The sequence below is a fragment of the Plantactinospora sp. GCM10030261 genome (assembly GCF_042666615.1).
Classification (GTDB): Bacteria; Actinomycetota; Actinomycetes; order Mycobacteriales; family Micromonosporaceae; genus KBS50.
Window position 1 is genome coordinate 1 of the sequence record NZ_JBHTDD010000003.1, and the last position, 55,577, is coordinate 55,577.

The 55,577-nt window shown below is 71.0% G+C and carries 54 protein-coding genes (1 of these 54 running past the window's edge); 27 read left to right on the top strand and 27 right to left on the bottom strand.

The genetic code is table 11. From position 1 onward, the window contains the following. Positions 1–9 precede the first annotated feature (9 nt). Positions 10–1,287: an aldehyde dehydrogenase family protein gene (locus ACFQUZ_RS05045; RefSeq protein ID WP_377438182.1), complete on the bottom strand. Its 1,278-nt coding sequence runs from the start codon at positions 1,285–1,287 to the stop codon at positions 10–12. A gap of 196 nt (positions 1,288–1,483) precedes the next feature. Between ACFQUZ_RS05045 and ACFQUZ_RS05050 the strand changes: the two genes are divergently transcribed. From ACFQUZ_RS05050 to ACFQUZ_RS05060, 3 genes are read left to right on the top strand one after another with little or no spacing between them, the layout of a single operon-like run. Continuing rightward, positions 1,484–2,218, top strand: a complete 735-nt coding sequence (locus ACFQUZ_RS05050) for a GntR family transcriptional regulator (RefSeq protein WP_377438185.1) — start codon at positions 1,484–1,486, stop codon at positions 2,216–2,218. Further along, positions 2,215–2,865 (top strand): allophanate hydrolase subunit 1, encoded by a 651-nt coding sequence (locus tag ACFQUZ_RS05055; protein ID WP_377438188.1) that lies wholly within the window; start codon positions 2,215–2,217, stop codon positions 2,863–2,865. Before ACFQUZ_RS05050 ends, ACFQUZ_RS05055 begins: the two co-directional genes overlap by 4 nt. Next, entirely contained in the window at positions 2,862–3,746 is an 885-nt protein-coding gene (locus tag ACFQUZ_RS05060; RefSeq protein ID WP_377438191.1) for a biotin-dependent carboxyltransferase family protein, read from the top strand. The genes ACFQUZ_RS05055 and ACFQUZ_RS05060 overlap by 4 nt, the downstream gene beginning before the upstream one ends. Before the next feature lie 7 nt (positions 3,747–3,753). Here the strand turns inward: ACFQUZ_RS05060 and ACFQUZ_RS05065 are convergent, their stop codons facing one another. From ACFQUZ_RS05065 to ACFQUZ_RS05095, 7 genes are all read right to left on the bottom strand, one after another. Further along, a complete protein-coding gene (locus ACFQUZ_RS05065) occupies positions 3,754–5,811 on the bottom strand; it encodes a glycogen debranching N-terminal domain-containing protein (RefSeq protein WP_377438194.1) in 2,058 nt (685 codons plus the stop codon). After that, positions 5,808–6,191 carry an SCP2 sterol-binding domain-containing protein gene (locus ACFQUZ_RS05070; protein ID WP_377438197.1) on the bottom strand — a complete coding sequence of 128 codons (384 nt, stop codon included), beginning with the start codon at positions 6,189–6,191 and terminating at the stop codon, positions 5,808–5,810. Before ACFQUZ_RS05070 ends, ACFQUZ_RS05065 begins: the two co-directional genes overlap by 4 nt. A 134-nt stretch (positions 6,192–6,325) precedes the next feature. Beyond that, positions 6,326–6,742 (bottom strand): CBS domain-containing protein, encoded by a 417-nt coding sequence (locus tag ACFQUZ_RS05075; protein ID WP_377438200.1) that lies wholly within the window; start codon positions 6,740–6,742, stop codon positions 6,326–6,328. Positions 6,743–6,815: 73 nt separating this feature from the next. Beyond that, complete coding sequence (locus tag ACFQUZ_RS05080; protein ID WP_377438204.1) at positions 6,816–7,838, bottom strand: aspartate-semialdehyde dehydrogenase; 1,023 nt, start codon at positions 7,836–7,838, stop codon at positions 6,816–6,818. A gap of 59 nt (positions 7,839–7,897) precedes the next feature. Then, on the bottom strand, positions 7,898–9,244 hold the full coding sequence (locus ACFQUZ_RS05085; RefSeq protein WP_377438207.1) for a M16 family metallopeptidase: 1,347 nt from the start codon (positions 9,242–9,244) through the stop codon (positions 7,898–7,900). Further along, positions 9,241–10,533, bottom strand: coding sequence for a M16 family metallopeptidase (locus ACFQUZ_RS05090; protein ID WP_377438210.1), 1,293 nt, complete (start codon positions 10,531–10,533; stop codon positions 9,241–9,243). The genes ACFQUZ_RS05085 and ACFQUZ_RS05090 overlap by 4 nt, the downstream gene beginning before the upstream one ends. A gap of 64 nt (positions 10,534–10,597) precedes the next feature. Then, positions 10,598–10,816, bottom strand: coding sequence for a hypothetical protein (locus ACFQUZ_RS05095; protein ID WP_377438213.1), 219 nt, complete (start codon positions 10,814–10,816; stop codon positions 10,598–10,600). 123 nt (positions 10,817–10,939) lie between these two features. On the opposite strand from ACFQUZ_RS05095, the gene ACFQUZ_RS05100 reads away from it, so the two are divergent. After that, positions 10,940–11,146 (top strand): hypothetical protein, encoded by a 207-nt coding sequence (locus ACFQUZ_RS05100; protein WP_377438216.1) that lies wholly within the window; start codon positions 10,940–10,942, stop codon positions 11,144–11,146. A 57-nt stretch (positions 11,147–11,203) separates the two neighbouring features. Then, positions 11,204–11,413, top strand: a complete 210-nt coding sequence (locus tag ACFQUZ_RS05105; RefSeq protein ID WP_377438219.1) for a hypothetical protein — start codon at positions 11,204–11,206, stop codon at positions 11,411–11,413. Between the two features lie 70 nt (positions 11,414–11,483). On the opposite strand, the gene ACFQUZ_RS05110 is transcribed toward ACFQUZ_RS05105, so the two are convergent. From ACFQUZ_RS05110 to ACFQUZ_RS05120, 3 genes are read right to left on the bottom strand one after another with little or no spacing between them, the layout of a single operon-like run. Then, on the bottom strand, positions 11,484–12,044 hold the full coding sequence (locus tag ACFQUZ_RS05110) for a DUF1360 domain-containing protein (protein ID WP_377438222.1): 561 nt from the start codon (positions 12,042–12,044) through the stop codon (positions 11,484–11,486). A gap of 18 nt (positions 12,045–12,062) precedes the next feature. After that, positions 12,063–12,380: a hypothetical protein gene (locus ACFQUZ_RS05115; RefSeq protein ID WP_377438818.1), complete on the bottom strand. Its 318-nt coding sequence runs from the start codon at positions 12,378–12,380 to the stop codon at positions 12,063–12,065. Between the two features lie 25 nt (positions 12,381–12,405). Beyond that, positions 12,406–12,750, bottom strand: coding sequence for a DUF6158 family protein (locus ACFQUZ_RS05120; RefSeq protein ID WP_377438224.1), 345 nt, complete (start codon positions 12,748–12,750; stop codon positions 12,406–12,408). Positions 12,751–12,904: 154 nt separating this feature from the next. Here ACFQUZ_RS05120 and ACFQUZ_RS05125 point away from each other — a divergent pair, with 154 nt between their 5' ends. Together ACFQUZ_RS05125 and ACFQUZ_RS05130 are read left to right on the top strand one after the other, a co-directional pair. Further along, positions 12,905–13,441, top strand: a complete 537-nt coding sequence (locus ACFQUZ_RS05125; RefSeq protein WP_377438227.1) for a hypothetical protein — start codon at positions 12,905–12,907, stop codon at positions 13,439–13,441. After that, positions 13,426–13,764 carry a DUF3817 domain-containing protein gene (locus tag ACFQUZ_RS05130; protein ID WP_377438230.1) on the top strand — a complete coding sequence of 113 codons (339 nt, stop codon included), beginning with the start codon at positions 13,426–13,428 and terminating at the stop codon, positions 13,762–13,764. The genes ACFQUZ_RS05125 and ACFQUZ_RS05130 overlap by 16 nt, the downstream gene beginning before the upstream one ends. A gap of 50 nt (positions 13,765–13,814) precedes the next feature. On the opposite strand, the gene ACFQUZ_RS05135 is transcribed toward ACFQUZ_RS05130, so the two are convergent. From ACFQUZ_RS05135 to ACFQUZ_RS05150, 4 genes are all read right to left on the bottom strand, one after another. After that, positions 13,815–14,309, bottom strand: coding sequence for a DUF6232 family protein (locus ACFQUZ_RS05135; protein WP_377438233.1), 495 nt, complete (start codon positions 14,307–14,309; stop codon positions 13,815–13,817). A gap of 162 nt (positions 14,310–14,471) precedes the next feature. Continuing rightward, complete coding sequence (locus ACFQUZ_RS05140; protein ID WP_377438236.1) at positions 14,472–15,476, bottom strand: RNA polymerase sigma factor RpoD/SigA; 1,005 nt, start codon at positions 15,474–15,476, stop codon at positions 14,472–14,474. A 415-nt stretch (positions 15,477–15,891) separates the two neighbouring features. Next, positions 15,892–16,818, bottom strand: a complete 927-nt coding sequence (gene murQ, locus ACFQUZ_RS05145; protein ID WP_377438238.1) for an N-acetylmuramic acid 6-phosphate etherase — start codon at positions 16,816–16,818, stop codon at positions 15,892–15,894. Next, the gene (locus ACFQUZ_RS05150; protein ID WP_377438242.1) at positions 16,815–17,729 is read right to left on the bottom strand and encodes a MurR/RpiR family transcriptional regulator; all 915 of its coding nucleotides are present in this window, start codon (positions 17,727–17,729) and stop codon (positions 16,815–16,817) included. Before ACFQUZ_RS05150 ends, murQ begins: the two co-directional genes overlap by 4 nt. A 240-nt stretch (positions 17,730–17,969) precedes the next feature. On the opposite strand from ACFQUZ_RS05150, the gene ACFQUZ_RS05155 reads away from it, so the two are divergent. Next, positions 17,970–18,680, top strand: a complete 711-nt coding sequence (locus tag ACFQUZ_RS05155; RefSeq protein WP_377438245.1) for an SDR family NAD(P)-dependent oxidoreductase — start codon at positions 17,970–17,972, stop codon at positions 18,678–18,680. Positions 18,681–18,798: 118 nt separating this feature from the next. On the opposite strand, the gene ACFQUZ_RS05160 is transcribed toward ACFQUZ_RS05155, so the two are convergent. Then, entirely contained in the window at positions 18,799–19,503 is a 705-nt protein-coding gene (locus ACFQUZ_RS05160) for a thymidylate kinase (protein ID WP_377438820.1), read from the bottom strand. 185 nt (positions 19,504–19,688) lie between these two features. Here ACFQUZ_RS05160 and ACFQUZ_RS05165 point away from each other — a divergent pair, with 185 nt between their 5' ends. From ACFQUZ_RS05165 to ACFQUZ_RS05205, 9 genes are all read left to right on the top strand, one after another. Next, positions 19,689–20,297: a nucleotidyltransferase family protein gene (locus tag ACFQUZ_RS05165; RefSeq protein WP_377438247.1), complete on the top strand. Its 609-nt coding sequence runs from the start codon at positions 19,689–19,691 to the stop codon at positions 20,295–20,297. After that, positions 20,294–20,569, top strand: coding sequence for a hypothetical protein (locus ACFQUZ_RS05170; RefSeq protein WP_377438249.1), 276 nt, complete (start codon positions 20,294–20,296; stop codon positions 20,567–20,569). The genes ACFQUZ_RS05165 and ACFQUZ_RS05170 overlap by 4 nt, the downstream gene beginning before the upstream one ends. A gap of 11 nt (positions 20,570–20,580) precedes the next feature. Beyond that, positions 20,581–21,357 carry a metallophosphoesterase gene (locus tag ACFQUZ_RS05175; RefSeq protein WP_377438822.1) on the top strand — a complete coding sequence of 259 codons (777 nt, stop codon included), beginning with the start codon at positions 20,581–20,583 and terminating at the stop codon, positions 21,355–21,357. Continuing rightward, complete coding sequence (locus ACFQUZ_RS05180) at positions 21,348–21,491, top strand: GPGG-motif small membrane protein (protein ID WP_377438252.1); 144 nt, start codon at positions 21,348–21,350, stop codon at positions 21,489–21,491. Before ACFQUZ_RS05175 ends, ACFQUZ_RS05180 begins: the two co-directional genes overlap by 10 nt. A gap of 132 nt (positions 21,492–21,623) precedes the next feature. Continuing rightward, complete coding sequence (locus ACFQUZ_RS05185) at positions 21,624–22,142, top strand: TspO/MBR family protein (RefSeq protein ID WP_377438255.1); 519 nt, start codon at positions 21,624–21,626, stop codon at positions 22,140–22,142. A gap of 285 nt (positions 22,143–22,427) precedes the next feature. Continuing rightward, positions 22,428–23,786 (top strand): ABC transporter substrate-binding protein, encoded by a 1,359-nt coding sequence (locus ACFQUZ_RS05190; RefSeq protein WP_377438257.1) that lies wholly within the window; start codon positions 22,428–22,430, stop codon positions 23,784–23,786. A 112-nt stretch (positions 23,787–23,898) separates the two neighbouring features. Continuing rightward, positions 23,899–24,885, top strand: coding sequence for a carbohydrate ABC transporter permease (locus ACFQUZ_RS05195; protein WP_377438824.1), 987 nt, complete (start codon positions 23,899–23,901; stop codon positions 24,883–24,885). Beyond that, complete coding sequence (locus ACFQUZ_RS05200) at positions 24,882–25,796, top strand: carbohydrate ABC transporter permease (RefSeq protein ID WP_377438260.1); 915 nt, start codon at positions 24,882–24,884, stop codon at positions 25,794–25,796. The genes ACFQUZ_RS05195 and ACFQUZ_RS05200 overlap by 4 nt, the downstream gene beginning before the upstream one ends. A 159-nt stretch (positions 25,797–25,955) precedes the next feature. Continuing rightward, on the top strand, positions 25,956–27,635 hold the full coding sequence (locus ACFQUZ_RS05205; RefSeq protein ID WP_377438826.1) for a glycoside hydrolase family 13 protein: 1,680 nt from the start codon (positions 25,956–25,958) through the stop codon (positions 27,633–27,635). Positions 27,636–27,766: 131 nt separating this feature from the next. On the opposite strand, the gene ACFQUZ_RS05210 is transcribed toward ACFQUZ_RS05205, so the two are convergent. From ACFQUZ_RS05210 to xylA, 3 genes are read right to left on the bottom strand one after another with little or no spacing between them, the layout of a single operon-like run. Then, the gene (locus ACFQUZ_RS05210; RefSeq protein WP_377438263.1) at positions 27,767–29,221 is read right to left on the bottom strand and encodes an MFS transporter; all 1,455 of its coding nucleotides are present in this window, start codon (positions 29,219–29,221) and stop codon (positions 27,767–27,769) included. 58 nt (positions 29,222–29,279) lie between these two features. Then, a complete protein-coding gene (xylB, locus tag ACFQUZ_RS05215) occupies positions 29,280–30,692 on the bottom strand; it encodes a xylulokinase (protein ID WP_377438266.1) in 1,413 nt (470 codons plus the stop codon). An 11-nt stretch (positions 30,693–30,703) separates the two neighbouring features. Further along, positions 30,704–31,891, bottom strand: coding sequence for a xylose isomerase (gene xylA / locus ACFQUZ_RS05220; RefSeq protein ID WP_377438269.1), 1,188 nt, complete (start codon positions 31,889–31,891; stop codon positions 30,704–30,706). A 69-nt stretch (positions 31,892–31,960) separates the two neighbouring features. On the opposite strand from xylA, the gene ACFQUZ_RS05225 reads away from it, so the two are divergent. Further along, entirely contained in the window at positions 31,961–33,175 is a 1,215-nt protein-coding gene (locus tag ACFQUZ_RS05225; protein ID WP_377438271.1) for an ROK family protein, read from the top strand. Here ACFQUZ_RS05225 and ACFQUZ_RS05230 read toward each other — a convergent pair. After that, the gene (locus ACFQUZ_RS05230) at positions 33,162–33,695 is read right to left on the bottom strand and encodes a MarR family winged helix-turn-helix transcriptional regulator (protein ID WP_377438274.1); all 534 of its coding nucleotides are present in this window, start codon (positions 33,693–33,695) and stop codon (positions 33,162–33,164) included. The two genes, ACFQUZ_RS05225 and ACFQUZ_RS05230, sit on opposite strands and share 14 nt — an antisense overlap. Positions 33,696–33,751: 56 nt before the next feature. On the opposite strand from ACFQUZ_RS05230, the gene ACFQUZ_RS05235 reads away from it, so the two are divergent. Then, positions 33,752–34,897 (top strand): PP2C family protein-serine/threonine phosphatase, encoded by a 1,146-nt coding sequence (locus tag ACFQUZ_RS05235; RefSeq protein WP_377438277.1) that lies wholly within the window; start codon positions 33,752–33,754, stop codon positions 34,895–34,897. Here the strand turns inward: ACFQUZ_RS05235 and ACFQUZ_RS05240 are convergent. The 4 genes from ACFQUZ_RS05240 to ACFQUZ_RS05255 all read right to left on the bottom strand — a co-directional run bounded on the left by ACFQUZ_RS05240 (position 34,891) and on the right by ACFQUZ_RS05255 (position 40,305). Then, positions 34,891–36,375: a sugar transferase gene (locus ACFQUZ_RS05240; RefSeq protein ID WP_377438279.1), complete on the bottom strand. Its 1,485-nt coding sequence runs from the start codon at positions 36,373–36,375 to the stop codon at positions 34,891–34,893. The genes ACFQUZ_RS05235 and ACFQUZ_RS05240 overlap by 7 nt on opposite strands. 238 nt (positions 36,376–36,613) lie before the next feature. Continuing rightward, positions 36,614–38,374: a VWA domain-containing protein gene (locus ACFQUZ_RS05245; protein WP_377438282.1), complete on the bottom strand. Its 1,761-nt coding sequence runs from the start codon at positions 38,372–38,374 to the stop codon at positions 36,614–36,616. Between the two features lie 194 nt (positions 38,375–38,568). Continuing rightward, positions 38,569–39,600, bottom strand: coding sequence for a lactonase family protein (locus ACFQUZ_RS05250; RefSeq protein WP_377438284.1), 1,032 nt, complete (start codon positions 39,598–39,600; stop codon positions 38,569–38,571). Between the two features lie 99 nt (positions 39,601–39,699). Next, a complete protein-coding gene (locus ACFQUZ_RS05255) occupies positions 39,700–40,305 on the bottom strand; it encodes an ATP/GTP-binding protein (RefSeq protein ID WP_377438286.1) in 606 nt (201 codons plus the stop codon). A 201-nt stretch (positions 40,306–40,506) separates the two neighbouring features. On the opposite strand from ACFQUZ_RS05255, the gene ACFQUZ_RS05260 reads away from it, so the two are divergent. The 5 genes from ACFQUZ_RS05260 to ACFQUZ_RS05280 all read left to right on the top strand — a co-directional run bounded on the left by ACFQUZ_RS05260 (position 40,507) and on the right by ACFQUZ_RS05280 (position 44,795). Further along, positions 40,507–41,100: a hypothetical protein gene (locus ACFQUZ_RS05260; protein WP_377438288.1), complete on the top strand. Its 594-nt coding sequence runs from the start codon at positions 40,507–40,509 to the stop codon at positions 41,098–41,100. Between the two features lie 10 nt (positions 41,101–41,110). Continuing rightward, positions 41,111–42,187 carry a hypothetical protein gene (locus ACFQUZ_RS05265; RefSeq protein ID WP_377438291.1) on the top strand — a complete coding sequence of 359 codons (1,077 nt, stop codon included), beginning with the start codon at positions 41,111–41,113 and terminating at the stop codon, positions 42,185–42,187. A 138-nt stretch (positions 42,188–42,325) separates the two neighbouring features. Beyond that, positions 42,326–43,984: a sodium:solute symporter family protein gene (locus ACFQUZ_RS05270; protein WP_377438293.1), complete on the top strand. Its 1,659-nt coding sequence runs from the start codon at positions 42,326–42,328 to the stop codon at positions 43,982–43,984. Positions 43,985–43,997: 13 nt separating this feature from the next. After that, entirely contained in the window at positions 43,998–44,354 is a 357-nt protein-coding gene (locus tag ACFQUZ_RS05275) for a hypothetical protein (protein WP_377438296.1), read from the top strand. 84 nt (positions 44,355–44,438) lie between these two features. Next, the gene (locus ACFQUZ_RS05280; protein WP_377438298.1) at positions 44,439–44,795 is read left to right on the top strand and encodes a hypothetical protein; all 357 of its coding nucleotides are present in this window, start codon (positions 44,439–44,441) and stop codon (positions 44,793–44,795) included. Between the two features lie 61 nt (positions 44,796–44,856). On the opposite strand, the gene ACFQUZ_RS05285 is transcribed toward ACFQUZ_RS05280, so the two are convergent. Next, entirely contained in the window at positions 44,857–45,606 is a 750-nt protein-coding gene (locus ACFQUZ_RS05285) for a hypothetical protein (RefSeq protein ID WP_377438301.1), read from the bottom strand. A 386-nt stretch (positions 45,607–45,992) separates the two neighbouring features. Here ACFQUZ_RS05285 and ACFQUZ_RS05290 point away from each other — a divergent pair, with 386 nt between their 5' ends. Beyond that, positions 45,993–46,946, top strand: coding sequence for a PT domain-containing protein (locus ACFQUZ_RS05290; RefSeq protein ID WP_377438304.1), 954 nt, complete (start codon positions 45,993–45,995; stop codon positions 46,944–46,946). Further along, positions 46,930–47,655, top strand: a complete 726-nt coding sequence (locus tag ACFQUZ_RS05295; protein ID WP_377438307.1) for a class F sortase — start codon at positions 46,930–46,932, stop codon at positions 47,653–47,655. Before ACFQUZ_RS05290 ends, ACFQUZ_RS05295 begins: the two co-directional genes overlap by 17 nt. 90 nt (positions 47,656–47,745) lie before the next feature. Here the strand turns inward: ACFQUZ_RS05295 and ACFQUZ_RS05300 are convergent, their stop codons facing one another. Continuing rightward, complete coding sequence (locus ACFQUZ_RS05300) at positions 47,746–52,854, bottom strand: NAD-glutamate dehydrogenase (RefSeq protein ID WP_377438309.1); 5,109 nt, start codon at positions 52,852–52,854, stop codon at positions 47,746–47,748. A 436-nt stretch (positions 52,855–53,290) separates the two neighbouring features. Between ACFQUZ_RS05300 and ACFQUZ_RS05305 the strand changes: the two genes are divergently transcribed. Further along, positions 53,291–55,192 (top strand): penicillin-binding transpeptidase domain-containing protein, encoded by a 1,902-nt coding sequence (locus ACFQUZ_RS05305; RefSeq protein ID WP_377438311.1) that lies wholly within the window; start codon positions 53,291–53,293, stop codon positions 55,190–55,192. Between the two features lie 74 nt (positions 55,193–55,266). On the opposite strand, the gene ACFQUZ_RS05310 is transcribed toward ACFQUZ_RS05305, so the two are convergent. Next, on the bottom strand, positions 55,267–55,577 hold the 3' portion of the coding sequence (locus ACFQUZ_RS05310) for an NmrA family NAD(P)-binding protein (RefSeq protein WP_377438314.1). 655 nt of this gene lie beyond the right edge of the window; the window shows 311 of its 966 coding nt (coding positions 656–966); its start codon lies beyond the right edge, outside the window; its stop codon occupies positions 55,267–55,269.

Below are 55,577 nucleotides of genomic sequence, written 5' to 3' on the forward strand. Positions count from 1 at the left end.
GGTGGGGGGTCAGGGGTTGGGGGGGAGTTCGGGGGCTCGGGTGGCCGGGATCACCACGAACTGCCGGAGGTAGAGGTCGCGGAAGGTGACCGGCCCGCGGGGGCCCGGCACCCGGTCGATGTTGATTCCGGTCTCCGGCACCGACAGCAGCTTGAAGCCGTCGAGGAGTCGCGTGGTGGCGTTCCAGAAGCCACCGGTCCCGACGTACCGGTTGAGGAACTCGGTCGCGGCGCTGGCGTCCTCCGCGACGATCGTGGCCGCCAGTCCCGAGGTGTGTTCGTTGGCGATCCGGGCCGCGTCGGCGGGACCGGTCGCCGGGGCGACCGTCACGGTGGCCTCGTTGCCGTCGTCGAGCGCCCATTCGTAACCGAGGGGATGCTCGTGCGGTGGCAGCACCGCCGTGATCTTCGGTTCCCGCCGGGCCAGCAGGTCCACCAACCTGGGCGTCAACTCGTCCCAGCAGTCCGCGTCGACAAGCAACAGGTTGAGCCGATTGCAGACGCCGAGCCGGTCGACGCCGCGCAGCACCAAGTCGGCGGCCATCGCCCGGTCGGCCGACGGATGCAGGTAGAGCACGCCTCCGCCGTCGGCGTGGGCGAGCGTACGCGTGCCGGCACGCGCCGCGGTCTCCGCCAGGTGCCGGGTGCTGTCCCCGCTGCCGCGCAGGATCACCAGCGGCAACAGGTCGGGCTGCCGCACCAGGGCCTCGGCCGACTCCCGGCCGGGCAGCCGGACCAGACCGATGGCGGCCGGGTCGAGGCCGGCCTCGGCGAGCGCGGGCGCGACCACCCGGTCGACGAGCGCCTCGGCGGTGCCCAGGGCGGCCGAGCCGGTTCGCAGCACTCCCGCGTTCCGCGACTTGATCAACTGCGCCGCGATGTCGACCACGACGTTGGGACGGGCCTCGAAGTTGGCGCCGATCGCCCCCACCGGACGCCGCCATTCCTGCACCACCAGGCCACCGTCCAGATCGCGTACCGTGCGCCGCGCCGGCTCCGGAGGCACGTTGGCGAGCGTCCGCAACTGGTCGGCCATGCCGCGCAACCGACCGGGGTCGAGCCGTAGTCGGTCGAGCAGACCGTCTCCCATTCCGGCCGCCCGCGCGACCCGATGGTCGTCCCCGTTGGCGGCGAGGACCGGGTCGGCGGCCTCGCCGAGCAGCCGGGCCATCCCCCGTAGCGCGGCATCGACCTGGTCGGTGCCGGCCGCGGCGAGGCTCTCGCTGGCGGCTCGGGCGGACCGGGCAGCGGCGGCCACCGCCTCTGCCGCGGCTGTCTGCTCACTCATCGTTGCCTCCCGTCGGCCGAACCCCGCCACCGGAGCGACGGTAGATCGTTGGATGTCGGTTGTCCTACAATTCACGTCGACGATAGAGCATCGGCGGCGTTGCCGGTCGGCACCAAGGTCGAGGCTCGCCAGGAAGGCTCGACAGGAGAGCACGAAGGCCCGACAGGAGAGCACGAAGGCTCGACAGGAGGCAAGCATGGCCCGTGCGGTCCCGACCGACGGCGGTGACGCCCGCCGAGGGTCCCGCCACTCCCCGACCCCGCCGCTCCAGATGCCGGCCCTGGCACCCCTGCCGACAGCCGCGGAGCGGGCCGCCGAGGTGATTCGGGACAACATCTTCGAGGGGCGTTTCCAGCCCGGGACCGCGCTGCCCGAGAACACCCTCGCCCAGGCCCTGCGGGTCTCCCGCAACACGGTCCGGGAGGCGCTGCGGACGCTTGTCAACGAGCGCCTGCTGGCGTACGAGGCGCACAAGGGCGTCACCGTACGCCGGCTGGCCGCGGACGACGTACGGGACATCTACCGGCTCCGCCGAATGCTGGAACTCGGTGCCGTCGACACGCTCGCGGCCGGCGCCGGCCGGCTCGACGGGGCGGCCCTCCGGGACAGCCTCGCCGCCGGTGACCAGGCAGCGGCGGCGGGCGACTGGGTGGCCGCCGGCACCGCCAGCCTCCGCTTCCACGCCCTACTCGTGTCGGTGCACGGCAGTCGGCGAATCGACGAGATCTTCCGTAGCCTGATCACCGAGCTGCGGCTCGGCTTCCTGGCGCTGGCCGACCCGCACGAGTTCCACGAGCCGTACCTGCGGCGCAACCACGAGGTCGGCCGCCGGCTGGAAGCCGGCGACTGGGCCGCCGCGCACGCCGAACTCGCCAGGTACCTCGACGACGCCCTGCGGCAGGTGCTCGCCGCCGTGGACGGGGCGACGTGACCGAGGTACGGCTGCTCCGCGCCGGCCCCTGGTCGACGTTGATCGAGGTGGCCGACGGGGCTGCCGCCGGCTCGCTGCACCGGTATCTGTCCGCGCTCCGGTCCGCGGGCCGGCTGCCCGGCATCGTCGACCTGGTGCCGGGCGCCCGTACCGTGCTTGTCGACGCCGGCCCCGGCGGACCCGGCGGGGATCCGCTGACCCGGGCGTTGGCCGGCTGGACCGCCGGTGGTGCGGCCGGCGAACCGGCGGGCGACCCGGCTGGCCCGCTCGTCGAGATCCCGGTGCGGTACGACGGCGCGGACCTCGCCGAGGTGGCCCGGCTCACCGGTATCCCGCCCGACGAGGTGGTGGCGGCGCACACCGGCGCCGAGTTGACCGTCGCGTTCTGCGGGTTCGCTCCCGGTTTCGCCTACCTGACCGGCGCCCCGGAATCGCTCCGGGTGCCCCGCCGCGACTCGCCCCGCGCCGCCGTGCCGGCCGGCGCCGTGGCCCTCGCGGGCCCGTACACAGGCATCTACCCGCGCCGGTCCCCCGGCGGATGGCGGCTCATCGGGCACACCGACCTGGTGCTGTGGGACGAGGCTGCGCCACGGCCGGCGCTGTTGACTCCCGGAACCCGGGTCCGCTGCGTCCCGGTGCCCCCATGAGTACGAGGAACGAGCCGAGCGGCCGGCCGGTGCTGGAGATGCTCCGCCCCGGGCTGCTGAGCACCGTCCAGGACCTGGGCCGACCCGGGCTCGCCCACCTCGCGGTGCCCCGGTCCGGTGCCGCCGATCCGGCCAGCCTGCGGTTGGCCAACCGGCTGGTCGGCAACCCCGACGGCGCGGCCGGCATCGAAACCACCCTGCTCGGTGCCGACCTGCGGCTGACGGCCGGTCGTTGGGTGGCCGTCACCGGGGCGCCGGGTCCGCTCCGGGTCGACGGCTCTCCCGCCGGGATCGGCCACCCGGTCTACCTGCCGGCCGGCACGGTGCTCTCGATCGGCCCGGCCGACCGGGGCGTACGCAGTTATCTCGCGGTCGCTGGCGGCCTCGCCAGCCCGGTCGTGCTCGGCGCTCGGGCCACCGACCAGTTGTCGGGTCTCGGCCCCGCACCCCTGGTCGCCGGCCAGTCGGTGCCGCTCGGTCGGCCGGTCGGCGCGCCGGCCCCGGTCGACGCGGCGCCTCGGCCGGCCATCCCGGAGGCGGCGTTCCTGCGGCTGGTCCCCGGCCCGCGGGACGGGTGGTTCAGTGACGCGACCCGGCGGCTGCTCATCACCACCGGGTACGAGGTCAGCCCGGTCAGTGACCGGATCGGCGTACGACTGACCGGCGCCCGACTGCGTCCCTCGGTCGACGGCGAACTACCCAGCGAGGGGATGGTCCGCGGCTCGGTGCAGGTTCCACCGGACGGCCAACCGCTGATCTTCCTCGCCGACCATCCGACCACCGGCGGCTATCCGGTGATCGGTGTGGTGCACCCGGACGACATGTGGCTGGTCGCCCAGGCCCGGCCGGGCAGCACCGTCCGGTTCCGCGGCGGCCGGTGAGCCGGGGCTATGTCCACCACTTCGCCAGGTCGACCCGCCCGCGCCCGAACGCGTCCACCCGCCCCCAGCGGCCCGGAACGTCGAGCAGCTCGATGCGTCCCATGTCGATCGGCAACGCCGGATCGACGGCCAGGTGGCCCTCGTGCGGTTCGAGGCCCAGCATGGTCCGGATCAGCAACAGCGGCGCCCCGCTGGACCAGGCCTGCGGGCTGCACGCGGTCGGGTACTGCACCGGGTACTTGGTGAGCTTCCGCTCGTACCCGGCGAACGCCTCCGGGAGCCGACCGCCGAAGTACTGCGCGGCGTCGATGATGGCGTCGGCCACCCGGGCGGCCTCCTCGACGAAGCCGTACCGGCGCAGACCCCACGCGATGAACGAGTTGTCGAACGGCCACACCGTGCCGTTGTGGTAGCCGATCGGGTTGTACCGGCCCTCTCCCACGGCAAGCGTCCGGATGCCCCAGCCGGAGAACAGCCGGTCACTCATCAGGTGGGCGGCGATCTTCGGCGCCCGCTCGGGCGTCACGATGCCGCTCCACAGCAGGTGCCCGATGTTGGACGACAGGCTGTCCACCCGCTCACCGTTCGCGTCCAGCGCGATCGCGTAGTACTCGCCGTCGGCGACCCAGAAGTCCCGGTTGAACCGTTCCTTCAGGTCCGCGGCCTCCCGTTCCAGTCGATCCGCCAGCTCCGGGTCGCCCCACACCAGTCGGGCCAGCCGGGCCCCGCGCATCTTCGCGTCGTACGCGTAACCCTGGAGTTCACAGGTCGCCCGGGGAAAGCCGGGCAGCCGTCCATCGTGGTAGGAGATGCCGTCCCAGGAGTCCTTCCAGCACTGGTTCTCCAGCCCGTTGCGGGTGTTCCGCCGCTCGTACCAGACGTACCCGTTGCCCATCAGGTCGGCGTACTCGTCGATCCACCGCAACGCCTCCCGCGCCTCGAACTCCAACTCGTGGACCATCCTGGTGTCACCGGTCCACTGCTCGTACTCGTCGAGCAGGATGAGAAACAGGCAGGTACTGTCCGCGGCGCCGTAGTACGGGGTGTGCGGCTGGTCCCCGAACGCCACCGTCTCGCCGTACCGCATCTCGTGCAGGATCTTGCCGGGATCCTCGTCCCGGAAATCGTCGAACCGGGTCCCCTGCAACGCGGCCAGGATCCGCAGCGTGGTGGTGGACAGCACCGGGGTGAAGCCGAGCGTCTGGAGGCAGGTGAAGATGCTGTCCCGGCCGAACATGGTCATGAACCAGGGCAGGCCGGCGGCCGGCAGCGCCTGGCCGACAAGCGACAACGGCGAGAAGCGCAGCGCCGCGAGATCAGCCAGGCTGCGGTCGTACGCCTGGGTGAGCGCCGTGCACTCGCAGGTGACCCTGGGCGCGTCCGCCACCCAGCGTTGCAGGTCGTGCTGGAGGGCCATCCGTTCGGGGCCGTGTGACTGGACCCCCATCCGCAGGTCCCGGCCGCCTGGCCCGATCGCCGTGGTGTGTACGTCGATCTCGGTCGTCCAGTCGCCGCCGGCCTCCACCCGGACCCGGAAGCTCAACCCCTCCTCGTCCAATTCGGCTGGTTCGCTTGACGAGATCCTGGTCTCCCGCTGGAAGGTTTCGCGCCGGTAGCCCAGCCGCAGCACATCACCATCGATCTTGGTGTAGTACTCGCCCCGCTTGTTGAGGACCTCGTCCTTGATCTCGAACAGGTCGGCGAAGTCCGATCCGACGTCCAGCCGGAGGCGACAGTCGAGCGGCTCCTCGCCGTGGTTGAGGATCGTCACCCGCTCGCAGAAGCTGCCGCCGATCTCCCGGTGCCGGATGACCGAGACCTTGGCGTCGGCGTATGTCTCGGTGGCCCCGGGAACCAGGAAGAACCGCGTCTCATAATACTGAAGATCGTCGACCGACATCGAGGTCAGCCGCTTGCCGTCGAGGGTCAGCACCCAGCGGGACAGATACCGGGTGTCCAGGGAGAAGAGGCCGGTGGGCACGCTGGGTGAGCCCTCCATGTCGCCGCGGCGGTCACAGACGACGAAGGTGTTGCCGTCCAGGATGCTTACCGTCTCCTCGTTCACGACCCGGGCCCCTCGGCGATCCTGCGGTGCGGCCCACGGGAATCCGGCGGCCCCGGAAAGAGCCGCTCGATCCGCAGGATGAGCAGCGCGTTCCCGGTCAGCGCCATCGCTCCCCTGAGGATCGCAGCGATCGTGTTGTCCTCACCGCGGACCAAGCGGTCGAACAGCCGAGGACTGGTGCTCACCACGAGGTCCGCCGCCTGGTCCTCCCGGGAGACCCGCACCTCGCCCCGGTTGACGCGCAGCAACCAGTGCTCGGTGTGTGCGTTCTCGTGCAGATCGAACCGGATCGTGCCGGTGACCTTCTGCAACAGCGGCTGCCGCCGGCTCCGTTCGAGGTCCTCGAAGAACAGGCGGGTGGCGTTCGCTTGGTCGGTCATCCGCTCTCCAGGCTGGTCGCTTGCCTGCTGACCCTGCCAATTCAGGGTGCGAGACCACCTCACCCGGATCGGGTGAAATCAGCTCCACCCCGACACAAGGGGGCGCGGCCCCAGTCGGGACCGCGCCCGCCGCGTCAGTTGTTGGGCTCGTCGGCGCTGATGTCGGCCAGCACCGACTGCGGCTCCCGCTCCACCGCGAGATCGCCGAGCGACACCAGGCCGATCAGCCGGCCCTCCTCGATCACGGGCAACCGACGGACACCATAGGTACGCATCAGATCGGCCGCCGCCACCGCGTCGTCGTACTGGCTCACGGTGACGATGTCGTGGCTGATGATCTGCCTCAGCTGGGAGCTGTCCGGATTCATGTGCTCCGCGACTGCCCGTACCGTGATGTCACGGTCCGTGACGATTCCGATCACGTCCTCGCCATCGGTGACGATGACGTCCCCGATCGCCCGGTCCCGCATCTCCTGAGCCGCAGCGGTCAGTGTGTCGTTGCCGTCCATCGTCACCAGGCGAGTGGTCATGAACTCTCCGACCGTCGTCATCGCGTGGCTCCCCTCCTCGCGGGTATGGTCGCCGCGGTGTACCCGGGAGAGCGAAGAGGTAACGGGCCTCCGGTTACCGTTCCGCCGCCACCAGCTCGGCGATCTGGACGGCGTTGAGCGCCGCACCCTTGCGCAGGTTGTCGCCCGAGCAGAACAGGGCCAGCCCGTTGACGGCGGTCTGGTCGTCGCGGATCCGGCCGACGTACGTCACGTCCTGGCCGGTCGCCAGCAGCGGCATCGGTATGTCGGAGAGCACGACGCCGGGCGCGGCGGCCAGTAGTTCACGGGCCCGCGCCGGGCTGAGTGGCGCGGCGAACCGGGCGTTGATCTGCAACGAGTGCCCGGTGAAGACCGGCACGCGGACGCACGTGCCGGAGACGGCCAGCTCCGGGATCTCCAGGATCTTGCGGCTCTCGTTGCGCAGCTTCTGCTCCTCGTCGGTCTCGCCGGAACCGTCGTCGACCACCGAGCCGGCAACTGGCAGCACGTTGAAGGCGATCGGCCCGGCGAACAACCGGGACGCCGGGAAATCGACGGCGACACCGTCGAAGGTCAGCTCGTCGATCTGCTCGGCCATCTTGCGCACCTGCTCGTCCAGTTCGGCCACGCCGGACAGCCCGGCCCCACTGACCGCCTGGTAGGTGGCGACCACCATGGCCACCAGACCGGCCTCGGCGTGCAGCGGGCGCAACACCGGCATCGCCGCCATGGTGGTGCAGTTGGGGTTCGCGATGATCCCCTTCGGCCGCGACGCCACGGCGTGCGGGTTGACCTCGGACACCACAAGCGGCACCGCGGGATCCATCCGCCAGGCCGACGAGTTGTCGACCACCACCGCCCCGGTCTCGGCGACCTTGGGTGCCAACTCCCGGGAGGTGCCCTTACCGGCGGAGAACAACACGATGTCGAGCCCTCGGTAGTCCGCGGTGGCAGCGTCCTCCACGGTCACCTCGCCGCCGTCCCACGGCAGCGTCCGTCCGGCGGACCGGGTCGAGGCGAAGAGGCGCATGTCGTCCACGGGAAAGGCCCGCTCCGCCAGGATCTGCCGCATCACGCCGCCGACCTGACCGGTAGCCCCCACAATGCCGATTCTCATGCCGCGAGGTTACCTAGCCGGCCGGGGCTCCCCCACCGGGTGGGCCGGCCTCCCAGGATTCAGAACCGGGCCTCCGACACCGCACCGAGCCCGGTGGCCACGAGGTCGTCCCGGATGACCGCCGCGTCCCCCTCGATCACCAGCGTCAGCCCCTCCGGCCGTAGGTGCGTGGTCGCGGCGGCCGACACCTCGTCCACCGAGGCGGCCAACAACCGCTCCCGCAGTCGCGCGTGGTAGTCGTCGGGCAGCCCGTGCACCACGATCGTGGCCAACGCGCCCGCGATGGCACGCGGCGTCTGTGACTCCACCGAGAGCTGCCCGGCTCGCCAGGACCGGGCGACCGCCAACTCCTCCTCGGTCACCCCGCCGGACTGGGTACGGGAGATCTCGCCCACCGCGTCGACCAGGGCGGGCGCGGTCACCGCCGTCTGCACGCCGGAACTCACGAGCAACCGGCCGAACCGGCGGGACAACCCGAAATCGGCCCGGATGCCGTAGGTGTAGCCGCGCACCTCGCGGATGAGGTGGTTGAGCCGCGAGGTGAACGCCCCGCCGAGCACCGTCGCGGCCAGCGTCATCGGCACGTAATCCGGATGCGACCGGTGCGGCGCCGGGTGGCCCAGCCGCAGGGTGGACTGCACCGAGCCGGGCCGGTCCACCAGGATGACCCGGCGCTCCGCCCGCACCGGCACGTTCAGCGGCGGGTCGGCGGGCACCGGGGCGCCGGCGGCCCCGGCGAACGCGGCCTCACCCAGCGCGGTCAGGTCGAGCCGGTTCAGGTCACCCGCCACCAGCAGGGTGCCCGGGCGGGTCAGCCACGCGCCGTGGAAACCCGTCACGTCGTCGACCCCGAGTCGGGCCACCGAGTCCGGATCACCGTCCATCGGACGGCCGTGCCGGTGCTCCGCGCCGAACAGGTCGGCGCGGAGCACGGCGTCCGCCCGTGGGCCGGGGTTGGCCCAGTACATCCGCAGCGCGGTGACCTCGTCGTCCCGTACCCGGGTCACGTCCGCGGGGTCCAGCCTGGGCGTCCGGACCGCCTCGGCCAGCAGTTCCACGGCGGGCAGCAACCGGTCCACCGGCACCTGCACGCCCACCCGGAACGAGTCCCAGTCCACCTCCACCGACAGCTCGGTGCCGAGCGCCTCCAGCGCGAGCGCGTAGCCCGAGGCGTCGCGCCGGGCGGTGCCCTCCTCCAGGGCCTTGGCTACCACCCCGGCGACGCCCTCGCGGTCCACCGGCTCGTGGATGGCACCCGCGTCGAGCAGCAGGACCGCGACCGCCAGGTTGTGGCCGGGCAGGTCCGCCGCCACCACCTCGCCGCCCGCGACGGCGCGGCGGACCACCGTGGGGAACCGGTACGGCCGGGCAGGTCCGGGGCCGGGACGGTCGGCGATCAGCTTCACGCGTTCTCCTCGGGAAGGTAGGTCAGGGTGACCCGGTCCTGCGGGCGCAGCACCTCGGCCGCCACCCGGGTCACCTCGTCCGCGTCGACGGCGAGCCAACCGGGCAACCGGTCAGCGGCCCGAGCCGGGTCTCCGAACTGGACGGCGTACCGGCCGAGGGTGTCCGCGCGTCCCTCCACGGTGGCCAGTTGCCGCCACCAGGCGGTGGTGAGCAGTGCTCGGGCCCGGTCCAACTCCGCCTCGGTGACCGGCTCGGTGACGAGCCCGTCAACCACCTCGGTCAGCCCGTCGGTAAGCGCGTCGGCCGCGATCCCCGGCCGAGCGGTGGCCGTGATGATCAGGGGCGCCGGCGCCCACCGCAGGTCCACCCCGTACGCGCCGATGTTGTCCGGTTGGGCGAGCCGCGAGCCGTCGGCGAGCCGCTGGTAGAGCCGGCTGCCCCGGCCGCTGCCGAGCACTGCGGCCAGGACGGTGGTGGCGTCGTAGCCGGGGCTGCCGTACGGGTGGCTGCGGTGCGCGAGGTGGACCCGCGGCGCCGGCACGTCGGCGATGACCGTCTCCAGCACCGGTTCGCCCGTGGGATCGACGATCTGCCCGTCCGGGGCCGGCGGGATGTCCGGTCGCGGGTCCAGTCCGCCGAAGTACCGCTCGGCCAGCCGGAACACCTCGTCGGGGGTGGTGTCCCCGACCACCGACAGGACGGCGTTGTTGGGCGCGTAGTAGCGGGTGTGGAACGCCTGGAAGGTGGCCAGGTCGGCCGCGTTGAGATCGGCCATCGACCCGATCGTGGGGTGATGGTACGGGTGGCCGGGCGGATAGAGCAGCGGCAGCAGCCGCAACCAGGCGTCACCGTACGGGACGTTCTCGTACCGCTGTCGCCGCTCGTTCTTCACCACCTCGCGCTGGTTGTCCAGCGTCTCGGTGGTCAACGCCGGAACGAGGCCCCCCATCCGGTCGGCCTCCAGCCACAGCGCCAGTTCGAGATGCTCGGCCGGAATGGTCTCGAAGTAGTTGGTGCGGTCCGGGTTGGTGGTGGCGTTCAGCGACCCGCCGGCGCCCTGGAGCAGCCGGAAGTGCTCGGTCTTGGGCACGTTCACCGAGCCCTCGAACATCAGGTGCTCGAACAGGTGGGCGAAACCCGTCTGCCCCGCCGGCTCGTGCCGTGAGCCGACGTCGTACCACAGGTTCACGGCCACCACGGGGACCGAATGGTCCTCGCTGACCACGACGCGTAGCCCGTTGTCCAGTCGGGTCTGTTCGATCGGCCAGGGGTACCCGGTCTGCGGCATGGCCAGACGCTATCGGATCCGGTCCACCCCCGCGCTCCCGCACCGTCGGCGCGGCGGACACGGCTCAGCCGGTGGGCTCCGGCGGGGTGGCGGCCTGCGTCGACGTGCGCCGTTCCAGGAAGGAGTCCGGCGCCGCCTCCGGGTCGTTCTCCCGGACGTCGGACTCGGCCAGGATCGCCGCGGCCTGAGCCTCCGGATCCGCGCTGCCCGCCGCCGCTTCCTCCGGCAGCAGGTGATCGGCCCGTGACTCGATCCGGTCCTGCTCGCTGTCTCGTTCGCTCATGATTGTCGGTCTTACCCCGGCCGGTCGGCCCGCACACCGGGCCCGACATGAGGCGCCGCCCACGCCGCCGACCGCCCACCGACTGCCGGGTTTGGCCCCGTTCCTGCCGGGTAGCTGGTCGCCGTGACCGACGAGACCTCCCGCGAGCGGATCGACGAGCTGCTCGACAGCCTGTGGAACGGCAACGAGCGGGTGACCCAGGCCGAGATCCACCGGCGTGCCGTGGCCGCGGACGTTCCGGCCGACCTGCTCACCCGGATCACCGCGCTGCCCGAGGGCGAATACGCCGCCGACGAGGTGGCCGAGCTGCTCGGCGGACCGGCGGGGTGACTCGTCCGACCCCCTCCCCGGGCGGCGCCCGGGTTCCCACCGGCTGAAGGAGACCCGATGAGCGAGAGCGACCTGCCCGACCACGATCCGGCCGACGAGCGGCTGCCCGCGATCGGCCAGCCGCAGGGGAACGCGGACCCGGATGGAGACCCGGACTTCGCGAACGAACACGAGGAGACCGCCGTCGCGGACGACGTCATCACCGGCGCCGACGCCGGGGACCGGGAGCCGGAGTCACCCCGCGGTTGGTCGGGCATGCAGCGCTGATCCGGGTACGGAACGAGGGGCACCGCTGATCACCGGTGCCCCTCGTCCCGGTCTGGTCAGCTCGCTCCGGTCATCTCCTGTCGTCGTAGTCCGCCGCATGGCGGTCCGGATGTCCCTCGGCGGCCTGTTGCGCCACGGCGTAGCCCATCTGGAGGAAGTCCGACGCGGCCACGGCGGTCAGCGCGGTGGCCACCAGCCGGGTCAGGCGCGGGGTGAGCACCAGGCCGGCGGTGAGCCCGGTGGCCACCCACACCGCGAGGCAGAACGGGCAGCTCAACAGCTCACCGATGGCGTGCCGGGTGCCACTTCCCGAGTCCCGGACCTGCTCCATCACCTCACCACTGCCGATCGGCCGGTCATACCGGGTGAACGGGGCTCGCAGCGGACTCGTGATGGCGTCCTTGGCCAGCAACCGGCTGAGCTTGTGCGTGGCGATGGAGAGCAGCACCACGTCCCCGGCCGTCGGGCGCTCCGGTACGGGACGTCCGGTGACCCGGACGAGCCCGGCGAGGGCGGCGGTCACCGTCCCGTACGTCCCCATCGACACCAGGTAGCCGCCGAGCGGACGATGCTCGTGCGGGGCGTACGCCCGGCGTAGCCGGGTCACCTTGTCTCGAACGCGGATGCCCATCTCAGTTCCCCGATCTCATCAGCCCGCGGTCAGGTTCTCGGCCACCTCGCCGGCCAACCCCGTCAGGGATTCCTCGGCGAGTCCGGCGAGTCCGCGGTCGTGCGAGTCGGCTGACACGGTGGACGGATCCGCCGTGAGGTCCAGCCGGACCCGCGCGCCGCCGGTGTTTCCGGGTTCGACCGCGAGATCCGCGGTCCAGCCGGCGGCGTGCCACCGGGCCCGCATGCCGTCCGCACGCTCTGGTCCGTCACCCGCTCGCAGTGGAACGGGCAACCAGGCGGCCGCCCGGCTCGGGTCGACGGCGGTGTTGAAGACCACCTCCGGCGGTGCCGACATCCCCCGCTCCGCCCGGGCCGTCGCCTCAGTCACCGTCGCGCAACCGGCTCGGGTCGACCTCGCGGCCCGGGAACCGGGTGAGGTACTCGGTTTCCAGCTCGGCGGTGCGGCGCAGGTGATTCGCGAGCGCGGTGTCCGCGGCGTGCCGCAGCGTGTCCAGCCGGGTGCGGTGCAGGCTCTGCATCTCCCTGATGAGGTCCTCGTCGTCGAGTTCGCCGGGGTCGATGCCGAGCGCCTCGGGGTCGTCCAGCGCCGGGTCCGGAGTACCGCGCTGGTGGTCTCCGCCCCATTCGGCCATCCGCTGTTCCGGGCTTTCGTCCAGACCCGGTCCGGCGTTCGGTGGCATGTCGCCGCGTACGGAGTCGGTCATCGTCACCCCTGACGTCTCGTTGGCCTACCGACTAGACCGTTGCCCGTCGTGGCGATGATCAAACCGTTCGCGCCGGACGGCCTGCGCGACGTCCGGCTACCCGTCTACGACGGTGCGTCGGAGGACGGCGGGCGGCGCCGGTAGGCTCGGTGCCATGAAGCGGCTGTGGACCCCGGCGTGGATCGTGCGCCATGTCCTCACCGTGCTGTTGGTCGTGGCGTTCCTCGCGCTCGGCTGGTGGCAAATCAGCCGGGCGGCGAACGGAAACACCCTCAGCTGGGCGTACGCGGTCGAGTGGCCGGTTTTCGCTGGTTTCGTGATCTTTATCTGGATCCGCGAGGCACGGCTGGCGCTGCGCGGTCGCGGGGGCCCGGAGACGGCGGAGCCGGCCCGGTCGGACGAGGGCGCCGAGGGCGCGGAGCCCGCCGAAGTTACGGACGCATCGCACGCCGGCAGCGGGACGACCACCGGAGCGGTCGACCGGTCCGCCGCGCCGGAGTCGGTCGGGATCCGTCGCCCGGTGCGCTCCGCCCGGCGCACGGCCGCCGTGCCGGCCGGGCCGGAGGATCCGGCACTGGCCGCCTACAACCACTACCTCGCCTGGTTGAACGCCCATCCGGGGGCTCGACCCGGCGACTACCCCGGCCCCGGCCGGCAGGAAGGAACGGAACCGACGTGGGCGCAGCCCTGATCCGATACCGCGTCGTCGCCTACGTGGTGGGTGTCGTCCTGATCGCGCTGGTCGTGATCGGCATGCCGCTGAAGTACATCTGGCACGACGCCACCGTGGTGGAGACCGTCGGTCCCGCGCACGGCTTCCTCTACATGCTCTACCTGGTGACGTCCTTCGACCTGGGGCGCCGGGCGAACTGGTCGCTGCGCCGGATGGCGCTGGTGATGCTCGCCGGCACTGTGCCGTTCGTCTCCTTCTACGCCGAGCGGCGGGTGGCCGGCTGGGTCCGCGCCGACCAGCCGACCACGCCGGACGCCCCACTGGTGGACCAGCACCACTGACCGCCCGATCCCGCGGCGCGGGAGACGCCGCGACGACGCCGACGGCACGCTCATCGCGCCGGTGGCTGCCAGACCGCGCTGTCCGCGAGCGGCTTGCCGACCGCGCCGGACTCGGCGGCCTCCCGGGCCCGGATCAGCGCCCGGGTCACCTGACCGAACTGGTGCTCCTCGTCGGTACGGAACAGCAGGGTGGGCTGCCCCTGCACGTCGGCCCACAGCTCGTGGTCGGGGGGGCGTAGCCGGCGTAGCAACCCGGCCAGCACGACCGGCACCCCGGCACCGGCGGCCAGCGCGAGATAGCTCGCGAGCCCCATCCGGTCGAGGCCCCGGAAGCCGAGGCCGACGGCCACACTGGTCCAGGCCACGGCGCTGATCAGGACGATCCGCGCGGCCAGCGGGTCGGGCGCGCTGCGTGCGGTGCGAGGCCGGTTGAGCGCCCGCATCGGGTACCGGCGACCGCCAACCACGAACTCGTTGACGGTGACGGTGAGACCCGGCTTCCGGTAGAGGACGGTCGGGATGCCGCCGCCGGCTCCGGCTGGCATCGGCGGGCGGGACGGTGAACGGGTCGGCTCCAACGGATTCGCCTCCTTCGCTCTGTCCCCATAGTGAGATCCCTGCGCCACCACACAGTCGAGGGCATAGGAAAGGCCCCTCGTCGACGCGTTCGCGTCGTCGAGGGGCCTCTGCGTGCCTACTCGAAGGACTCAGGCCGCGTCGCGCAGCCCTTCGGCGCGGGCCAGCTCGCGCAGCCGGCCGAGCGCCTGGATCTCCAGCTGCCGGATCCGCTCCCGGGAGAGCGAGAACCGCGAGGCCACCTCGGTGAGGGAGTGCTCGCGACCGTCCTCCAGGCCGTACCGGGCCCGCATGATGCCGGCCGACCGGTCGTCGAGGTGGTTGAGCAGGCCCTCGATGCGCTGCCGCTCCAGGGCGGTAAGCACGACCTCCTCGGGCGACGGGGCGTCGCTGTCGGCCACCAGGTCGCCCAGGTTGGTGTCGCCGTCGTCGCCGACCGGCGTGTCCAGCGACACGGTGTCCTGGGACCAGCGGACAAGCTCGTTGACCCGCTCGACGGTGACGCCGAGCGCCGTCGCGATCTGCTCCGGCTCCGGGTCGCTGCCCAGCTCGCGGGTGAGCTGCCGGGCCACGTTGCGCATCCGGTTGACGTCCTCCACCAGGTGCACCGGCAACCGCACGGTGCGTTCCTGCTGGGCGATCGCGCGGCTGATTGCCTGCCGGATCCACCAGGTGGCGTACGTCGAGAACTTGAAGCCGCGCTCGTAGTCGAACTTCTCGACGGCTCGGACGAGGCCGGTGTTGCCCTCCTGGATGAGGTCGAGCATCGGCATGCCGGACCGCACGTAGCGGCGCGCGATCGAGACGACCAGCCGCAGGTTGGCCCGGATGAACAGGTCCTTGGCCCGCTCCCCCTCGGCCACCAGCCGCTCCAGTTCGTCCTCCGACGCCCCGGCCGGGATCTTCCCCTCGTCGAGCAGGTGCTCGGCGTAGAGTCCGGCCTCGATGGACTTGGAGAGGTCGACCTCCCGGGCCGCGTCGAGCAGCGGTGTGCGGGAGATCTCGTGCAGGTAGACGCCAACCAGGTCGCGCTCCTCGGCGACCTCGTCGGTCCGCATGACGATGTTCTTATCCACGTTGCCCACGATCCCCTCGTTCGCGCCGGTCACCCGGTTCGTTGCCGTCCCCACGCTCATCAGCCCCTTCCGCGTAACCGCCGCATTGCCCCCCGGTGCTGACATCTACACAACAGATGAGAGGCGCTGGGGATTCCAAGCGGTGAGTCGAAAGTGTCACGAATGCCTGGGTAATTGCTGAGAGCCGGATTGACGTTTGCTGTCAGCCAGCCTTTGTCGGGCTTCTCGGAGCCCGGGCGTCGGCGATGCTCATGGGCCGGCGCCGACGGGTTTCAACGCCACCGGCGGCCCTGATGTCATCACGTACGTCCGGTCCCGCACAGCGACCCGCGTCACGGCGGCAATGCGATCCTCGTCACTGGCCTGGAGTACGCGATGGCGGGCCGATCGGTTCACCAGGCTCTCTAATTACCCGGCCGCCCGCCGAACAATCCGAACGTCGACCGACCCGCGGCCATTCCCGGACGTCGGGCATTCAGGAGGAGAGCAGCGCGAGGGCTCCGCGTACCTGGTCGGAGGCTCGGCTCAGGGCCAGCCGCGCGTCGGTCACGGCCGCGCCGGAGACCAGGGAGACCAGGGCGACCTTGAGGTCGCCGTCGGCCTCGGCCAGCGCCCGGCGCGACGTCTCCTCCGCGCAGCCGGTGGCGTCCATGAGGATCGAGATCATCCGTCCGCGCAACTTGGCGTTGGTCGCCACCACGTCGATCATGAGGTTGGAGTAGACCCGGCCGAGCCGCACCATGACCGCGCTGGAAAAGGCGTTGAGCACGAGCTTCTGGGCGGTGGCGGCCTTCATCCGGGTGGACCCGGTAATCACCTCCGGCCCGGTGTCGACCCCGATGAACACCCCGACCTCGCCGGCCGCCGCCGCTTCCGGGTCGGCGCAGACCAGCACCGTCTCGGCGGCCAGCTCGCTCGCCGCCCGCAGCGCCCCCAGGACGTACGGTGTCCGTCCGCTGGCCGCCAGCCCGATCACGATGTCGTGCGGCCGGACGCAGGACGCCACCTCGACCCGGCCCGCCGCCTCGTCGTCCTCGGCATTCTCGACGGCCTGCGACATGGCGACCGGCCCACCGGCGAGATGGGCACAGAACCAGTCGGCGGGGACGTTGAACGTGGGCACCAACTCGGCCGCGTCGAGGATGCCGAGCCGCCCCGAGGTGCCGGCGCCGACGTAGTGCACCCGGTGCCCGCCGCGCAGCGCCTCCACCGCCAAATCCACGGCGACCGCCAGGTCGTCCAGAACGGCCGCGACCGCCACCGGCACCTCGCGGTCGGCCTCGTTGATCACCCGGAGCACCTCCCGGGAGGACATGAGGTCGAGGTCGACGCTGCGCGGGTTGCGCTGCTCGGTCGGCGCCAACACCCGGACCACCCCACGGTGGTCGAGGTGGCGGGTCATGCCCGCCTCCGGGAGCCGCCGACCCGATGTTGCAGCACCGCCTCGGCGGTGGCCTCCAACGCCTTCCGGGCCCGGGTCCGGTTCCGCGCGGCGACGCCGACGAAGAGGCAGTCGACGACGGTGAGCTGGGCGAGCCGGCTGGCGGTCGCTCCGGACCGGTAGGTGGTCTCCCGGGCCGCGGTGGTCAGCACGAAGTCGCACACCTCGGTCATCGGCGATCGCGGGAAGTTTGTCAGCCCCACGGTGGTGGCTCCCCGGGCTCGCGCCTGCTCCAACACCTCGATGACGTCGGAGGTGGTGCCGGTGTGGGAGATGCCCACCGCCACGTCCCCCCGGCCCAGCAGGGCGGCGGAGGTCAGCGCTGTGTGTATGTCGGGGAAGTAGAACGCCGTACGGCCGATGCGGTGCAGCTTCTGCTGGAAGTCGGAGGCCACGAATCCGCTCGCGCCAGCGCCGTACACGTCGATCCGGGAGGCGCCGCTGATCGCCTCCACCACCCGCTCGCAGACCGCCGGGTCGAGCTGTTCGGCGGTCTCCTCGACGGCCCGCGCGTCGTTGAAGGCGATCGTCGCGATGATCTGCGCCAGGTCGGCCCCGGGCGGGATGTCGCCACCCACGACCCGGGCGTCCGGCGGCTCCACCCGCCGGGCGGCCTCCGCGGCCAGCCGGATCCGCAACTGCGGGTAGCCCTCCATGCCCACCGAGCGGCAGAACCGGATGACGGTCGCCTCGGATGTCTCGGCGGCCGTGGCGAGGTCGGTGATGGTCCGCCGTGCGGCGTCGGCGGGATCGGCGACGACCAGCCGCCCGACCCGCTGTTCCGCGGGGGACAATGACGGCAGCAGCCCGCTGATGTGGACGATGAGCCCACCGGCCCCATGACTTGCGGAAACCTTCGCACTCTTCGCCACGACTGAAACTTACTTTCACGGTGGCGGGAGCGTCAACCGCGACACGGGCAGGGCCCCGGTACGGCTACCAGTCCGACCCGAACCGCCTCACTTCGTGGACCAAGCGTGCCACCTTCGTAGCACCGCCGCCTCCTCCGCACCGGTCAACCCACCCCGGCGCACCGACGCCGGCTCGGTCGCCATCCACCGCTCGGTCGCCGGCCCCACCCCGTCGAGGGGCGGCGGGTTACCTTGTGGCGCATGGTGCAGCGCAGCGTTTTGATCACCGGCGGCCGGGGCGGCCTCGGCGGGGCGGTTGTCGACCTGTTCGCGGCGACCGGCTGGCGGGTGGTGGTCCCGGTGCGGCCGGGTCGCGAACCGGACCAGCCGCCGGTCGGTTGGTCGGATCAGCCCGGCGGTGTGGTGGAGGTGATCGCGGACCTCGCCGACGACGACCAGGTTGCCGCGGCGGTCGCCGTCGCGGCGGAGGACCGCGACGCGCCCTTGCGCGGGCTCGTCAACCTGGCCGGTGGATACGCCTCCGGCGGACCGGTGCACGAAACGGCGATCGAGGATTTCGAGCGGATGCTCGCGGTGAACCTGCGGCCGACGTACCTGGTCACGCGTGCCGCGCTGCCGCACCTGGTGGCCGCCGGCGGAGGCTCGGTGGTCTGCGTGTCGGCGCGGGCCGCGCTCGCGCCCTTCGCCGGGGCGGCCGGTTACGTGACCGCGAAGGCGGCCGTGCTGGCGTTCGCCTCCGCGGTGGCCGTGGAGTACCGGCGCTCCGGCGTGCGATGCAACACGGTGCTGCCCAGCATCATCGACACGCCGGCCAACCGGGCGGCCCAACCGGACGCGGACCATGCCCGGTGGGTGCCGCCCGCCGAGATCGCCGGTGTCATCCGATTCCTGGTCAGCGACGAGTCGGCACCGACCAGCGGTGCCACCGTCCCGGTCTACGGTCGCGCCTGACCGCCAGGCCCCGCCCCCGAGCCGGCCCACCGCCAGCCGCGCCGTGAGCCGGCGAACGGTCAGGCCCCGCCGTCGGCCGGCGCGTCGCCGGGTCCCGCGCCGCCGAGCTGCCGGCTGATCAGGCGGCCGGGGCGAGGGGGGCCGGCTCGGCGGTGCCGGTCGGCGCGGCCCCGGTCTCGGCGGCCCGTGGCTGAGCCACCGCCGCCGGCGACAGGGCGGCCAGCAACGCGGCGGTCACCCGCTCGGCCGGTCCGTTCGCGTCGACCCGGACGAACGCCGTCGCCTCGGGCAGCAGCCGGTACGCGGCGTCGGCCGCCAGCAGGTATTCCATCGTCTCGTGGTCGGTGCCCCGCGCCTCGATCCGGCGGTACGCCTCCGCCGGCCGCACGTCCAGCAGGAAGGTGACGTCCGGGGAGGGAAAGATCCGGTACGCGACGCGGGCCAGCCGTTCCCACCGGCCGCCACCGTGCGCCCGGAGGCTGACGTACTGGCACACCGCGTACCGGTCCATCACCGCGATCCGCCCGGTGAACGAGCTGCGCACCAGCGCCCAGGCGATGGCGAGCCAGCGCAACGCCGACTCCACCAGCAGCAGGCCGCCCCGGCCCAGCACCCGGCGGGCGTCGGGCCGGCCGATCCGGTGCGCCAGCCGGTCCATCCACCGACGCCCACCGGCGTTACGCCAGTAGCCCGCTGGCGTCCCGGCGGCGGTCAGCGCCGCCGCCAGCCGGTGCGCCTGGGTTGTCTTTCCAGATCCGTCGATGCCGACGAGAGCCACCCGGCGGGGACGCCTCCGGGTGAACGGGCGGCGGATCATCACCATGCTGACCAACGGTACCTGCGGCACGCACGCCTCCGGCGGACAAAAGGGTCGATAGTCGCGGGCCCGGACCGACCTACCGCCGCGTCTGACACGGGCGGTGCAGGTGTGAACGGCCGGAATGCCGGGTAACGGGAAATCTCCGCCCCACCGACCAGATGCCCGCCGCGGACCCGGGAGTTGACGTCATGGCCAACCAGGGGGACGAGAGCCTGGTGCACACCCTCAAGCGGGTGGCCGCCGTCCTCAAGCAGTCCGAGATCCCGTTCGCGCTGGGTGGCAGCTTCGCCGTCTACGCACACGGCGGTCACTCCAGCGATCACGACGTCGACTTCCTGATCAGGGAGCAGGACGTCGAGAAGGCCCTGGCCGCCCTCGCGGCGGCCGGTTTCACCCCGGAGCGTCCCCCGGAGGACTGGCTGGTCAAGGTGTACGACGAGGGCCGGCTGGTCGACCTGATCCACCGGCCGATCGAGACCCCGGTGACCGACGAGACGTTCACCGACACGGTGATCCGACCGGTCGACGCCATTCACATGCCGGTGCTGTCGGCGACCCAGCTCATGGTGCACAAGCTGCTCAGCTTCTCCCAGCACTACTGCGACTTCGCGCGAGCGCTGCCGCTGGCCCGGTCGCTGCGTGAGCAGATCGACTGGGACCGGGTCCGCAAGGAGACGCTGCATTCGCCGTACGCGGAGGCTTTTCTGGTGTTGCTGGACCGGTTGGATGTCGTGCCCCTCGCGGGCGGGGAACGGCCTCCGCTGGCGGCGGCTGTCGAGAAGGAGGTCACCTCATGACCGACAACTATCCACGCGGCGACCGACCTCCGGCCGAGTATCTGGAGGCGGCCGTCCAACGTCTGCTCATCGAGAACGCGGACGTGGCCGAGCAGGGCATCAGCGTGACCCGCCGGGACAGCACCCTGGTGCTCTGCGGCGAGGTGGAGAGCGCCCAGCGCCGTGACGACATCCTCCGCCTGGTCGTGGAGCACTTTCCCGACGTACCACTGACCGTCGACATCGGCCTGATCCGGTCGCAGGCACCGACCGAGGTGGAGGACCTGCGCTGATGGGGGAAGACATCGTGATCAGAATCGCCGCCGTCGGCGACGTGCACCTCGACGAGGACGTGGTGGGCCGGTTCCGGCCGGCCCTGGAGGAGCTGCCCGAGCACGCTGACGTGCTGCTGCTGGCGGGGGACCTGACCCGGCACGGCACCGAGGCCGAGGCGCGGTGCGTGGCGACCGAGTTCGGTGGACTGGCCGTGCCGGTAGTGACCGTACTCGGCAACCACGATTACCACTGCGACGAGGTCCCCCAGGTCATCAGGGTGCTGGAGGACGCGGGCATCACCGTGCTGGAGGGAACGAACACCGTTGTGGACACCCCCGGCGGCCGGCTCGGGGTGGCGGGGGTGAAGGGCTTCGGCGGTGGCTTCGCCGGCCGGTGCGCCAGCAATTTCGGCGAACCGGAGATGAAGGCGTTCGTCAACACCACCACCGCCATCGCCGACCAGCTCGGCGTGGCGCTACGCGAGATGGAGTGCGACGCGCGGGTGGCGCTGACGCACTACTCGCCGGTACCGGACACGCTGGCCGGCGAGCCGCCCGAGATCTATCCGTTTCTCGGCTGCTACCAGCTCGGCCAGGCGATCGACTCGGCGCCGACCGATCTGGCCGTGCATGGTCACGCGCACGCCGGGACCGAACGGGGCACCACCCCGGGCGGGGTCCGGGTCCGCAACGTGGCCCACCCCGTGATCAAGCAGGCCTACAGCGTCTACCACCTGCATCCGCGGTCGACGTCCGGGCAGGTTTCCACGATGAGCGGCTCGGGTATTTCGCAGCCATGGAGCTGATTCTTTGGATTCTCGCAGTCGTCCTCCTGGTCGCCGGCGTTCTCGCCCTGTTCCGTCGGCAGATCCTGTGGGGCATCGTCCTCATCGTTCTCGGCCTGATCGTCGGGCCTGGTTTCGGCGTCTTTTCCGGCTAACCCTCTCGTCAACGCTCCCAGCCCGCCGGGGTCGTCGCCCGGAGCCGCTGTCCTCCCGACAAGCGGCCCACGGTGACGACCCCGGCGCCTTTTGTCGGTTTGCCCCTTGTTGATCGGGGCAGACCATCCCCCATGACCGCCTTCCCGGACCGTGACCGCGACCCGGTCCGCCGCAACCCGGTCCGCGACCGCCGCCAGTGGCTGGCGTTGGCCGGCTTCGCCCTCGCCGCGTTCGCGGCGGCGGCCATCGGCGGGATCGGAGTGAGCGGCACGGGCGCCGAGTACAACTCCTTGCGTCAACCGGCCTGGGCTCCGCCGTCGTCCGTCTTCGGACCCGTGTGGACCGTCCTGTACGCCATGATCGCCGTGGCCGGCTGGCTGATCTGGCGCCGGGCCGGCACCGGGCCGGCCCTCTGGCTGTACGCCGCCCAACTCGTCCTCAACGCCATCTGGACGCCGCTGTTCTTCGGCGGCGGGGCGTACGGGCTCGCGTTCGCCGAGATCGTGGTGCTCTGGTTCACGATCGGCGGCACCGTCCTGTTCGCCTGGCGGGCGTCGGCCCGGATCGCGGCGCTGCTGCTGCTCCCGTACTGGGTCTGGGTGACCTACGCGACGGCGCTCAACCTCGCGATCTGGCAGCTCAACCGCTGACCGCACGGGCCTCCACCACATCCACCGAACGGCTACACAGAAGGGACTTTTGGGACGTCACGGCGAATCTTGGGAGCGTTCCCACCGCCAATGCGAGTGGGTAGTACGGTGCCCGGAAAATGGTTGTTACCTTGACATTCAATCGTTACCGACTCGATCAACTGGTAACCATTGCGCCACGTCAGAGCAACGGATGTACTTGCCACGAGTGTCCACCCCCGGCGTCGGCACAGGTTTCTGCGGCTGTCGATCGGGTTCGCGCATCATCAGGAAAGGAACGGGCGTATGTCCCTCCGCCCCACAAGGTCGCGATTCGCGGCCGCGTCGGCCGGCGCCCTCGGTCTCACCCTTGCCCTCACCATGACGGCGTGCGGCGGCGGCGACTCGTCCGACGACGCGGCCGATGTCCCCGAGGCCGACTGCTCGCAGTTCGAGCAGTTCGGCGACATCAAGGGCAAGACCGTCACGATCTACACCGGCATCGTCACTCCCGAGGACACGCCGCACATCGATTCGTACAAGCCGTTCGAGGAGTGCACCGGGGCCACGGTCAAGTACGAGGGCGACAAGGCCTTCGAGACCCAGGTCCTGGTCCGGGCGCAGGCCGGCAACGCGCCGGACCTCGCGATCGTGCCGCAGCCGGGCCTGCTCAAGCAGCTCGTCGCCACCGGCAAGGCCAAGGAGGCGCCGACCGAGGTCGCCGCGAACGTCGACAAGTTCTGGGGCGAGGACTGGAAGCAGTACGCCACGGTCGACGGCAAGTTCTACGGCGCGCCGCTGGGTGCCAGCATCAAGTCGCTGGTCTGGTACTCGCCGTCGGAGTTCGAGGAGAAGGGCTACGAGACCCCCAAGACCCTGGACGAGCTGAAGGCGCTGTCTGACAAGATCGCCAGTGAGGGCCGCAAGCCCTGGTGCGTCGGCGTCAACAGCGGTGAGGCCACCGGTTGGCCGCTCACCGACTGGCAGGAGGACTTCATGCTCCGGCTGTCCGGGCCGGAGACGTACGACAAGTGGGTCAACCACGAGATCCCGTTCAACGGGCCCGAGTCGACCGCCGCGCTGGACGCCGTCGGTGCCTACGTGAAGGACCCGAAGTACGTCAACGGCGGCCTGGGCGACGTGAAGAGCATCGCCACCACCACCTTCCAGGACGCCGGGCTGCAGATCCTCGAGGGCACCTGCTCCCTGCACCGGCAGGCCAGCTTCTACGCGGCGAACTTCCCGGAGGGCACCAAGGTGGCCGAGGACGGTGACGTCTTCGCGTTCTACCTGCCCGGCAAGACCGCCGAGGACAAGCCGCTGCTCGGCGGCGGCGAGTTCGTCGTGGCCTTCGCCGACCGTCCCGAGGTCAAGGCGTTCCAGACCTACCTGTCCACCGACTACTGGGCCAACGCCAAGGCCAAGGTCTCGCAGGGCTGGGTCAGCGCCAACAAGGGTCTCAAGGTCGAGAACCTGAGCAACCCGATCGACAAGCTCGCCGCCGAGCTGCTGCTGGACCCGAAGTCCGTGTTCCGGTTCGACGGATCGGACCAGATGCCGGCCGCCGTGGGTTCGAACGCGATCTTCAAGCAGTACACCAGCTGGATCACCGGACAGGACACCACCACGACGGTCAACAACGTCGAAGCGGCCTGGCCCAAGTAAACCCGACGACTGCCTCTGGACCGGCCGGTGCTCGTGTGTACGGGCGCCGGCCGGTCCTTGGCTCATGAAAGGAGGTGAGGGTGCCGTGACCGTCCCCGAGAAGTTCTTGAGCATGGGAGCCGCGGTGCTCCTCTTCGTCGCGGTCGTCGGGGCCATCCTGTTCGTCGCCAGCCTGATCGGTGGGCGGCGGAGCAACTGGTTCGTGGCGTACGCCTATCTACTGCCCGTACTGCTGATGTTGACTATCGGTCTGCTCTACCCCGCGCTGCTCACCATCGACCAGTCCTTCCTGCAGGAGGCGAACGACAGCAAGGTCCCGATTCTCAACCTGCAGATCCCGTTTGCCAACCTGCCCGACTACACGCTGAACCACTACCAGACGATCTTCACGACGTCGGGTCAGCTCACCGTGCTGCGCAACACGGTGCTCTGGGTGGTCCTTACCCCGTTCGTCGCCACCGCGGTCGGTCTGGTCTACGCGATCCTGGTGGACAAGGCGCGGCTGGAGTCGCTCGCCAAGGCACTGATCTTCCTGCCCATGTCGATCTCCTTCGTCGGCGCCGGAATCATCTGGAAGTTCGTCTACGAGTTCCGTCCCGATCAGGGCGAGATCAAGCAGATCGGTCTGCTCAACCAGATCATCGTGTGGCTCGGCGGTTCCCCCCAGCAGTGGCTGGTGGAATCGCCGTGGAACACCCTGTTCCTGATCATGGTGATGATCTGGATCCAGGCCGGGTTCGCGATGACCGTGCTGTCGGCGGCGATCAAGGCGATCCCGGACGACATCATCGAGGCGGCCCGGCTGGACGGGGTCACCGCGCTGGGCATGTTCCGGTTCATCACCCTGCCGAGCATCCGACCCACCGTGGTGGTGGTGCTCACCACCATCGGCATCGGGACGCTCAAGGTCTTCGACATCGTCCGGACCATGACCGGCGGCAACTTCAACACCAGCGTGATCGCCAACGAGTTCTACGACCAGAGCTTCCGCAGCAACAACCCGGGGCTCGGCGCGGCTCTCGCGGTGTTGCTGTTCATCCTGGTCATCCCGATCGTCGTCTACAACATCCGGCAGCTTCGGGCAGCGGAGGCACGATGACCACAGCGACCCCCGAACCCGTCACCACCACCCCGCCGATCGCTCCGGTTCCGTCCCCGGCGAAGCGGGCCCGCAAGGGCCTGACCTCGCCCTGGGCGTCGCTGGCCGCGGTCGTGATCGCGGTGCTCTGGACGCTGCCCACCTTCGGTCTGGCCGTCTCCTCGTTCCGGCCCGAACGGCAGATCAAGACCACCGGCTGGTGGACGGCGTTCACCGACTCCCAGTGGACGCTGGAGAACTACGAGGCGGTGCTCGCCACCGGCCGCACCGGCCTCGGTGACTTCTTCGTCAACTCGATCATCATCACCATCCCGTCCGTGGTGATCCCGATCAGCCTGGCCCTGCTGGCCGCGTACGCGTTCGCGTGGATGCAGTTCCCGGGCCGCAACATGCTGTTCGTGATCATCTTTGCTCTCCAGATCGTGCCGATCCAGGTCACCCTGCTCCCGTTGCTCCGGCTCTACGTGGACTGGGAAATCGCCGGGTCGTTCTGGCCACTCTGGCTGTCCCACTCGATCTTCGCCCTGCCACTGGCCATCTTCCTGCTGCACAACTTCATGCGGGAGGTGCCGGCCGGGCTGCTCGAGGCGGCCCGGGTGGACGGTGCCGGCCATCTGTCGATCTTCTTCCGGGTGCTGCTGCCGCTGCTCACCCCGGCGATCGCGGCGTTCGGCATCTTCCAGTTCCTCTGGGTGTGGAACGACCTGCTGGTGGCCCTCACCTTCGCCGGCGGCGGCAGCGACGTCGCGCCGATCACCAAGGCGCTGGCCGACCTGTCCGGCACCCGCGGCAACGCGTGGCACCTGCTCTCCGCGGGCGCCTTCGTCTCGATCATGGTGCCGGTGGCGATCTTCCTGTTGCTGCAGCGGTACTTCGTCCGCGGCCTGCTCGCGGGCAGCGTCAAGGGCTGAGCCCTCCGTTCCGCGAAGCCGCGGGCCGCCCCGGTCGGGGTGGTCCGCGGCTCTCGTTGGGCCGCGAATGGCCCTCAGCTCGGGGACCGCGTGGTCGCGCCCAACCGGGCAGGGCAGACTGGACCCGAACCGGCCAGCCCGAGATCACTGGAGTACGCCCTGAATACCGACCAGACGACCAGCCCGTCCCCCGGTCAGGCCGGCGAGCCGACCCGCTGGTGGCAGGACGCGGTCATCTACCAGATCTATCCCCGGTCGTTCGCCGACTCGAACGGCGACGGCGTGGGCGACCTGCCCGGCATCACCGCGCGGCTCGGCCACCTCGCCCAGCTCGGCGTGGACGCGGTGTGGCTGTCGCCGTTCTACCCGTCCCCGCAGGCCGACGCCGGCTACGACGTGGCCAACTACCGCGACGTCGACCCGCTGTTCGGCCGGCTGGAGGACGCCGACAAACTGATCGCCGAGGCCCGGTCGCTGGGTCTGCGGGTGATCGTCGACCTGGTGCCCAACCACACCTCGTCGGCGCACCGCTGGTTCGCCGAGGCGCTCGCCGACGCGCCGGGCGGACCGGCGCGGCAGCGGTACGTCTTCCGGGACGGCAAGGGTACGGACGGCGACGAGCCGCCCAACACCTGGCAGAGCGTCTTCGGCGGACCGGCGTGGACCCGGGTCACCGAGCCGGACGGCCGCCCCGGGCAGTGGTACCTGCACCTGTTCGACGTGGAGCAGCCCGACCTCAACTGGGACAACCCGCAGGTGCGCGAGGAGTTCCTCGACGTCCTGCGGTTCTGGCTCGACCGGGGGGTGGACGGGTTCCGGGTGGACGTCGCGCACGGCCTGGTGAAGCAGGCTGACCTGGCCGACTGGGACTACCCGCAGGAGATGCTCGGCGGCGACGAGATCGACAAGCCGCGTCCGCCGATGTGGGACCAAGACGGCGTACACGAGATCTACCGGTCCTGGCGGCGGCTGCTGGACGGGTACTCCGGCGACCGGATCCTGGTGGCCGAGGCGTGGGTGGAGCCGGCCGAGCGGCTGGCCCGGTACGTCCGCCCGGACGAGATGCACCAGGCGTTCAACTTCGAGTACCTGCTGGCCTCCTGGACGGCCCCCGCGCAGTACGCGGTGGTCACCCGGTCGTTGGAGGCGGCGGACGCGGTGGGTGCGCCAACCACCTGGGTGTTGTCCAACCACGACGTGGTGCGGCACGCCTCCCGGCTCGCCCTGCCCATCGGCACCCCCCGACCGAACGGCATCGGCGCCGCCGACCCGCAGCCGGACGCGGCCCTGGGGCTGCGCCGAGCCCGGGCGGCCACCCTGCTGATGCTGTCCCTGCCCGGTTCCGCCTACCTCTACCAGGGTGAGGAGCTTGGCCTTCCCGAGCACACGACGCTGCCGGACGAGGCCCGGCAGGACCCGACGTGGGAGCGCAGCGGGCACCGTGAACGTGGGCGCGACGGCTGCCGGGTGCCGGTCCCGTGGGAGGCCGACGCCCCCTCGTACGGCTTCGGCCCCACCGACGCGAGCTGGCTGCCCCAGCCGTCGATCTGGGCCGAGTACGCGCTGGACCGCCAGCGCGGGGTACCCACCTCGACGTACGAGATGTACCGGGCCGCGCTGCGGATGCGGCGCGAGTTCGGGCTGGGCGGCGGCACGCTGGAGTGGCTGCCGGCGCCGGACGACGTGCTGAGCTTCCGCAACGGCCCGGTCGGGGTGCTCACCAACTTCGGCGCCGAGCCTGCGGAGCTGCCGGTGGGGGCGCAACCGCTGCACACCAGTGGGCCGCTGTCGGACGACAACCGGGTGCCGACCGACGTCACGGTCTGGTACCGCGCCTGAGCGCCCGCCGCGCCGGACCGCGAGCGAGGGGCCTGTCACGACGCGCATCGCGCTGGTGAGAGGCCCCTCGCCGGACAGCCGATCGCGCGGGCGGGCGGTGTCTACAGGCGCTCGGCGCGGGCGGGCATCGTCTACAGGCGCTGGGCGCGGGCGTCGAGCAGGTCGTGCACCGCCGCGATGTCGCCCGGCGAGGTTCGGGCGGCCCGCCAGTACATGATCCCGGTCGGGATGAAGAAGAGCTGGAACGCGGCCAGCCCGACGGCGAAGTTCAACGGCGGTGGGAAGGCCGCCCGCAACGCCGCGAACGCCACCCCGACCAGCCCGTTGCCGGCCGCCCGACCGATGCCGTTCACCAGGTTGCCCATGCTGTAGACCGTGCCCCGGTGCTCGGGCGGGTTGACGTCGGCGATCAACGCGAACCAGTTCGGCGCGTTGGCCGAGGTGAGTCCGAGCGCCAGCACGGCGGCGAGCAGGCTCAACCCCACCGTGGGCTCGGTGACGACGCTGCTCAGCACCGCGCCGACGACGGTGGCCGCGCCGGCCCCGTCCGGCACGTCGACCCGCAGCGGCACGAAGAACAGCACCAGATAGAACGGCACGGCCGCGAGCACGCCGATGGCCGCCACCCGGGCTCGGCCGGACGGGGTCCGCCGCTGCGCCGCGTCACCGATCAGACCGCCGACGATGGACAACACGCCGCCGAGCTGGAAGAGCGTGGCGAAGACGCTGCCCACGACGATCGCCGTGGCGGTGGAGTAGCCCTGCTGCTCGGCCCGGTTGGTGAACAGCGCCGGCAACCAGACCAACGAGCCGAACGCGAACTGCGCGGTTAGCCCCTGCATGATCAGCCAGATGTTGGTCCGCCGGCGCAGGATCCGGGGCAGATCCGCGCGGCTGATCCGGTAGTCGTACTCCGCGCCGTGGGCGAACGCCCCGGCCAGTTCCGGCTGACTCTCGCCGCGCCGGATGTCGTACGTGAACAGGTAGGCTCCCGTCGCCACCACGCCGGCTACCGCCAGCACGACAAACGGCCGCCGCCAGTCGGTGGCGCCCAGGATGCCGCCCAGTAGCGTGCCGGCGAGGGTTCCGACGCCCTGGGACAGTCCCCAGAAGCTCATCACCAGACCGCGGCGGCGCGGTGAGATCAGGTCGGTGACCACCGAGAAGCCCACCGAACCCACGGCGCCGAGGCCGACGGCCGCGACCGCCTGCGCGACGAAGAACAGCAGGTAGCTGCCGGCCAGCGCACTGCCACCCATCCCGACCGCCCAGATCAGGGTGCCGAGCATCAGCAACGGCTTGCGGTCCCGCCGGTCCCCGACGTACGCCCAGCCGACCGCCGCGATCGCGCTGATCAGGAAGGTCACCGCGGTGACGTAGCCGATGGCCCGCTCGGGCACCGCCCACTCCGGGGCGATGGCCGAGTACAGCGGCGGCACCAGTCCGATGGCCACGTTGTCCAGCGAGGCGAGGACGACGAACACCAGCACGCTGTAGAACCGGTGCGCCCGGCTCCCCCGCCAGGCTCGACCGGCCGGCGCCCCGGGCCGTCCACCCTCCCCGAGCCGCCCACCGTCATGTTTCATACCGGGCACTCAACCAGCATGTGGGTGCCCGGGAGAAGGCGCACCCGGTCCGGACGGATCAGCCGAGCCGGTGGATGGTGTGATCGCGGGCCTCGGCGTACCGCTCCCGGATGGCGGGGACCGGCTCCGCCGTGTGCTCCTCCAGGCCGCTGATCGCCCAGTCCGGTGGCTCGGTCCCGCCGGACAGCAGCCAGGCGGCCTGCCGGGCCGCGCCATCGGCGACGTATTCGCCGGGCGGCGGCACCAGCACCGGGCAGCCGAAGACGGCCGGGGCGATCTGGCGCACGGCCGCCGAGCGGGCACCGCCCCCCACCAGGATCACCCGGTCGACCGTGGCACCCTGGCGGGTGAGGGCGTCCAGACCGTCGGCCAGCGCGCAGAGCATCCCCTCGACGGTGGCTCGGGCCAGGTGACCGGCCGTGGAGCCGCGCAGCGTCATGCCGTGCAGCGCGCCGCTGGCCGTCGGACGATTCGGGGTGCGCTCCCCCTCCAGGTAGGGCACCAGCACCAGGCCGTCGGCGCCGGCCGGGGCGCCGAGCGCCAGCTCGGCCAGCTCGTCGAGATCGACCCGGAGCATCGAGGCCGCCGCGTCCAGCACCCGCGCCGCGTTGAGCGTGCAGACCAGTGGCAGGTAGCGGCCAGTGGCGTCGGCGAACCCGGCGACCGCTCCGGACGGGTCGGCGGCCGGCACCGCCGCGACGCTGGAGACCACCCCGGACGTGCCGATCGACACGATCACGTCGCCCGGTCGGGCGCCGACGCCGAGCGCGGCGGCGGCGTTGTCACCCGTGCCGGGACCGAGCGTGATGTCGCCGGGTCCTCGGCTGGCCTCGCCGGTCGGGCCGAGCACCGCCGGCACTGCCAGCCGCCGTCCGAACGCGTGCTCCAGCAGGTCGAACCGGTAGTCGCCGGTGGCCGGCGACCAGTAACCGGTGCCGCTGGCGTCGCCCCGGTCGGTGCGCAGCGCGGCAAGGTCCGGTGCGCCGCCCAACCGCCAGGTGAGCCAGTCGTGCGGCAGGCAGACCGCCGCCGCCCGGGCCGCGTTGGCCGGCTCGTTGCGGGCCAGCCAACGCAGCTTGGTCACGGTGAAGCTGGCCACCGGCACACTGCCCACGGCTTCCGACCAGAACCGACCACCGGTGTCCCCGCCGCCGAACTCGTCCACCAGGTCGGCCGCGTCCGGCGCCGATCGGGTGTCGTTCCACAGCAGCGCCGGACGGACCACCTCCCCGTCCTCGTCGAGGCAGACCATGCCGTGCTGCTGACCGGCGACCGAGGCGGCGGCCACGTCGGTCAGTCCACCGGCCTGAGCCAACGCCTCGGTGAGGGCGATCCACCAGGCCGCCGGGTCCACCTCGGTGCCGTCCGGGTGGCCGGCCCGGCCCTGCCGGATCAACCTCCCGGTGTCGGCGTCCCGGATGACGACCTTGCAGGACTGGGTGGACGAGTCGATTCCGGCGACGAGCGGCATGCCGATCCTCCTCAGCGGGCGCCGAGCAGGTGCTCGACGGCTAGCTGGTTGAGCCGGACGAAGCCGTAACCACGCGCCCCGGCCGCGTCGGCGTCGAACTCCTCGAAGCTGGACCGGTCGGCGAGCAGGTCGGCATGCCCCTCCCCGTCGTTGAGCGTCGGCTCGGACAGCTCGGCCACTCGGCTGGCGGCCAGCGCCTCGGCCACCTCCGGGTCCGCCCGGAATGCCGCGGCCCGCTCCTTGAGCAGCAGGTACGTGCGCATGTTGGCGGCCGCGGAGGCCCACACGCCAGCCATGTCCTCGGTGCGGGACGGCTTGTAGTCGAAGTGCCGGGGCCCCTCGTAGGCCGGTCCGCCCTCCGGCGCGCCGTGCTCCAGCAGGTCCACCAGGGCGAACGCGTTCAGCAGGTCACCGTGCCCGAACACCAGGTCCTGGTCGTACTTCACGCCGCGCTGACCGTTCAGGTCGATGTGGAACAGCTTGCCGTGCCAGAGCGCCTGGGCAATGCCGTGCGCGAAGTTCAGCCCGGCCATCTGCTCGTGCCCGACCTCGGGGTTGAGCCCGACCAGTTCCGGATGGGCCAGACCGGAGATGAACGCGAGGGCATGTCCCACGGTGGGCAGCAGGATGTCGCCGCGTGGCTCGTTGGGCTTCGGCTCGATCGCGAACCGCAGGTCGTAGCCGCGGTCGAGGACGTACTGGGTGAGCAGGTCGACGGCCTCCCGGTAGCGGTCCAGCGCCGACCGCACGTCCTTGGACAGGTCGTACTCGGAACCCTCCCGACCGCCCCACATCACGAAGGTCTTGGCGCCGAGTTCCGCCGCGAGATCGACGTTGCGCAGCACCTTGCGGAGCGCGTACCGCCGCACGCCCCGGTCGTTGCTGGTGAACCCGCCGTCCTTGAACACGGGGTGGGCGAACAGATTGGTGGTCACCATCGGCACGACCATCCCGGTCTCGTCCAGCGCCTTGCGGAAGCGAGCGATCTGCGCGTCGCGGGTGGCGCCGTCCGCGCCGAACGGGACCAGGTCGTCGTCGTGGAAGGTGATGCCGTACGCCCCCAGCTCGGCGAGCCGGTGCACCGCTTCCACCGAGTCCAGCGGTGGCCGGGTGGCGTCACCGAACGGGTCGCGGGCTGGCCAGCCGACGGTCCAGAGTCCGAACGAGAACTTGTCGGCGGGGGTGGGTGACGCGGGCATCTGCGACCTCCATCGGATCTATTTGTTTATTGGTTGAATTATTTGACCGCCGTGTGGCAGTGTCAAGACGTGCCGGCCACCTCCCCGCTCCGCCAGGCCAGCCTGCGCGAGCACAACCTCGGCGTGGTGCTCCGCGCGATCGCCGCCGCCGAGCGGGCGCCCTCCCGGGCGGACCTCGCGGCCGACACCGGCCTCACCCGCGCCACCGTCTCCGCCCTCATCGACGATCTGTTGCGGGGCGGGCTGCTGGCCGAGGTCGCCCCGGCACCCCGGAGCGGCGCCGGTCGACCCGCCACCGGCCTGGTCCTCGCCGACCACGGACCTGCCGGGCTGGGGTTGGAGATCAACGTCGACTACCTCGCCGCCTGCGTCGTCGATCTCGCCGGGACGGTTCGGCACCGCGCGGTACGCCGACTCGACCTGCGCGGCACGTCCCCGCCGACCGCGCTGGACGGCATCGCCGCCCTGGCCGACCGGATTCGCCTCGCCGCCGAGCGGGACGGGCTCACGCTGGCCGGGACGGCGCTGGCCGTGCCCGCACTTGTGGACCCGACGGGCATGGTGCGCCGCGCGCCGAACCTCGGCTGGCAGGAGGTGGACGTGCCGGCCGCGCTCGCCAGGCTGCCCGGTCCGCTCTCTGTCGACAACGAGGCCAACCTGGCCGCCGTCGGCGAACTGCACGCCCGCCGCGGCTCGCCGAGCAGTTTCCTGTACGTCTCGGGCGAGATCGGCGTCGGCGCCGGCGTGGTCCTGGACAGCGCCTTGTTCCGCGGGGCCGGCGGCTTCGGTGGCGAGTTGGGTCACCTCCCGGTCGAGCCGGCCGGCCGGCGGTGCCGCTGCGGCGCCCGAGGGTGCCTGGAGCAGTACGCAGGGCAGGAGGCGATCCTGACCGGCGCCGGTCTGGCGGTGTCGGACGGCGCCCCCGACCGGGCATTGAACGGGCTGGTCGAGGCCGCCAACGGCGACGACCCGGCGGCCCGCGCGGCGATCGACCGCGCCGGCCGGGCGCTCGGTGTCGCCCTGGCGGGAGCGGTCAACCTGCTCGACGTCCCGGCCGTGGTGCTTGGCGGCTGCTACGCCCGGCTGGCTCCCTGGCTGTTGCCGGCCGTCCGGGAGGAACTGGCGGAACGGGTGCTCACCGCGGCCTGGCGGCCGGTCCGGGTGCACGCCGCGTTGCTCGGCGCGGACGCCGCGGTGCTCGGGGCCGCCGGTTCGGTGATCCGATCGGTGCTGGCCCGGCCGGCCTCCTGGCTCGCCACCCGGCCCGAGGTCAGGCCGATCTGATCGTCGGGGCCGAGGTGGTCCGGGTGTCCGGTACGGCCCTGGGGTGCAGTGGGGCCGGCGCCCCGCTGGACCGGGTCTGCGCCACCGCGTCGAACTCGCTGAGCCCCCGCAGCAGCGCCTGCCGGCCCGTGACGCTCATGCCGCGCAGCACCTCGGCCAGCTGGTCCTGCCGATCGTCGCGCAACTCTCCCAGCAGGTCCTCGCCGGCCGGCGTGAGGTGCAGGGCGATCTCCCGCCGGTCGACCCGGCCCGGTTCGCGTTCCAGCAGGCCCGCCGCCACCAGCCGGTCGCAGAGCCGGCTGGCCGAGGAGAGCAGCATGCCGAGGCGCTTGGCCAGGCCCCGGAGATTGATTCCGGCGTGGTCCTGGACCACGATCAAGGCACGCAACTGAGACGTGGACAGCTGACCGGTCGTACGCTGTCGGGCGGCGTCCCAGACGGCCAGCAGGCCACCGGCGACGCCGTCCACCGCCGCCGCGACGCCAGCGACGGGATCTTCGTGTTTGCGCTGTTCAACCATGGCGTCTCCGAGACTACCCCGGCGCGGATCAGACCCGCACGGACGAGAGGATCCAGATGGCCGACCGGATGACCGAGGTCCGTCGTGCGCTGCTGGCCGCGCCGGCCGAAGGGCTCGTGGAGCGGCTGGCCGAGGCGCTGTCCCGGGCGTACGGGCTCACCGGGGTGGAGCTCTACCTGGTGGACTACCGGCTCGCCGCGCTGCTGCCGGTGACCGGTGGGCGGGAACGGACCGCGCCCGGGGACCCGGCCTGGCGCTGCTTCGACCATCAGGTTCCGGTGCACGAGGACGGGGTCAGCTATCTGCCGGTGACGATGCGCGGCGAACGCAGCGGCGTGCTCGGTCTCGTCCCCGCGGCGACGGACGAGGCGACCACCGAGACGTACGCCGAGATCGGCACGCTGCTCGCCCACGAGCTGGCCGCGGTGCGGGCGAGCACCGACCGGTACGCGCAGGCCGCCCGGAACCGGCGGCTCACCCTCGCCGCCGAGATGCAGTGGGAACTGCTCCCCGGTCGCAGCCGGATCGGACCGTCGTTCGGCCTCGCCGGCCAGCTCGAACCCGCGTACGCGGTGCGGGGCGACACCTTCGACTGGTCCGACGACGGCCATCGACTCTGGCTGGCGGTCACCAACGGCATGGGCGAGGGAGTGGCCGCGGCGAGCCTGACGGCGCTGGCCACGAACGCGCTGCGCAACGCGCGGCGGGCCGGGCTGCCGCTGGCCGAGCAGGCGGCCCTGGCCGACCAGGCGATCTTCTCCCACCACCAGGGGGCGCAGTACGTCGCCACCCTGTTGCTGGAGCTGGACCTGGTCACCGGCGTGGTGACCGCGGTGGACGCCGGCTCACCCCGGTTGGTGCTGGTGCGCGGCGACGAGGTCACCGACCAGGATCTGGTCGAGCAGTTCCCGCTGGGCATGTTCGACGGCACGCTCTATCAGCCACAGCGGTTCCAGTTGCGCCCCGACGACCGCCTGTTCGTGCTGAGTGACGGGGTCTACGACGCCGCCGCGTCGGCGGGCCGGTACGGCGGCACCGCCCTGGACCGGTTCCTCCGGCGCAGCGCCGGGATGGCGCCCCTGCAGGCGGTCCGGGCTTTGGTGGCCGATCTGCGGGCGTTCGTCGGCAGCGACCTCGTCGACGACGCGGTGGTGGTCAGCCTGGACTGGGTGGGCCCGGACGGTCGTCGGAGCGGTCAGTAGGCGCCCTTGCTGCCCAGCACCGCCCCGGCCGTCTTCCACAGGATGGTGAGGTCGGTGGCCAGCGACCAGTTCTCCACGTAGAAGAGGTCGAGCCGGATGCCGTCCTCCCAGGGCAGGTCGGACCGTCCACTGACCTGCCACAGGCCGGTCATCCCCGGTTTGACGAGCAACCGGCGGGCGACGTCACCGTCGTAGCGGGCCACCTCCGAGGGCAGCGGCGGCCGGGGGCCGACGAGGCTCATCTGCCCGATCAGCACGTTTATCAACTGGGGAAGCTCGTCCAGCGACCAGCGTCGCAGCAGCCGACCCACCCGGGTCACCCGGGGATCGTCGCGCATTTTGAACATCAGGCCGTCGGTCTCGTTGCGCGCCGCCAGTTCGGCCAGCAGCGCGTCGGCGTTTACCACCATGGTGCGGAACTTGAAGACGCCGAACTCCTCGCCGCCCTGGCCGACCCGGATCTGCCGGAAGAAGACTGGACCGGCACTGTCGATCCTGATCGCGAGTGCGATCGCCACGAACAGGGGCAGTGCGAACAGCAACGCGGTAAGCGAGAGCGCCCGGTCCACGAAGCCCTTGATGATCTTTCGATATCCCCGGAACTCCGGGGCCTCCACGTGGATCAGGGGCAGGCCTGCCACGGGCGTCGTGTGGATACGTGGCCCCGCGACATCGGTCAGGGTGGGTGCCACGACGAGGTCGATGCCGGTCCCCTCCAGCTGCCAGCCGAGCCGGCGCAGTCGGGTCGCGGTCAGCTCACCGGAAGCGGTCACCGCGATGGTGTCGGCGCCCACACCGGTGGCCGCCTCGATGACGGACCGGAACGAGCCGATCACCGGCACGTCGCCCAGCCGCTGGGGCACCGGCGCGAGCAGGGCGTCCGGGACACACGCCCCGACCACCTGGTATCCGGCGTATGGCTCCCGCCGCAGGGTGCGCACCAGTTCCAGGATGTGCGCGGCATCGCCCACCACCAGGACCCGACGTGACCAACCGATCCCCCTGGCCCGCGCGTGGTGCAGGAACTTGCGGGCCGCGAACCGGCCGGCCACCAGGCCCACCGTTCCGACCGCGAACGAGATGCCCAGGAAGCCGCGGGAGACCCCGACGTCCGCGATGTATCCGAGGATCGCGATGCCGCCGGCCAACCGCAGGCTGCCGGATGTCACCCGGCGGTACTCGTCGGCGCCGTACCCGACGATCCGGTCGTCGTAGCACCGGATCACCTTGAGCGAGACCAGCCAGACCGCCAGCAGCGCCGGCACGATGACGACGTACGGGATGTCTGACCCGCGTGGCTCGGTGGTGCGGAACCGGCCGATCCAGCCGACCAGTACGGCGAGACCGATGACGGCCGCGTCCAGTGCGACGAGGGCCCGCAGGTAGCTGCGTTTGCGCACCTGCGGAGCGTCCGGCGACAGTCCGGTCCTGAGGTCGGGATGCGCCGGGACTGGACTGAGCACGGTCGCGGACGACATCCGGCACCTCCCCAGACTCGGTCGGGCGCGCCCAGTCAGCCGGCCTCCCCGGGCTGCCCGGACACCAGGACAGTTTGACTGATCGATACCGCCCGGTCAGCCCTCGGACGGATTACTGTCACCGACTTGCGACAGAGCGTGCCGGTCCGTTACGCGGCTGAAAACGCCGCGACGCGACGTCCCATGGGACGTCGCGTCGCGGTACCTGGAACCGTGCCGCCCGGAGCGGCACCGGACCCTATCGGGTGGTGGGCGCCCGGAGGGCGATCGCCTGCAGGAAGATGTCCGGGATCCGGGCCGGATCCTCGGTGACGAAGACGCCGCCACCGGTGACCTTCACGATCGACCGCAGTTCCTCCTGGTTGACGTCCTGCCCGATGCCGATGATGACGACCTGCACCGGACGGTCCGGATCGGCCAGCTTCTTCAGGTCCGCCAGCATCCGCTGCTGGCTGATGCCCTCGTCGTTCTCGTTCCTGCCGTCGGTGAACAGCACGATGGAGTTCACCCGGCCTGGTTCCCAGCCGTCCCGGACGTTCTTGTACGCGGCCAGCATGGTGTCGAACAGTCCGGTGTCGCCGTTCTCCTTCGGCACCACGGTGCGTAGGGCGGCCTGGAGCCGGGTCCGGTCGGTGCTCAGCGGGCCGATGGGAACCAGTTCCCGCCATTCCTGGGGGCCCACCAGGTCCGTGGCGAAGGTCCAGAGTCCGACCTGCCAGGTGTCGTCGAAGAGTTCCAACCCGCGGGCGGCGGCCGCCACCGTCACCTGTTCCCGGGTCGCGCTGCCACCGGGCACCTTCTCGGCCATCGAACCGGAGACGTCGAGCACGGCGAGCAGCCGACCGGGCTGGGTCCGGATGGACCACGCGGAGAGCGCCCGGTTGAGCGCGGTGAGGTCCAGGCCGGCCGCGGCCGAACCACCGGAATCGGGAGTGGAGGACGCCGACTCCGTACCGGCCGGGCTGGGGGCACCCTGCGGTGCGGCGAGGCCGGGAGTGAACGTGCCGTCGGCGGCACGTAGACCCTGCGCCCCGAGCTGGTCCCGGAAACCCGCCGTGTTGTTCAGCACGTTGTACAGGCCCTCGGCCGCCTTGGCCTGCGCGGCCTGGATCCCGGGGAGCACGGCGTACGGGTAGTCGAGGGACAGCGGAGCGGGCTCGACGTAGAGGGCCGCGAGGGGGATCGGCGGTTTCTTGGCGTTGAAGGCGATGACGTCCTCTTCGGACAGTGCGGCGGCCGAGACGGAGACCGCGATCGCCGACGGTTCCGCCGACCGGGGGAACCGGGCCAGGAGGTCGTCGCGCAACTGCGACCGGCCGGCGGCCAGCGCCCGCAGCGCGGCCGTGGTGTCCTTCTGCGCGTCCGGGCTGGCTCCGGCCGCGGCCGAGAGGGACAGCAGTCCGGAGAGCCCGGCAGCGTCCCGGGTCGGCTCGACGATGCCGGTGCGCAGCTTGGTCCCCTTGGTGACCTGCTCAAGCAGGGACGTCCAGGTCAACTTCTTGTCCGGCCAGCCGATGGTGGTGGCGACCGGCTCGGGAACGGCGACCACCACCGGGCTCCGGGCCACCGACGCCCGGTTGGCGGGGGCGAATCCGGGGGCCTGGCTCTGCAGCCGGAGCAACCAGGTGGACGAGTCCGGAATCCACACGTCGGGCGCGACGGCGGTGCCGGGCGCCTGACCCACACCGGACAGACTCACGCCGTGCTGCCCGGCCACGACGGCGGCGACGTCGACCGGCTGCGACGCCTCGACGGCCACCGTGACGCAGACACCCTCGACGGCGGCGCCCTTCCTGGCCCACCCGTCAGCTACGGATTGGACCGCGGGCGCGATCTCCGGGGCGGCACCGACCGTTAGTCGGACCTCACCGGAGCACGCGGGTTGGGCGAGGCGTTTGTATCCGAACCACGCGCCTCCCACGACAAGGACGAGGGCGACCGCTGCGGCGGTGGCACCCGCTCCTCGGACACGTCGACGATTACGATGGCGGCCTGACACGGTGCCTATCTTGCGGATCCGATCGGATACCTGCCAGGTACGTTCGGACCAAAGTTACTCGTCAGAAACTGTTGCCCACCGCAACATTCACGCTGGGTGATTGCAGTCTGGCGCTGCGTGGGAGGATTCGCCCGTTTGTTGGGCATCGGCCCCTCCCGCAGCCGAATGAAGGCATGCCTCCGACTAAGGAAGATTTAAGAAACTACACAAGTCGGGCTGGGCACCTCGACCGGCTCGCCAGACCGGGCGGGCACGCCGGTCACCGGGTCGACGACGAATCCGACCACCTGATGGGCTCGCTCGTCGGCGACGTACAGGTGCTGGTCGAGCAGTGCGAAGTGGCGCGGCCACTCTCCCCCCGTGTCCACCTCGGTGCGGTACTGGGGCGGCTCGTCGGTCGACAGGTCGTAGACGGCCACCGTGCCCACGCCCCGATTCGACACGTACAGCCGGCGTCCATCCCGGTCCACCACGATCTCGGCCGGCTGGACATGACCGGTCCGCTCACTCGCCGGCAGCCGCGTCCGCTCGTGTAGCCGACCGGTGCCGTCCCGGTCCAACACGGCCACGCTGCGGTCCAGCTCACCGGTCAGGTACCAGCGTCGGCCGTCCGGGTGCCGGGCCAAGTGGCGGGGACCGGTACCGGCACCGACCGTGGTCCGCCCGCCCGGGACCAGTCGACCGCTCGACACGTCGAGCTCGTAGCGGTAAACGGCGTCCGTGCCCAGGTCCACCGCGTACAGCCCGGCACCGTCGGGGGCCACCATGTGCACATGCGGGCTTTCCTGCCGCTCCGGATCGGATCCGTGACCGTGGTGGACCAGTAGATCTGTCCGCTCGCCGGGCGCCCCGGCCGGATCCAGCGGAAGGACCGTGACGCTGCCGCTGCCGTAGTTCGCCACGAAGAGGTGCCGCCCTGCCGGATCGACCGCCAGGTGGCACGGATCTTCACCACCCGTCGCGCGTACCCCGAGGGCCGTGAGCCGACCGCCGGCACCGACCGTCCACGCGCTCACCGTGCCCTCGGATACCTCGTTGACCGCGTAGAGCACCGGCAGAGTCGGATGCCGCGCGAGGAAGGACGGCGACGGTGTGGTCGCCACCGTGCCCAGCACGTCGAGCGCTCCACTGTCCGGGTCCCGCCGCGCGGCGACGATGCCCTCCCCACGACCGCCGCCCTCCGCCGTGTAGCAGCCAATATGGACGACATCCACGCTACCGCGCACCGCTACCCCCATCCGGACGGTTCAGCCTGCACGTGAAGATCCAACCATCCGACGGCGCCCCCCGCAGCGGTACCGGCGACCGGAACCGCCCGGACCGGTTCACCGAGCGGCTGGCACCGGCTGCCCTCGACGCTGCGCGACGTACTCCACCAACGCGACAAGCAGCGTCTTTCCCGATTGCCGGTGTCGCGCGTCGCAGTGCAGCACCGGGACCTCCGGGTCGAGGTCGAGCGCCTGCCGGACCGTGTCGACGTCCACCGGCGGGGACTGCGCGAAGGCGTTCACCCCGACCACGAACGGGATGCCGCGCTCCTCGAAGTAGTCGATGGAAGGGAAGCAGTCAGCCAACCGGCGGGTGTCGGCCAACACGACGGCGCCGAGGGCGCCGTACGCCAACTCGTCCCAGAGAAACCAGAAGCGCGCCTGCCCCGGCGTACCGAACAGGTAGATCTGCACCCGCTCGTTGATGGTGATCCGACCGAAGTCCATGGCGACCGTGGTCGTCGTCTTGGACTCCACCCCGGTCAGGTCGTCGGTGCCGGCCCCGAGGCTGGTCAGCACCTCCTCCGTGTGCAGCGGCCGGATCTCGCTGACCGCGCCCACGAGGGTCGTCTTACCCACCCCGAAACCCCCGGCCACCAGGATCTTCAGGGTAAGCGGCAGCCTGTGCGTCGGCGTACCGTCGGCGGACCGTCCGACGTCCATCCATCACCACCTAGAGATCTCGACGGACAGGATAGGCGGACGACGGCCCCACTTCATACCCGACAAGCCGGACGAGCGGGCCTGCCCTGCGATCCCGGGTACGAAGGCCGCCAAACGGATCCGTGACGGTCTTGGAAAGTATCCGGAAACGGGATTGACGATCAGCTCCCACCGGGAATATCAGTCCGGGAAGGAGGAGCCATGTCGTCCACACTGATAGTCGTCATCGTCCTCGTCGTGATCGCCCTTGCCGTTGCCATTCCGTTCCTGGTGCGCACCAACCGACGCCGGGCGCTCCAGAGCCGCTTCGGACCCGAGTACGACCGGATGGTCGCCGAACGGGACGACCGGACGGCGGCCGAACGGGAGCTGCGGGATCGGGAGCGGCGGCACGCCGAACTCAGTCTCACCCCGCTGTCCGACGACGCCCGCCAGCAGTACGCAACGGCCTGGGAGGAAATCCAGGCCCGGTTCGTCGACTCGCCAGGTGAGGCCGTCGCCGACGCCGACCAACTCGTCACCCGCCTCATCGCCGAGCGGGGTTACCCGACCGAGGACTACGAGGATCAGCTCGCCCACCTGTCCGTGGAGCACGCCCGGACGCTCACCCACTACCGCGACGCGCATGAGATCCACCTGACCAACCAGCGGGGCGAAGCCAGCACCGAGCAGTTGCGCCAGGCGGTCGTGCACTACCGCGCGCTCTTCGCCGACCTGCTCGGCACGGAGCCGGTGCCGCACACCAGGCCGGACGACACCCGTCCGGACACCCCCCAGGACGCCACGAGCCGGTGAGGAGAACCGCATGCGACACCACGACCAGCAGATCAACGACGAGCAGCCCGACGTGGTGAAATCGGATCCGGTGCCGGTGCCGCCCCCCGACCGGGACGCCGTTCACGGTCCGGACCTGAACCACGAGCCGGACCTGAACCGTGAGCCGGACGAAGGCCACGGGCCGGATGGGGCGTACCAGGACCCCGACACCGACGCGGCGCCGCACGACCGCGACACCGCCGCGCTGGACGACCGCGGCTCCTTCGACGACCCGGTGACGACGGACGCCGACCGGGACGGACGCCCCGACACGGCGGCCGGGGGCGCGGACCTGACCGACCGGATCGACGAGGTCCGGGACACCGACCTGATCGCCGACGAACCGGTACCCGGTGACCGGGACGAAACCGGTCCGCTGGACGCCGACGGCCGGGCGGATGACCCGGATGGCCGGGCGGATGACCACGACGACCCGGCGGAGGACGACCGGGACCGGCCCGCCTTCCACGAGCCCGCGCCGCAACCCACCGTCTTCGGCGCCGCCACGGCCGGAGGCGCGGTGGCCGCCGCCGCCCTGGCCGGTGAGCGCAGGTCGACCGAGCACGACGTGGACGAGGTCGACGCCGACCGCACCCGCGACGGGTTGGTCACCGACGGCTCGGGCGATACCGGGCCGGCGGCCGTGACCCACCCGGGTGCGGTGACCGACTCGGATGCCGTGACCGACTCGGATGCCGTGACCGACTCAGGCGCCGTGACGGACCGGGACGCCGTGACCGAACCGACCACCAGCGACCGGTCCGAGGGCCTGCTGCCGGGTGACATCCCGGCGGAGTCGGTCACCGTGCTACTGGCCGCGGAGGCCACCGAGGGCTTCCGGAACCGCTGGCGGGACGTGCAGTTGCGCTTCGTGGACGATCCGCACAGCGCGGTCGACGAGGCGCAGCGGCTGGTCGACGAGGCGATCGGGGAGCTGACCGCCGCGCTGACGCAGCAGAAGGACCGGCTCGGCTCGTGGCAGCAGGGCGGCTCGGCTGATACCGAGGAACTCCGGGTGGCGGTCCGCCGGTATCGCGACTTCCTGGATCGGTTGCTGGGCATGTAACCGGTACTAATGCGGGAAAGGGCCCCTTGTTGCGCATAGCGTAACAAGGGGCCCTTTTCTTGCCCGCGTGAAACATCGACGTGTGGGGTAGTACGCCGCACGCATCTGCCAACATCAACCAAGCATCGAGGTGACCCGGTGGACGGCGGCGGCCTGAGACTCAACATGAACGCGCTGGATTACACGCTCCTCGCGCTGTACTTCGTGACCGTCCTCGGTGTCGGGTTCGCGGCGCGTCGGGCGATCCGTACCAGCGTCGACTTCTTCCTGTCCGGCCGGTCGTTGCCCGCCTGGGTGACCGGCCTCGCCTTCGTCTCGGCCAACCTCGGGGCGTTGGAGATCATGGGTATGGCCGCGAACGGTGCCCAGTACGGCATGATGACGGTGCACTACTACTGGATCGGCGCCGTGCCGGCCATGGTCTTCCTGGGCATCGTGATGATGCCCTTCTACTACGGCTCGAAGGTCCGGAGCGTGCCGGAGTACCTGCGGCTCCGCTTCAACAGGCCGACCCACCTGCTGAACGCGTTGAGCTTCGCGATCGCCCAGGTCCTGATCGCCGGCGTCAACCTCTACGCGCTCGCGCTGATCATGCAGGCCCTGTTGGGTTGGCCGCTCTGGACCGCCGTCGTGGTCGGCGCGTTCATCGTGCTGGCTTACATCACCCTGGGCGGCCTCTCCGGTGCCATCTACAACGAGGTGCTGCAGTTCTTCGTCATTCTGGCCGGTCTGATCCCCATCACCGTGATCGGGCTGATCAAGGTGGGCGGCATCGACGGGCTGTGGGACGCGGTCCGGGGCAGCGAACTCGGCGAGGCCGGACTGCATGCCTGGGCGGACACCGGCGGCACCGACAACCCGCTCGGCGCGCAGTGGTGGGGCATCGTCTTCGGCCTCGGTTTCGTGCTCTCGTTCGGCTACTGGACCACCAACTTCGCCGAGGTGCAGCGCGCCATGTCGGCGCGCAACATGAGCGCCGCCCGGCGTACGCCGATCATCGCCGCGTACCCGAAGCTGTTGATCCCGGCGGTCACGGTCATCCCGGGTCTGGTCGCGTTGGTGACCGTCAAGGGACTCGGCGCGGAGTCCGGCGACCTGCAGTACAACAACGCGATCCCGCTGCTGATGCGCGACCTGCTGCCCAACGGCGTGCTCGGCATCGCGGTCACCGGCCTGCTGGCCTCCTTCATGGCCGGCATGGCCGCCAACGTGAGCGGTTTCAACACCGTTGTCAGTTTCGACATCTGGCAGGCGTACATCAAGCGCGACAAGCCGGACGGCTACTACGTGAAGGTGGGCCGTATCGCCACAATCGTCGGCGTCCTGGGCGGCATCGGTACGGCGTTCATCGCGGCCGGTTTCAGCAACATCATGAACTACATCCAGGCGCTGTTCTCGCTCTTCAACGCGCCACTGTTCGGCACCTTCATCGTCGGCATGTTCTGGCGCCGGATGACCGCGTGGGCCGGCTTCTGGTCCCTGCTGGTCGGCACGCTCGGCGCGCTCGCCACCTACCTGCTCTACCGGGGCGGGGTCATCGACTTCAACTCCGACCTGGAGCAGAGCTTCTGGGGTGCGGGAATCGCGTTCGTCCTGGTGCTCATCGTCGCCGTGATCGTCACCCCGCTCACCACCCCGAAGCCGGACAGCGAGCTGCGCGGCCTGGTGCGCGGCCTGGGCGGCGTCGACCTGCACGGCGACACGCTTGTTGGGGACCGGGTCTGGTGGCGCTCCCCGGTGCTGCTCGGAACGATCGCGGTGGTCCTGTCCCTGCTCTTCTACATCCCGGTCTTCTGAGGAGGCACGCGCCATGGACGACAACACCGAACGGGACGCGCTGGTCGAGGAGACCGAGGCGGAAAGCAGCCGGTCGGCCGCCGCCCGGCTGTTCGACATCCGCAGGGTGATCGGTTACCTCTTCATCGCGTACGGCCTGATCGTCACGCTGATGGGAGTCTTCGACGGCCAGGCGGAGATCGACAAGGCCCAGGGAGTCCGGATCAACCTGTGGGCCGGCCTGGTGATGCTCGCCTTCGGCCTGCTGATGCTGGGCTGGGCGTTGTGGCGGCCGACCGCGGCCCCGGAGCCGCCGACCGACGGGGACGACCGGGACGGGGACGGAGGCGGGGAACCCACTAGCGAATCCGGTCCGGCGTCGCGGGATTGAGCCGCGGGATTGCCGAGGGCGGCGGGGTTGAGCAGGGCCGACGGGGGTAGCCCGATAGACAGGCCGACCTGAAAGGGGATAACGATGACCGATCGCGACCGGATCCGGCCGGTGGAGGAGTCACCCGAGGTGGCCAGTGCCGTGGACGACGAGACCGCGGTGACACGGTTCGCTGGCGAGGGTGGGCCCGACCGGGACACGCCGGACTTCGTCGAACCGGGCACCACGCCCACGGAAGGCTCGACCGAGGATCTCATCGGCGATCCGTACGGGGCCGGATCGAACAACGCGGCCGGCTACCGGACCGGAGCCGAACAGCCGTGGGAGGCGGAGGACCTGGCCACGGCGGAGGGCCGCGACCCGACGCCGGACAACGTGGCACGGGCGCAGCGGGAACTGGACCAGGACGGCCAGGCCGCGATCGAGCGCACCGTGCCGTGACCAGCGGCGGACCACACCGGCCGGGACCCGTACAGGCCCCGGCCGGTGCAGGGTCAGCCGATCATTCGGCCCAGAGGTCCCGTACGACCTCCGCCGCCTGCCGCTCCCACTGGGCGTACGCGAACGGGTAGGCCGAGACCTGCACGGCCTGGGCCGCCTGGGTCAGCGGCAGCCGCTCCCAGTCCGGCACGTTCCGCAACCCGGCGTAGAACGCGCCGGCCGAGTACTCGGGATCGGTCACCTGCTGCGGGCTGCCCCAGCCGGTGGACGGCCGCTGCTGGAACAGGCCAAGCGAGTCGTGGTCGTTCGCCGCGCCGAGATGTCCCAGGTTCTGCAGCTTCGACTCCTGCAACGAGGTGGCGACCCCGATGACGGCCGCCCGCTCGGGGAGTCCCTGCTTCTTCGCGGTCCTGATGATGGCCCGCGCGTTGTCGGTCTGCGCGGGGGTCAGGTGGATCCGGGCCTGCTGGCCCTGCGTACCGTGCGGGATCAGTGCCTCCGTCGACGGCGTGGCCCCGCCGCCCGCCCTGGATCCGGCCGCGCCGGTCTCCCCGGTCTCGCGAGGCACACCAGCATCGGGAGCCACCGAAGCCTCGGGAGCGACGGTCACGGTCGCCGGTGTCGGCCCGGGGGCGGGCGTCGTCGTGGTGACGAGCTGCCCGCCCGAGAACGCGGCGGCCACGGTAAGCCCGGTCGCGGCGTAGATCGTCCGTCGTGGCAGCGGGGCCCGCGCGACCGCCGGCAGTGACCGGGTCGCGACCGTGGAGGTACGCGCGATGGCCGGAAGCCATCGGCTGAAGAGAGCCTTCACGATGGAGTCCTTTCGATCGGGGGGGCGTACGGGTTGGTGCAACCGCCCCACCGAATCCGTCATTCCGGGTATCTGAAAAGAGCCCGCTTTCTCCCTCGTTGCGAGGCTTGATCGGTCGCCCAGATGGTCGAATCCGGTGCCCCGCGACCACTTCGACACGGGGTACCGATCGGGTGACGGAACGGGCGGACCCGGCTTGTTCCGGCCGGTTCCTATCGCTGGCTGCCATACCACCCGAGGGGTCAGGTACCACGAAGACCGACACCTGCGGGATTAAAAAGATGAACACCCATTAATCCGACAAAAACTCGCAAAGTCGGTAGCGTCGGTCGTGGCTCGGCTCCCGCCGGGTTGTGGAACACAGCGGAAGGAAGTGACGAGGAGTCATGGCCAAGAAATTCCTCGGCAAGGTCGTCGCCGGCGCCGCCCTCGGCGGTGCGGCGCTGCTCGTCGGTGCCCCCGGTATCGCCCTCGCGGACGACGGCGGACATCACCGGGACGGCAAGGAGAGTGGCCAGCACCGGGAGGACAACGGTCGCGGCGAGGAGCGCAGCGGCGGGGACAGCCGCGGCGGGGATCGCAGCGGTGGCGAGGAAAGCGGTGGTGGCTGGCGCCACGACGGCCGCAACCACGTCTTCACCTACCCCAAGCAGGTGCGGGCCGGCCAGGAGGTCACCCTCGGCGAGGTGTGCTCCGAGGAGCAGGAGGACCCGTACATCTGGTCCGAGGCCACCGGACGGCTCGACCTGGAGGAGGCGCCGGAGGACCACGAGTGGACCGGTCGTCAGTCCGGCGAGAACGGGGAGGATGGTGCGGACAACGGCGGCTCGTGGGGCGGCAAGGAGCCGAACGGTCGGCCGACCGCCTCACCGTCGCCCACCGGGTCACCCACCGCGTCACCCACCGCGTCGCCCACCGGTTCACCGTCCGGGCAGCCCCGGCAGCCCGGTGGCGGCATGGGCGGAGGGATCGCCCTGGACGGTGGCCCAGGCCCGGACGGTAAGGGCTACGACGGCAAGGGCCGGGACGGCAAGGGCTACGACGGCAAGGGCTACGACGGCAAGGGCCGCGAGGACGCGGGCCGCAACGGTGCGGACCACTACACCTACCTGACCGAGTACCGGCTGCGCGGAGACGTCAAGCCCGGCCAGTACGAACTCAAGGGATCCTGCGCGGTCGGCGTGCTGCACGTCGTGCCGAACGGAGCGGTCGCCGGTGGCACCGGGGGCGACCTGACGAACAAGGGTCTCGCCGCGGGCGGGGCCGGTGCGCTGGCAGCGGCCGCCCTCGCCGGGGTGGTTCTGCTTCGCCGTCGTCGGGCCGATGGCTCGATCGCCTGAGGCGGCCAGTTGGGCGGCCGGCGGCCGTCGCGGGTCACCGCGACGCGCCGCCGGCCTCGCCCTCGCCTCCCTCCTCGCCCTGCTCGGCATCGCCGGAGCCGGCATGCTGGTGGCCGCGTTCACGGTAGGTGCGGAGCACCCTCCGCAGCCGGCGGCCCAGGCGGCCCCGCACGAAGAGGCTCCGCACGAGGAGCAGCGGGCCGCGACAGCCGAGCGACCGGCGCCCGACCCGACGGTCGTCGGGATGTCCCGATCGGCACCCACCCGGCTGGCGATCCCCCGGATCGGGGTCGACACCAGCCTCCTCCAGATGGGGGTCAACGCCGACGGGAGCGTCCAGGTGCCGGACGCCAGGAAACAGGCGAAACAGGCCGGCTGGTACAAGCTCGGACCGAGTCCCGGTGAGGTGGGCAACGCCGTCATCGTGGGGCACGTCAACACCAAGGAGCAGGGGCCGGTCGTCTTCTACAAGCTCGGCGCCCTGAAGCCCGGCGACCGCATCGTGGTCACCCGGGCCGACCGGAAGCAGGTGACGTTCGTGGTGGACGGCGTCAAGGCGTACCCCAAGACGGCCTTCCCCACCGACCTCGTCTACGGCGCGTCGGACCGGGTGGGGCTCCGGCTCGTCACCTGTGGCGGCGAATTCGACAAGAAGAAACGCAGCTACCAGGACAACGTGGTGGTATTCGCCACGGCGGCGGTGCCGTGACCGTCCGCGCCCACCGCGGTCGAGCCCCAGCGGCCGGAACCGTTGAGGTTCCGGCCGCGGCGGGTCCCGAACACGCCTGACGGTTCGGGATCAGCTCGACTTCGACGAGGTACGGACGAGGGTGCGGATCTGCCGGAGCAGCACGGACAACGCGGCCAGGTCGGCCCGCGACTCGTCGAAGTCGCCCATCGCCCGCTGGGCCCGGCCGATCGAGACCGCGTTCGTCTGCTCCCACTCCTGCACCCGGTCCGCCGGATCCGCCGAATCCGGTGTGGAGTTGAGCACCTCCGTGGTGAGTGCGGCGAGCGCCGCGTAGAGGTCGTACCGCAGCGCCATCCGAGCAAGCGTCTGCCAGCGGTCCTCCCGCGGCAGCAACGAGATCTTCGACAGCAGCGCGTCGACCCGGAACCGGTCCGAGAGCACGAAGTACACCGAGGCCACCTCGGTGACGTCGCGCCCGGTCATCCGGGCGGTCTCCACCACGTCCAGCAGGCCGAAGCTGTACATCAGTCGGGTCGACTGTTCGGCCAGTTCACGCGGCAGGCCGCGGTCGACCAGGCGGTCGACGTGGGCCACCAACGCCTCCCGTTCGCTTCCGTAGAACAGCCGGTCGAGTTGCGGCAGCAGGCGCGCCACGCCGTCCCGCAGCTTGGCGATCTCACCCGGTACGTCGATCGGGGACCGCCGGTTCATCACCAGCCAGCGCACCGCCCGGTCGAGCAGCCGCCGGGTGTCCAGGTACACGGCCGTCTGCTGATCCGTCGGGACCTTGTTGTCCAGGTCCTCGATCTGGTTCCACATCTCGCCGAGCCCGAAGACGTCCCGCACCACGACGTACGCGCGGATGACGTCCGCCGGGTAGGCCGCCGTCTCCTCGCACACCCGGTAGATGAACGAGATCCCACCGCGGTTGACCGCCTCGTTGACCAGCACCGTCGTGACGATCTCCCGGCGCAACCGGTGCCCGGCCATCAGCCCGGCGTACCGCTCCCGCAGCGGGGTCGGGAAGTAGTTGGCCAGCACGCCGGCCGTCCACTCCTCGTCCGCGATCCCGTCACCGAGGATCTCGTTCTCCAGGCTGATCTTGATGTACGACAGCAGCACCGCGAACTCCGGCGCGGTGAGCCCCGACTCGGCACGGATGGCCAGCTCGTCGTCCGGCGGAAGCGCCTCCAGCTCCCGGTTGAGCTGGCCCGACCGCTCCAGGTCGCCGATCATGCGCCGGTGCACCGGCAGCAGCGACGCCGCCTGCGCCGCCGCCATGCCCAGCGCCCGGGCCTGGTCGTAGTTGTCCCGCAGTACCAGCTCGGCGACCTCGTCGGTCATCTGGGCCAACAGCTCGTCCCGCTCGGGCAGGGCGAGTTCCCCCTCGGCCAGCGCGTCGTGCAGCAGGATCTTGATGTTCACCTCGTGGTCCGAGCAGTCCACCCCGGCCGCGTTGTCGATGAAGTCGGTGTAGATGCGCCCGCCGTTCTGCGCGTACTCGATCCGACCCACCTGGGTGCAGCCCAGGTTGCCGCCCTCGCCGACCACCTTGCACCGCAGCGCCTTGCCGTCCACCCGGATGGCGTCGTTGGACTTGTCGCCCACCTCGGCGTTCGACTGCGTGGATGCCTTGACGTAGGTGCCGATGCCGCCGTTCCAGAAGAGATCGACAGGCGCGGTGAGGATCGCCCGCATCAGCTCGATGGGCGACATCATCTCCGCCCCCTCGTCGATCCCCAGCGCCGCCCGGACCTCCGGCGAAATCGGGATCGACTTCGCCGTACGCGGGAAGATGCCGCCGCCCGCGGAGATCAGCTCCGCGTTGTAGTCGGCCCACGACGAACGCGGCAGGTCGAACAGCCGGCGCCGCTCGGCGTACGAGGTGGCGGCGTCCGGGGTCGGGTCCAGAAAGATGTGCCGGTGGTCGAAGGCGGCTACCAGCCGGATGTGCTCCGACAGCAGCATCCCGTTGCCGAACACGTCGCCGGACATGTCGCCCACGCCGACCACCGTGAAGTCCTGCGTCTGGGTGTCCACGCCCATGTCGCGGAAATGCCGCTTCACCGACTCCCACGCACCGCGCGCGGTGATCCCCATCTTCTTGTGGTCGTAGCCGGCGGATCCGCCGGAGGCGAACGCGTCGCCCAGCCAGAAGTCCTTCGACGTGGAGATCTCGTTGGCGATGTCGGAGAAGCTCGCCGTGCCCTTGTCCGCGGCGACCACCATGTACGGGTCGTCGCCGTCATGTCGCACCACGTCGACCGGCGGCACGATCTGCCCGCCGGAGATGTTGTCCGTGACGTCGAGCATCGCCGAGATGAACTCCTGGTAGCAGATCACCGCCTCGTCCCGGTCGCCCGGCTTCTGCTTGAGCACGAAACCACCCTTGGCCCCCACCGGCACGATTACGGCGTTCTTCACCATCTGGGCCTTGACCAGACCGAGCACCTCGGTCCGGAAGTCCTCCCGCCGGTCCGACCAGCGCAACCCGCCCCGGGCCACCGGCCCGAACCGCAGGTGGACGCCCTCGAACCGGGGCGAGTACACGAAGATCTCGTACTTCGGCCGGGGCTGCGGCAGATCCGGCACCGACTGCGGATCCAGCTTGAACGCCACGTACGGCTTCGGCCGCCCGTCGGCACGTCGCTGGTAGATGCTGGTCCGCAGGGTGGCCTGGATGAGCGTCAGGTAGGACCGCAGGATCCGGTCCTGGTCCAGGCTGGACACGTCGTCGAGCCGCTCGCCGATCCGTTCGACCAGCTCCTTGCCGCGTTGCGCCCGCTCCTCGTGGGACAGCCCGACGTTCGGCGCGAACCGCACCTCGAACAGTTTCACAAGCAACGCCGCCAGCTCCGGGTACGCGACGAATGTCGACCAGATGTAGTCCTGCGAGAAGACCGTGCCGGCCTGCCGGAGGTACTTGGCGTACGCCCGGAGCACGACCACCTGGCGCCAGGTCAAACCGGCCCGCAGTACCAGCTCGTTGAAGCCGTCGACCTCGGCCTCCCCGCGCCAGGCGGCCGAGAAGGCGTTCTCCACGTGCGGGCGCACCTCGGTCAGCTCACGCGCCCCCTCGGGCAGTTGCAGACCGAAGTCGTATAGCCAGATCCGGCCGTCGATCCGCTCCACCTCGTACGGGTGCTCGTCGACCACCCGTACGCCGAGGGAGTGCAGCACCGGCAACACGGCCGACAGCATCATCGGCTCGCCATACCGGTATGCCTTGAACCGGACGTCCTCCAGGTCCGGCTGGTCCACGTGCTGCTTGCGGAACAGGTGCATCTCGAGCTGACCCGGTTCCTCCAGCAGCTCCAGCTTGGCCAGGTCCTTCATCGCCTCGTACGGCGTGTGCCCGTCCTTGTAGCCCTCCGGGAACGCGTCGGCGTACCGGGTGAAGAGGTGCTTGGCCTGCTCGTCACCGAGCTTGCGCTCCAGCACCAGCCGGTAGTCGTCGTCCCAGAGCCGGGTGGCGTCGGCCAGTTCCTCAGCCAGGTGGTCGGCGTCCAGTTCGCCGGGCGGATTCGTCGGGTCGGTCCGCACGATGAAGTGCACCCGGGCCAGCATCGACTCGGTGACCCGGGTGGTGTAGTCGACGCCGATGCCGTTCAACCGGCGCAGCAGGATCTCCTGCATGCGCAGCCGGTTCTGGGTGGTGAACCGGTCCCGGGGCAGGTAGATCAGGCAGGAGATGAACCGGCCGTAGCCGTCCCGGCGCAGGAACACCCGCAGTTGCCGACGTCCGGCCATCCGCAGTACGCCGACGACCGCGTGGTACAGGTCGTCGGTCTTGATCTGGAACAGCTCGTCCCGCGGATAGGTCTCCAGGATCTGCAGCAGGTCCTTGCCGGAGTGGCTGCGCGGGCTCAGCCCGGACCGATCCAGCACCTCGGCCACCTTGCGCCGGACGACCGGCAGCTCCCGCACACTGGTGCGGTACGCGGCGGTGGAGAAGAGACCGAGGAACCGTCGCTCACCGATCACCTCGCCGGCGTCGTTGAACATCTTGAAGCCGATGTAGTCGAGGTACGCCGACCGGTGCACGGTGGCCCGCGAGTTCGCCTTCGTGATGATCAGCAGGCGCTTCTCCAGCACCTTCTCGTGCGCCTCCGGGGTCAGCGAGGAGAGCACCCGGGAATGGGTGGAGTCCTGCCGCAGGATGCCCAGCCCGGTGCCGAGCACCGCCTCCAGCGCCTGCTCGCCGTCCCCGGTCACGTCTTCGCTCGCGACTGCGGGGCTCGCAAGCTCACTCCTCGCGCTCGCCGGGATGTCGACCAGGCGGTACTCCCGGTAGCCGAGGAAGGTGAAGTGCTCGTGGGCCAGCCAGCGAAGCAACTCCACCGAGTCGGTGATGTCCTTTTCGGGCACCGGGGGCCGGGTGTCGGAGGTGCGCGCCGCGGCCAGGTCGTCGGCGAGCGCCAGCGCCCGCTGACGCATCTTCGGCCAGTCCTCAACGGCCTCCCGCACATCGGTGAGGACCCGCTGCAACTCGCGGCGCAACCGGTCCCGGGCGGCGGCGTCGCGGACCGGGTCGATCTCGATCCGCATCCAGCTCTCGACGATGTCGCCGTCGATCGCGTCGTCCGGCTCGACGTCGGCCGCCACCTCGGTCAACTTGCCCAGCGGCTCGCGGCGCACCACCACCAACGGGTGCACCAGCATGTGTACGTCGAGGTGCTGGTTGGTCAGCAGCGCGGTGACCGAGTCCACCAGGAACGGCATGTCGTCGGTGACTATTTCGATGACCGTATGCTGCTGGTCCGCGGCCGGTTCGTGGATTCGCAGCTTGAGTTCCCCGGGTACCCGCTGCTGGGCGAGGTCACGGTGTTCCTTGGCGGCGGCGAGCATCTCCTCCGGGGTGATGCCGATCAGTTCCTCGTCTGGCGCGAACCGCCAGAACCGGTCCACCAGGGTGGCGGCGTCCTGGTCGCCGCCGGCCAACGCCACGGCCTGGGCCACCAGGCGCTCGGCGTTGGGCACCGGCTCGTCCAGGTCGGAGTCCTCGACGTCGTCGACCAGGGCTCCTGGGGGCAGTCCCAGGTCGTACAGGGTGTCGACGCTGGCCCCGGCGATCCCGGTGACCCGGGTGTTCAACCTGGCGCTGGTCCCGGTCACGGTCTCCGCGTCACCATCGGTCGCCGTGTCGTAGCTGTCCTCGGTGTCGGTGCCGACTCCTCGGAGATCGGGTCCCGGTTTCGTCGCCGGACGCCGGTCCATGCGTGCCACTCCCCTCGACCCACTGCGTTGTGGGTCACTCTTCCGCCCAGCCTATGCCCTCTCGGTTCCCGCCCCGACCGGTGGATGGTCCGTTCCGATCGGCGGATTGAGGGCGGAAACTGGACACCCGGACCGCCTCCGTTCACCTGGCATGGCCTCGCCGTGACCCCCGCTGTTCCGTGGTGCCGCTGTGGTCCCGAAAGACCCTGCCCTGAGTACCCGGTCGTCCCGCGTCATCACACCTGCGCCACGCCGGGTTGTGATACCGGCCACCTCGTGGCGGGCAGCTACCGTCGGTGCGCCGTAATACGGTGCTTGCGCGAGCGGTGCCAGCGAGCGCCGTTCGTGGCTCGAAGGTGACCCCGGGGGGAAGGTGACCATGCGTCCGACGTACCAGATTCGCCGCGTACGAGCGTTTCGGCGCGGGCGAGCCGTCGTGGCCGCGGCAACCGCTCTGCTGTTGGCGGCTCCGCTGGCCGCCTGCTCGGACGACAACGGACCGGAGCGCGCGGCGGACACCTTCCTGGCCGGCTGGCGAGACGGGAACCTGGACCAACTGGGCTTTGTCAACCCGAACGGACAGAAATTGCCGGCCAAGGACGTGGCCGCGGAGATAAAGGACCTGTCCGGCGACCTGTCCGGGATCGTGCCGTCGCTTCGACGGAAGGGCGAGGCGACGGTTACCGACAGGCTGGCCACCGTCGGCGCGGTCGTCACCTGGCCGCTGCCGGGCGGTGTGCAGTGGGGTTACGACACCACGATCCGGCTGCGAAAGGCGGAGGACGACGCCTGGCAGGTGATCTGGGAGCCCAAGGTCGTGCAGGAGTCACTGACCAGCGGCGACCGGCTGTCCCTGAGCCGGGTGCCGGCCAAGCGCGGCGACATCCTGGACGCGGCCGGACAACCTCTCGTGTCCGCCCGCCCGGTGGTCCTGGTGGGCATCGACCCCGGCCAGGTCACCGACGCGAACGCTCTGGTCAAGCAGCTGGACAGCGCGTTCAAGACGATCCGGCCACCGGTTTCCATCGATCTTGGAGACCTGCCGGAACGGATCCGCGCCGGCAAGCCCGGGGCACGGATCGAGGTGGTCACCCTGCGTCGGGAAGCGTACGACCAGATCCGGCCCCGGATCCAACCGCTGCCCGGCACGGTCTTCCTCACCAGCAACCGGGACCTGGCGCCCACCCGGGAGTTCGCCCGGGCATTGCTGGGCAGCGTCGACGACGTACAGAAACAGGACATCGAAGCGGACCCGGCCACGTACGGCATCGGCGACACGGTCGGGCACGGCGGTCTCCAGGGCGCCTACGACAAGCACCTGCGTGGCACCCCCGGTGCGCGGGTCACCGTGACCCGCACCGATCCGGAAGGCAAGATCAACGTCGTCGCCCAGGCGTTCAATCAGGATCCGGAGCCGGGCCAGCCGCTCAAGACCACCCTGGACACCCGTACCCAGACCGTCGCGGAGGCCGCGCTGAGCGCCGCACCGCGCAACCGGACGGCGCTGGTCGCGGTGCGCATCAGCGACGGCGCCATCCTGGCCGCGGCCAACGGTCCGGGTGCCGCCGCCGAGAACCTCGCGTTCACCGCGCAGGTGCCGCCGGGGTCGACCTTCAAGATGGTGACGGCGTTGGGATTGCTGGACGCTGGGGCGGTGGGGCTGGACACCCCGGTCGACTGCCCGAAGACGTACCCCGTGGAGGGGAGGTCGTTCAAGAACTCGGACGACTTCGAACTGGGTCAGGTGCCGTTCCGGACCGACTTCGCCAGGTCCTGCAACACCGCGTTCGCGGCGCTCTCCCCCAAGCTCGGCGCCGATGGCCTGGCGGCCGCCGGCCGGACGCTGGGGTTGGAGGGCCAGTGGAAGCTCGGGATCGACGCGTTTACCGGAAAGGTCTCCACCGGCGGCTCGGCAGCCGAACGGGCGGCCGCGTCGTTCGGCCAGGGGACCACGGTGGTCAGCCCGCTGGCGATGGCCGGGGCGACCGCCGCCGTGGCTCGCGGCCAATGGCAGCAGCCGGTCCTGATCACGGGTGGGCCGGAAACGGCGTCCCCCGGGCCGGAACTGAAGGCCGCGTCCGTCGAGCCGCTGCGCACCATGATGCGCGAGGTGGTCACCTCCGGCACCGCCACCAGCCTTGCCACGGTGCCCGGCGCCCCGGTGTATGGCAAAACGGGCACCGCCGAATACGACAACAACCCCGCGAACACGCATGCCTGGTTCGTCGGCTGGCAGGGTGACATCGCCTTCGCCGTCTTCGTCGAGCAGGGCGGCTCCAGTTCCGCAACCGCCGTGCCGGTTGCCGACCGTTTCCTGCGTGGCCTGGCCGCCCGCTGACCCGGCCCACCGCCGCCCGCTGACCCGGCCAACCGCCGCCGGCTGCGCGGGCCGGCGGCGGCATTCCGATCGGATCAGCGGCCGGTCCAGGCTTTACCGGCCGCCCACCGGGCCACGGTGGTCGTGCCGGTCCGGAGGACCGCCTGGTCCGGAACCGGCGGAGGCGGCGCCTGACCGCTGAGGATAGCTCCGTACATGGCGCCGATCCCGGCCGCCGCCTCGTCACCCAGGTGCGGGACGAGCATTTTCCGATACTCCTCGCCGGATATCGTTTCCCACCGCACCCGACGTCCCAGCGCGGACCCGAGCACCTCCGCCGTCTCCGGACCGGTCAACGCGGTCGGACCGGACACCACGGTCAGCGGTTGGGGGGATGACTGGGCGA

What these genes read in the sequence shown, in the direction of transcription:
- ACFQUZ_RS05045 (WP_377438182.1), bottom strand. Translation starts at nt 1,287, where the DNA reads ATGAGTGAGCAGACAGCCGCGGCAGAGGCGGTGGCCGCCGCTGCCCGG.
- ACFQUZ_RS05050 (WP_377438185.1), top strand. Translation starts at nt 1,484, where the DNA reads ATGGCCCGTGCGGTCCCGACCGACGGCGGTGACGCCCGCCGAGGGTCC.
- ACFQUZ_RS05060 (WP_377438191.1), top strand. Translation starts at nt 2,862, where the DNA reads ATGAGTACGAGGAACGAGCCGAGCGGCCGGCCGGTGCTGGAGATGCTC.
- ACFQUZ_RS05070 (WP_377438197.1), bottom strand. Translation starts at nt 6,191, where the DNA reads ATGACCGACCAAGCGAACGCCACCCGCCTGTTCTTCGAGGACCTCGAA.
- ACFQUZ_RS05075 (WP_377438200.1), bottom strand. Translation starts at nt 6,742, where the DNA reads ATGACGACGGTCGGAGAGTTCATGACCACTCGCCTGGTGACGATGGAC.
- ACFQUZ_RS05080 (WP_377438204.1), bottom strand. Translation starts at nt 7,838, where the DNA reads ATGAGAATCGGCATTGTGGGGGCTACCGGTCAGGTCGGCGGCGTGATG.
- ACFQUZ_RS05090 (WP_377438210.1), bottom strand. Translation starts at nt 10,533, where the DNA reads ATGCCGCAGACCGGGTACCCCTGGCCGATCGAACAGACCCGACTGGAC.
- ACFQUZ_RS05095 (WP_377438213.1), bottom strand. Translation starts at nt 10,816, where the DNA reads ATGAGCGAACGAGACAGCGAGCAGGACCGGATCGAGTCACGGGCCGAT.
- ACFQUZ_RS05105 (WP_377438219.1), top strand. Translation starts at nt 11,204, where the DNA reads ATGAGCGAGAGCGACCTGCCCGACCACGATCCGGCCGACGAGCGGCTG.
- ACFQUZ_RS05110 (WP_377438222.1), bottom strand. Translation starts at nt 12,044, where the DNA reads ATGGGCATCCGCGTTCGAGACAAGGTGACCCGGCTACGCCGGGCGTAC.
- ACFQUZ_RS05115 (WP_377438818.1), bottom strand. Translation starts at nt 12,380, where the DNA reads ATGTCGGCACCGCCGGAGGTGGTCTTCAACACCGCCGTCGACCCGAGC.
- ACFQUZ_RS05120 (WP_377438224.1), bottom strand. Translation starts at nt 12,750, where the DNA reads ATGACCGACTCCGTACGCGGCGACATGCCACCGAACGCCGGACCGGGT.
- ACFQUZ_RS05125 (WP_377438227.1), top strand. Translation starts at nt 12,905, where the DNA reads ATGAAGCGGCTGTGGACCCCGGCGTGGATCGTGCGCCATGTCCTCACC.
- ACFQUZ_RS05135 (WP_377438233.1), bottom strand. Translation starts at nt 14,309, where the DNA reads ATGCCAGCCGGAGCCGGCGGCGGCATCCCGACCGTCCTCTACCGGAAG.
- ACFQUZ_RS05140 (WP_377438236.1), bottom strand. Translation starts at nt 15,476, where the DNA reads ATGAGCGTGGGGACGGCAACGAACCGGGTGACCGGCGCGAACGAGGGG.
- murQ (WP_377438238.1), bottom strand. Translation starts at nt 16,818, where the DNA reads ATGACCCGCCACCTCGACCACCGTGGGGTGGTCCGGGTGTTGGCGCCG.
- ACFQUZ_RS05155 (WP_377438245.1), top strand. Translation starts at nt 17,970, where the DNA reads ATGGTGCAGCGCAGCGTTTTGATCACCGGCGGCCGGGGCGGCCTCGGC.
- ACFQUZ_RS05160 (WP_377438820.1), bottom strand. Translation starts at nt 19,503, where the DNA reads ATGGTGATGATCCGCCGCCCGTTCACCCGGAGGCGTCCCCGCCGGGTG.
- ACFQUZ_RS05165 (WP_377438247.1), top strand. Translation starts at nt 19,689, where the DNA reads ATGGCCAACCAGGGGGACGAGAGCCTGGTGCACACCCTCAAGCGGGTG.
- ACFQUZ_RS05170 (WP_377438249.1), top strand. Translation starts at nt 20,294, where the DNA reads ATGACCGACAACTATCCACGCGGCGACCGACCTCCGGCCGAGTATCTG.
- ACFQUZ_RS05180 (WP_377438252.1), top strand. Translation starts at nt 21,348, where the DNA reads ATGGAGCTGATTCTTTGGATTCTCGCAGTCGTCCTCCTGGTCGCCGGC.
- ACFQUZ_RS05185 (WP_377438255.1), top strand. Translation starts at nt 21,624, where the DNA reads ATGACCGCCTTCCCGGACCGTGACCGCGACCCGGTCCGCCGCAACCCG.
- ACFQUZ_RS05190 (WP_377438257.1), top strand. Translation starts at nt 22,428, where the DNA reads ATGTCCCTCCGCCCCACAAGGTCGCGATTCGCGGCCGCGTCGGCCGGC.
- ACFQUZ_RS05195 (WP_377438824.1), top strand. Translation starts at nt 23,899, where the DNA reads ATGGGAGCCGCGGTGCTCCTCTTCGTCGCGGTCGTCGGGGCCATCCTG.
- ACFQUZ_RS05200 (WP_377438260.1), top strand. Translation starts at nt 24,882, where the DNA reads ATGACCACAGCGACCCCCGAACCCGTCACCACCACCCCGCCGATCGCT.
- ACFQUZ_RS05210 (WP_377438263.1), bottom strand. Translation starts at nt 29,221, where the DNA reads ATGAAACATGACGGTGGGCGGCTCGGGGAGGGTGGACGGCCCGGGGCG.
- xylB (WP_377438266.1), bottom strand. Translation starts at nt 30,692, where the DNA reads ATGCCGCTCGTCGCCGGAATCGACTCGTCCACCCAGTCCTGCAAGGTC.
- xylA (WP_377438269.1), bottom strand. Translation starts at nt 31,891, where the DNA reads ATGCCCGCGTCACCCACCCCCGCCGACAAGTTCTCGTTCGGACTCTGG.
- ACFQUZ_RS05230 (WP_377438274.1), bottom strand. Translation starts at nt 33,695, where the DNA reads ATGGTTGAACAGCGCAAACACGAAGATCCCGTCGCTGGCGTCGCGGCG.
- ACFQUZ_RS05235 (WP_377438277.1), top strand. Translation starts at nt 33,752, where the DNA reads ATGGCCGACCGGATGACCGAGGTCCGTCGTGCGCTGCTGGCCGCGCCG.
- ACFQUZ_RS05240 (WP_377438279.1), bottom strand. Translation starts at nt 36,375, where the DNA reads ATGTCGTCCGCGACCGTGCTCAGTCCAGTCCCGGCGCATCCCGACCTC.
- ACFQUZ_RS05255 (WP_377438286.1), bottom strand. Translation starts at nt 40,305, where the DNA reads ATGGACGTCGGACGGTCCGCCGACGGTACGCCGACGCACAGGCTGCCG.
- ACFQUZ_RS05260 (WP_377438288.1), top strand. Translation starts at nt 40,507, where the DNA reads ATGTCGTCCACACTGATAGTCGTCATCGTCCTCGTCGTGATCGCCCTT.
- ACFQUZ_RS05265 (WP_377438291.1), top strand. Translation starts at nt 41,111, where the DNA reads ATGCGACACCACGACCAGCAGATCAACGACGAGCAGCCCGACGTGGTG.
- ACFQUZ_RS05275 (WP_377438296.1), top strand. Translation starts at nt 43,998, where the DNA reads ATGGACGACAACACCGAACGGGACGCGCTGGTCGAGGAGACCGAGGCG.
- ACFQUZ_RS05280 (WP_377438298.1), top strand. Translation starts at nt 44,439, where the DNA reads ATGACCGATCGCGACCGGATCCGGCCGGTGGAGGAGTCACCCGAGGTG.
- ACFQUZ_RS05290 (WP_377438304.1), top strand. Translation starts at nt 45,993, where the DNA reads ATGGCCAAGAAATTCCTCGGCAAGGTCGTCGCCGGCGCCGCCCTCGGC.
- ACFQUZ_RS05295 (WP_377438307.1), top strand. Translation starts at nt 46,930, where the DNA reads ATGGCTCGATCGCCTGAGGCGGCCAGTTGGGCGGCCGGCGGCCGTCGC.
- ACFQUZ_RS05300 (WP_377438309.1), bottom strand. Translation starts at nt 52,854, where the DNA reads ATGGACCGGCGTCCGGCGACGAAACCGGGACCCGATCTCCGAGGAGTC.